This window comes from Pseudomonas sp. TE3899, assembly GCF_056279105.1.
This window is the reverse complement of the sequence record NZ_JBWBQR010000001.1, coordinates 4,971,036-5,028,706: the sequence shown is the minus strand read 5'-3', so window position 1 is coordinate 5,028,706 and position 57,671 is coordinate 4,971,036. Positions and strand designations below refer to the sequence as shown.

The following is a 57,671-nucleotide window of genomic DNA, read 5'->3' as shown; positions in this document are numbered from 1 at the left end:
GCCGAAGTCGACGTGCTGCTCGGCAACCCGGCCAAAGCCCAGCGTGTACTGGGCTGGAAGCCAAAAACCGATCTGGATACCTTGATCCGCGCGATGATGGACGCGGACATGAAACGCGTCGCCAAGGAGTAGGCCATGCTGATTCCTGTGATCCTCTCCGGCGGTGCCGGGACCCGTTTGTGGCCGGTGTCCCGCGAAGGCCATCCGAAGCCGTTCATGACCCTGCCCGACGGCCAGTCGCTGCTGGGCAAGACGTATCGGCGCGCGGCGGGCCTGCTCGATGGTTGGGGCGACATCGTCACGGTGACCAACCGCGAGTACTACTTCCAGAGCAAGGATCACTATCAGGACGCGCAACTGGCGCGTCATCGCGGGCACTTCCTGCTGGAGCCGACGGGCCGCAACACCGCCCCGGCCATCGCGGCGGCGGCGCTGTCGCTGCAAGCACTGCACGGGGACGAGGCGATCATGGTGGTGATGCCGGCCGACCACCTGATCATCAATGTCAACGCGTTGCAGAGTGCGGTCGAGCATGCGGTGACGCTGGCCAAGAGCGGTCACCTGGTGACCTTCGGCGTGGTGCCGACGGCGCCGGAAACCGGCTTCGGCTACATCGAAACCGGCGCCCCGCTGGACGACAAAGGCGCGGCCAAGGTCCAGCGTTTCGTCGAAAAACCTGACCTGCAAACCGCGACGCATTACCTGGAAAGCGGCAACTTCCTGTGGAACTCGGGGATGTTCTGCTTCTCGGTGGCCACGTTGCTGGCCGAGTTGCAGGTCCACGCCCCCGAATTGCTCGAACAGACCCGCGCCTGCATGGCCGTCAGCGCCCCGGTGGAAACCGGCGGTTGCTTGCAACAGGAATTGTCGCCGACGCTGTTTGCCGAGATCACCGACATCTCCATCGACTACGCCTTGATGGAACGCTCGGACAACGTCGTCGTGGTGCCCGCCGGTTTCGACTGGAGCGACATCGGTTCCTGGAGTGCACTGGCCGCGCTGATACCGCCGGATGCGCAGAACAATCGCGCCAGCGGCGACGCGGTGTTTGTCGACAGCCACAACAACTTCGTCCAGAGCGAAGGCCGGCTGGTGGCCGCCGTGGGTGTGGATAACCTGATCATCGTCGACACCGCCGACGCCGTGCTGGTGGCCCATGCCGACCGCGCCCAGGATGTGCGCCGGGTGGCCAAGCAGCTCAAGGACAAAAAGCACGAAGCCTATCGCCTGCACCGCACGGTCAGCCGGCCGTGGGGCACCTACACCGTGCTCGAAGAAGGTACGCGCTTCAAGATCAAGCGCATCGTGGTCAAGCCCGGCGGCAAGTTGTCGCTGCAAATGCACCATCACCGCAACGAACACTGGGTGGTGGTCGAAGGCATGGCCAAGGTCACCAACAACGGCACCGGCACCCACTTGGTGGCCAAGAACGAATCCACTTTCATTGCCGCCGGCCACAAGCATCGCCTGGAGAACCCGGGGGTGATCGACCTGGTGATCATTGAAGTGCAAAGCGGCGAATACCTGGGAGAGGACGACATCGTCCGCTTCGAAGACCAATACGGCAGGACGGTTTAAATGCTGCTTTCCCTGTACCGCTCGCTGTGGGGTTATCGAGGTTTCATCCTCGGCAGCGTCCAGCGAGAGTTTCAAGCGCGTTATCGCAATTCGCTGTTCGGTGCCCTGTGGCCCGTGCTCAACCCGCTGTCGATGATCATCGTCTACACCGTGGTGTTTTCCCACATCATGCGCGCGCGCCTGCCGGGGGTGGATGACGGCATGGCCTACAGCGTTTATCTGTGTGCCGGCCTGCTGGCTTGGGGACTGTTTACCGAAATCACCCTGCGCAGCCAGAACATGTTTCTGGAAAACGCCAACCTGCTGAAGAAAATCAGCTTCCCTCGGATCTGCCTGCCGGTGATTGTGTTGATCAATGCCGGCATCAACTTCGCGATCATCATGGGCCTGTTCCTCGGTTTCCTGCTTATCACCGGGCGCTGGCCGGGCATGGCGATGCTGGCGCTGTTACCGTTGATGGCGTTGCAAATGATGTTCTGCGCCGGGCTGGGGATGGTGCTTGGCGTGTTGAATGTGTTCTTCCGCGATGTCGGGCAACTGTTCGGTATCTGCCTGCAATTCTGGTTCTGGCTGACGCCCATCGTGTACCCGATGAGCATCCTGCCGGACTGGGTCCAACGCCTGCTGCAACTCAACCCCCTGACCAACCTGATCGCCAGCTACCAGAACATGTTCCTGTACGGGCAATGGCCGGTCTGGAGTTCGCTGCTGCCGATTTTCGTCACCGGCGTGGTGTTCTGTCTGATCGGGCTGCGGCTGTTTCGCCAGCGGGTCGGCGAAATGGTGGATGAACTCTGATGGGGCATATTCGCGTCACGGGCCTGGGCAAGGCCTACAAGCAATACCCGAACCGCTGGAGCCGACTGGCCGAGTGGCTGATCCCGTTTTCCCGGCTGCGCCACCAGCAGCATTGGGTGCTGCAAGACGTCGAGTTCGAGATTGCCCCCGGTGAAGCGGTGGGCATCGTCGGGGCCAACGGTGCGGGCAAAAGTACCTTGCTGAAGATGATCACCGGCACCACCCAACCCACCTGCGGCAAGATCGAAACCGAAGGTCGCGTGGCGGCGCTGCTGGAACTGGGCATGGGTTTTCACCCGGACTTTACCGGCCGCCAGAACGCGTTCATGGCCGGGCAATTGCTGGGCATGCAGGTCGCCGAGATTGAAGCGCTGATGCCCGAGATCGAGCATTTCGCCGAAATCGGCGAGGCCATCGACCACCCGGTCCGCACCTATTCCAGCGGCATGCAAATGCGCCTGGCCTTCAGTGTCGCCACCGCGCGGCGCCCGGACATCCTGATCGTCGACGAAGCGCTGTCCGTGGGCGATGCCTATTTCCAGCACAAGAGCTTCGAGCGCATCCGCAGCTTCCGCAAGGCCGGCACCACGTTGCTGATCGTGTCCCACGACCGCTCGGCGATCCAGTCGATCTGCGATTCGGCGATCCTGCTCAAGGACGGCCGCATGGCCATGTACGGTAAACCCGAAGCGGTCCTGGACTATTACAACGCCCTGATGGCCGAACGCGAAGGCCAGGTCGTGCGCCAGGAAATGCTCGCCGGCGGCGAAGTGCAGACCGTGTCCGGCACCGGCGAAGCCGGGATCCTCAGCGTGCGCCTGCTGGACGAAAACGATCGCTCCATCGACGCCGCCGAAGTCGGGCAAGCCGTGGTGCTGGAAGTGCAGGTTGAAGTCCGCCAGGACATCGAGCGCCTGGTCCTGGGCTTCATCCTCAAGGATCGCCTGGGCCAGATGATGTATGGCATCAACACCCATCGCCAGGACAAGGCGCTGACCGACCTGCACGCCGGCGAACGCTTCACCTACCGCTTTGCCTTCGTCATGGGCCTGGGCAAGGGCAACTATTCGGTGTCCCTGAGCCTGTCGCGGCTGGACTCGCACCTGGACCGCAACTACGAATGGCGCGATTACGGGCTGGTGTTCCACGTGATCAACAACCGGCATGAAGACTTCGTCGGCTGCTCGTGGCTGGCGGCGAAAACCACCATTGCCCGCACCGGCTCGACTGTCACGGAACGTTTGCCATGACCCGTCTATTGGTTGAATGCACCCACGTCTTCCAGCACCCCAAGGTCAACTCGGGCATTCAGCGGGTGGTGCGCAACGTCGTCAATCAACTGCCGCCCAGCGTGGACGGTGTCGAGTGCATTCCTGTGGTGATGCTCAAGGGCAAGCTCTATCGGGTGCTGAAACTGGGCGCCTTGAACATCCCGTTTTTCGATGGGCTGATGATGTTTGCCGGACGCCTGGAACGCCTGGCCCATCGTTTCTGGCAACTGCACCAGCGCCTCGATCAGCGTTGCACCTCACGATTCGCCCGACGCCTGCTGTACGTGGCTTATCGTCTGACGGCGCTGGCCTGTTTCAGCGTGCCGTTGCGGCTGGTCGACCGGGTCAACCAATATCAACTGCCCAAGCGTTGCGCGCCGTTACAGCATCAGCCCGGTGACCAACTGGTGTTGCTCGATTCCTCCTGGCACACCGATTTCTTTCCGTTTGCCGAACAGCTCAAACGCGACGGCGTGGGCATCGTGTCGGTGATCTACGACTTGATCCCGCTGACGCACCCGCAGTTCTACGACACACGGCTGGTGGAGGTTTTCAGCGAGTGGTTCGACTGGATCAGCAAGACCGCCGACGGCTATGTGGCGATCTCCGCCACGGTGCGTGATCAAGTGCGCGCGGAATTGCAGCGCCGGGTCGGCCCAGCGAAAGTCGACGCTCTGTGGTTCGACTATTTCCACCTCGGCTCCGAACTCGACCTGCGCGAAGCCAATGCCGCCGTCGAGCCGCGCCTGATGCGCATGTTCGACACCCCGGAGCCGGTGTTCCTGATGGTCAGCACCATCGAACCGCGCAAGAACCACGACTACCTGCTGGACGCCTTTGAACTCGCCTGGGCGGCGGGCTCCAAAGCCCGGTTTTGCATTGCCGGGCGCATCGGCTGGAAGTGCGACGCCCTGCTCGCCCGGGTACGCAACCATCCGCAGTTGAACAAACGGTTGTTCATGTTCAACGACCTGAGCGACACCAGCCTCGAATACGCCTATTCCCACGCCCGTTCGCTGGTCTTTGCGTCCTGGGTCGAAGGCTTCGGCCTGCCCCTGGTGGAAGCCATGCAGCGCGGTTTGCCGGCCATGGGCAGCGACATTCCGGTGTTCCGTGAAATCGGTGGCGAGTTCATGGCCTACTTCGACCTGGCCGCGCCGCAAAGCCTGGCCGATCTGGTCGTCCGTTTCGAAAGCAGCAGCCAATTCCCGGCCGCCCGCGCCGTCGCCGACTGGCGCTGGATTGGCTGGCGTGAAGCCAGTGCGCAACTGGTCGAACGGACCCTGCGCAATCTTGAAGCAATACCGGCCGAGCCAGAGAGGCAACATGCAAATTGCCCTTAACGCCCGGATCCTCCAGGCCCCGCGCACCGGCATCGGCCATTATGTCGCCGAACTGGTGGGCGCCCTCGCCGCCGAACCCGACGTCGAGCTGGCGCTGTTCCACGGCTGGGGCTGGAGTTCGACGCTGCCCGACGCGACCATGCCCGGCTACTCGCGCCTGACGCCGTTGCTGCGGCAAATTCCCGGGGCTTACCAGGCGCGACGCTGGCTGGCGCAGAAACGCTTCGATCAAGGCCGGCCGCCGTCGATTGACCTCTTTCACGAACCCAGTCTGTGGCCGCTGTCGTTCGACGGCCCGACGATCATGACCCTGCATGACCTGACGCACCTGCATTACCCCGAGACGCAGCCGCCGGCACGCCTGCGCGAAATCGAGCGGCGACTGGCTGAAGGGGTGCAACAGGCGCGGCTGATCCTGACTGACTCGCAGTTCATTGCCGACGAAGCCCAGGATTATTTCGCCCTGCCGGCCGAGCGTTTTATCGTCGCGCCGCTGGGCGTCGCGGCGCGTTTTCATCCGCGCGACGCCGCCGACATCGACACGGTGCTCAAGGCGCATGGCGTCGAGGCGCGAGAATACTTCCTGTGCGTCGGCACCCTGGAACCGCGTAAAAACCTGACCCTGGCCCTGCGCGCCCATGCCCTGCTGCCGCAAGCGCAGCGCCAGCAATACCCGCTGTTGATCGTCGGCATGGCCGGTTGGCAGCGCGAGCACTTCAACGACGAGCTGCGACAGGCATTGGCCGCCGGTCACGTGTGTTTGCTCGGTTATCTGCCCGACGAGCACGTGGCGCAACTGCTGGCCGGGGCGCGGGCGCTGATTTTCCCGTCGATCTACGAAGGCTTCGGCCTCCCCGTGCTGGAGGCCATGGCCAGCGGCACGCCGGTGATTGTGGTGCGGCATTCGGCCATGCCGGAGGTTGCCGGCGCTGCGGGCAACTATATTGAACCCGACGACCCACAAGGCTTGCGCGATGCCATGAGCCGACTGATCGACGATAAAACGCATTGGCAGGTATGCCGAGAAGCGGGACTGCAACAAGCGAAGCTTTTTTCCTGGGAGCGTTGCGCGAAGATCACAGCCCGCGCCTACCGCCAGGCTTTGGGAGGTTAAATGCGAGTTCTTCATTTTTACAAAACGTCCCTGCCCGACACCGTCGGCGGGATCGAACAAGTGATCTTCCAACTGTGCGAAAGCTGTGCCCAGCAAGGTATAGAGGGACAAGTGCTGTCACTGAGCAGCGACCCGACACCGCCCGTGGTACAAGTCGGACAACATGAGGTCCATCGAGCCAAACTCGATCTTCAGTTCGCGTCCACAGGTTTCTCCCTGAGCGTCTTCAAACAGTTTCGCGAGCTGGCGGCCGAGGCCGACGTGGTCAACTATCACTTCCCCTGGCCGTTCATGGATGTGGTGCACTTTGTCAGCGGGATGCGCAAACCCAGCGTCGTGACTTACCACTCCGACATCATCCGCCAGAAGACATTGCTCAAACTCTACCGGCCCTTGATGAACCGCTTTCTCGCCAGCGCCGACCGCATCGTGGCGGCCTCGCCCAACTACCTGCACACCAGTGATGTGTTGCAGCAGTTCCAGGACAAGACCCGCGTCATTCCCTATGGCTTGAACAAGGCCGGTTATCCACAACCTGACGCCGAACGCATGGCCGGTTGGCGGCAAAAACTTGGGGATAAGTTTTTCCTGTTCGTGGGGGTGATGCGCTACTACAAAGGTTTGCACATCCTGCTCGACGCTATGAAAGACCTGGATTACCCGGTGGTGATCGTCGGTGCCGGCCCGAAGGAATTGGAACTGCATGCCCAGGCCAAGGCCTTGGGGCTGCGCAATATCCATTTCCTCGGGCGCCTGGGCGATGAAGACAAAGTGGCGCTGCTGCAACTGAGCTACGCCATCGTGTTCCCGTCGCACCTGCGCTCCGAGGCGTTCGGCATTTCGCTGCTGGAAGGCGCGATGTACGGCAAACCGATGATCTCCAGCGAGATTGGCACCGGCACCAGCTACATCAACATCCACAACGAAACCGGGCTGGTGGTGCCTCCGAGCAATCCACTGGCGTTCCGCGAGGCGATGCGAACCTTGTGGGACAACCCGGTGCGCGCGGCGCAGATGGGGATGAAGGCGGAGGCGCGGTATCGGCAGTTGTTTACCGCCGAAGACATGGGGCGTAAGTGGACGGCGCTGTATCAGGAGCTGCTGGAAGAGAAATCCCTGTCCTACGCCTGACCCCGTCACAACCTGTAGGAGCCAAGCTTGCTCGCGATGGCGGCGCCAGATTCACCCGTGTTGTCGACTGATACACCGCTTTCGCGAGCAAGCTCTGCTCTTACAGGGATCAGCGGAGTTATAAGTCCAACACCAGTGGCTGCGAACTCTGGGCCGGAATCGCACAACAAATCAGCACCTGCCCCTCATCCGGCACCTCGGCGGGAGGCTGTGGATAATTCACCTGGCCGCTGATCAACCGGGTCTTGCAGGTGCCGCACGAGCCGCCGCGACAACTGAATTCCGGACGCAAGCCACGGCTCTCCGCCAACTCCAGCAAACTGCCGCCGTCCGGTTGCCAGCGGGCCTCTTTGGCCGAACGCTGGAACACCACCGGCACCGAGGTGGTGGCCGCCGGCGGTTGTTCGATGACGATGGCATCCGGGTCGGGCTGGCGACGCAATGTCGAAGGGCCGAACGTCTCGGCGTGAATTCTCGAATCGCGAATATCCAGTGCCCGCAGGCCGTCGTATACCCCTTGAGTGAATGCCCCCGGCCCGCACAGGACAAAATCCACTTCATCGAAATCTTCGACCTCAAGCATGCCGTGCAGCAACGCCGTGTCGATGCGCCCGGTCAGGTCGAAGTCCTCGCCCTCCCGCGCCTCGGCTTCCGGTTGGCTGAGCAGGCGCAGCACGCGCACAGTATCGCCAGCGCCTTCCAGCAAACGGTCCAGCTCTGCACGGAACGGTTGATCGGCCAGGGTCCGCGAACTCTGGAAAAACCAGGTCGGCCGAATCCGCCGCGTGCGCCAGCCCTGATAAACCACCTCGCGCAGCATCGACAGCAACGGCGTGATGCCAACCCCGGCGGCCAACAACACCAGCGGCCGACGCTCGTGGGGCGCCACGGTGAAATGCCCCTGAGGCGCCCGGGCTTCAAGCACATCGCCGACACGGATCTGTTCATGCAGGTGCGAAGACACCAGACCGTCGCGCTTCACACTGATACGGAAAAAGTCGTCGGACGGCGCACTCGACAGGCTGTAGGTGCGGATATGCACCTCGTCGCCGATCTTGAAGCGCAGCGGCAAATGCTGCCCGGCCTGGAACACCGGCAATCCGGCGCCATCGGCAGGCTCCAGATAGATCGAGCGGATGTTCTGGCTTTCCGCTTCGATGCGCGTCACCCGCAGCGGCCGCCAGGCGTCACCCAGGGCTTGGGCTTGCAGGCGAGCGGCGGCCTGGTCCCAGGTGCCGGTCATCAAACTGTTGGGCGACATTCCGTCGAAACGCCAGCGCAGGGCCAACGCCGCCGGGCGCCGCACAACGCGTTCGACGTCCAGCGTCCACAACCGCTCGGCGCCCTGGAAGGCCTCAATCTGCGGGCCGTCGAGGATGACTTCGGTACGACCGCTGAGCTGCAGCACCTCGCCCGAATTGAAATCGATGAACAGCAAACCAGCCCGTGGATTGATCAGCAAATTACCCAAGGTGTTGAAAAACAAGTTGCCGGCAAAGTCCGGGATGGTCAGGCGATTGCCTTCGACACGGACAAAACCCGGTTGGCCGCCACGATGGGACACGTCCACCGAGCGCCGGCCCTCGACGTCCACGTAACTGGCGACAAACAAGGTATCGGCCTGGGTGATCATGGTTCTGGCCGCGTCATCCAGCGCGTCGAGGTGCTGGGCGATGCGGGTCGACGGATCCGCCAGCGGCACCGTACGAAACTGCCGCAATTGGATGTATTGCGGGCAATTGCCGAAAGACTGATCCACCGAGACACCGAAACCGCTCGCAGTCATCCCGCCAACCCGACCATTGAGCCGATTACGCCGCCGGGTGTGCAGTTCGATGCCGAGCAGGCCAATGGCGGCCCCGTCCTGCAATTGCGCCGGGTCATCGGCTGCCGGCAAACGCTCGAACTGCAACTCGCCAGGGGCAGGAGAATGCGCGAAACCCGGCAACCCTTCGAGGATGCTCGCCCAAGGACGACCGTCGGCATCCACCGCGCCGAACAACATGAACGGCAGTTGCTGATAGAACTGGCGATGCTGGTCCGGCATTTCGTTGCGAATCACCCGGCGACCCAGGGTTTCCATGCGCTCGGCGACGCCCACGTGCTCCTGCAATTGTTTCTCGCCGGCGTGCCACGGTGAATGTTCCATCACAGCCTCTCCCCTGCGCCCAAGGCACAGCGTGTACCACTCAAGTAGGTCAGGCGCTTTGTTGCAGGCCGACGGCGGTGCGCGGCATGCCGACAAACCCGGGCAAGGCTTCGATCCGCGCCAGCCAGGCACGCACGTTGGCGTAATCCGCCAGGGACACGTTGCCTTCCGGGGCATGGGCGATGTAGCTGTAGGCCGCGACGTCGGCGATGGTCGGTTCGTTGCCCACCAGGTACTCGGAATGGGCCAATTCCTGATCCATCACTTTGAGCAGGTCGTGGGAACGGGCAATCACTTCTTCAGCGTTGTAAGACGCGCCAAACACGGTGATCAGCCGAGCCCTGGCCGGGCCGAAGGCAATCTGCCCGGCCGCTACCGATAACCAGCGCTGGACCTTTGCAGCACCCACCGGGTCCGTCGGCAGCCAGCGGCCATTGCCATACTTCTGCGCCAGGTAAACCAGAATGGCGTTGGAGTCGGCCAGTATCACGCCTTGATCATCCAGCACCGGTACTTGGCCAAACGGGTTGATCGCCAGGAACTTCGGCTGTTTATGCTCGCCTTTGGCCAGATCGACGAGGATCAGCTCGGTCGGCAGTTGCAGCAGCGACAGCATCAACTCGGCACGGTGAGCATGGCCGGAGCGGGGGAAGTTGTAGAGTTTGATGGCGTGCATGAGCGGCTCCGCTGGGTGATGGCGCCGTTCAGGGATGATCAGCACCGATGGCACGCATCATCTACCCATCGCCAAAACAACAGAATCACCAGCAAACGCAATCAATTGTTTCAGCCGGCGCAATAAACCAGCGCGCTTTCCCCTGTAGGAGCAAAGCTTGTGTGGCGAGGGAGCTTGCTCCCGTTCGGCTGCGAAGCAGTCGCCAAGCGTTGGGGCCGCTGCGCGACCCAGCGGGAGCAAGCTCCCTCGCCACACAATCCCACTGCGTCTTACCTCAGGGCCGGGTGTTCACGCAGGGCCTTCACTGCAAAATCCACAAAACTGCGAATCCGCGCCGGGGCCTTGCGCCCGCCCTGATACACGACATGAATGGGCAACGGCGGCAGTTCGAAGTCCGCCAGGACGATTTCCAGTTCACCGTTCGCGACTTTGCTTGCCACTTGATAGGACAAGACTCTGGTCAGGCCCAGGCCCAGGCTCGCGGCGTTGATCGCCGCCTGGTTGGACGACACCACCAGCCGCGATTCCGCACGCACGCCCAGCGGCTGCCCGTCATCGAGAAAAGGCCAGGTCCTGAGTTGCCCGATGGCCGACGTCGCGACCACCGGCACGCCGTTCAAATCCTGGGGATGACGCGGCCGGCCATGGGTTTCCAGATAGGCCGGCGAGCCGCAAATCACCCGCCGCACTTCACCCACCCGAATCGCGTGCTGGCTGCTGTCCGGCAGCTCGCCAATGCGCACGGCCACATCGATGCCCTCCTCGACCATGTTGACGATGCGATCGAGCAGCAACCCGTTGATCGTGACGTCAGGAAACCGGTTGAGATAACTCACCATCACCGGCGTGACAAACAACTCGCCGAACAACACCGGCGCCGTCACCGTCAGTTGCCCACGGGGTTGCGCGTGGCTGCCCGCCGCCGAATCCTCGGCTTCCTGCACTTCGGCGAGGATTCGGCGACAGTCTTCCAGATACCGCTGGCCCGCCTCGCTCAAATGCACGCTGCGGGTGGTGCGCGTCAGCAGCAGTGTGCCGATGCGTTGCTCCAGCGCCGCCACCGCCCGGGTGACGCTGGCCGCCGACATGCCCAAACGCCGTGCCGCCGCCGAAAAGCCCTGGTCCTGGGCGACGGCGGCGAAGACCTGCATTTCCTGGAAGCGGTCCATCGATGAACTCCTGAGCACTGAAATACCCCAGGCCAAGTGATCTCGATTGGCCCAGGATTCGCGGGAAGACGGGTTTTGCTGGCATTCTGATTAGTGTGACGTATAACCCTGAACGTTCGCGCTTTCAATTATTGAGACCGTCTCACGATGCCTTCCATTTACCAGCTCAAACCTGCCTTCCAGAATCTGTTGCGCCCGCTGGTGCAACGCTTGTTCGATAACGGCACCACCGCCAACCAGATCACCGTGCTGGCCGCCGTCATTTCGGTGGTGGTGGGCGTGGCGATTGCCTGTTTCGCCCAGCACCCGTGGGTGTTTGTGCTGATTCCGGTGTGGATGATCCTGCGCATGGCGCTGAATGCCATCGACGGTATGCTCGCCCGTGAGTTCGGCCAGCAGTCGCGCCTGGGTGCCTATCTCAATGAACTGTGCGATATCGTCGCCGACTGCGCGCTGATCCTGCCGTTTGCGCTGATTCCCGGCGTGAATCTGCTGGTTGTGTTGTTGGTCACGCTGCTGGCATTGTTCAGCGAGTACAGTGGCGTGCTTGGCCCGATGGTCGGCGCTTCGCGGCGCTATGACGGGCCGATGGGCAAAAGCGATCGCGCGTTTGTCCTCGGTGTCGTGGCCACCGGCATCGCCATTGGCTGGATCAACCCGTTGTGGATTAACGTGGTGTTTGGGGTGGTCGCCGTCCTGCTGGCATACACCTTGGTCAACCGGGTCCGTCAGGGCCTCAAAGAAGTGCAGGAAAACGTCCCCTCGGCGTAAGCCCTCTGAGCATAAGGAAGATGCAATGCGTGAACCCCAGCAGCAGACCTTCACCACCCACGACGGCGTCGAGCTGTTCTACCGCCACTGGCCGGCCACTGCAGCCGATCCGGGCGAGCCGCGCAAAGCCGTGCTGCTGTTCCACCGCGGCCATGAACACTCCGGGCGCATTGCCCACCTGGTGGATGAACTGGACCTGCCGGGCTTCGACTTCTTTGCCTGGGATGCCCGTGGCCATGGCCAATCGCCCGGTGCGCGCGGCGACAGCCCGAGTTTCGCCACCAGCGTGCGCGATGTGCAGACCTTCTGCGACCACCTGAGCGCCGCCCACCAGATCGACGCAGAGAACATGGCGGTGATCGCCCAAAGCGTCGGCGCCGTGATCGTCTCGACCTGGGTCCACGACTACGCGCCGCGTATCCGCTCGTTGGTGCTCGCCTCGCCCGCGTTCAAGGTCAAGCTCTACGTGCCGTTCGCCCGGTCGGGCCTGGGGCTGATGCGCAAGTTTCGCGGCAACTTTTTCGTCAACAGCTACGTCAAGGCCAAGTTCCTCAGCCACGACCCGGAGCGCGTGGCCTCCTACGACAGCGACCCGCTGATCACCAAGGCGATTTCGGTGAACGTGTTGCTCGGCCTGTACGAAGCCGCCGACCGCGTGGTGGCCGATGCCCAGGCGATCCAGGTGCCGACCCAGTTGCTGATCTCCGGCTCGGACTTCGTGGTGCACCGCAAACCCCAGGAACAGTTTTTCGAACGCCTGGGCAGCCTGAAAAAAGAGAAACACATCCTCCCCGGTTTCTTCCACGACACCCTCGGCGAACGTGATCGCGCCGTGGCCGTGGCCAGTGCCAAACGCTTTATCCTGCAAAACTTCGACTACCCGCTGGACCGCGCCTCGCTGCTCGATGCCGACAAAATCGGCCTGACCTGCGCCGAATCCGAATCCCTCGCCGCCCCGCTGCCGCATAACTCGTTGCGTGACCTGTACTGGCGCATGACCCGCGCCAGCATGCGTTTGGGCAGCAAACTGTCCGATGGCGTGAAGCTCGGCTTCGACACCGGTTTCGACTCCGGCAGCACCCTGGACTACGTGTACCGCAACCAGCCCACCGGCAAGGGCGGGCTCGGGCGGATGATTGACCAGAACTACCTGAACTCGATCGGCTGGCGCGGCATTCGCCAGCGCAAACTCAACGTCGAAGAACTGCTGCGCCTGACCATGGCCAGACTGCGCGACGAAGGTCGCCCGGTGCGTATCGTCGACATCGCCGCCGGTCATGGCCGCTACATTCTCGAAGCCTTGCAGGGCGTCAGCCCGTTGCCGGAATCGATCCTGCTGCGCGACTACAGCGACATCAACGTACGCGACGGTGGCGCGCTGATCCGCGATAAAGGCCTGGGCGACATCGCGCAATTTGTGAAGGGCGACGCGTTTGATCGCGCCGACCTGGCCGCGCTGGAGCCCAAGCCAACCTTGGCGGTGGTGTCCGGGTTGTATGAATTGTTTGCCGACAACACGATGGTCGGCGGTTCGCTGGCGGGCCTGGCCGAAGCCGTGGAGCCCGGTGGTTATCTGGTCTACACCGGCCAACCGTGGCACCCGCAGCTGGAACTGATCGCCCGCGCCCTCACCAGTCACCGTCAAGGCCAGGCGTGGGTAATGCGTCGGCGCAGCCAGGCGGAAATGGATCAACTGGTGGAAGCCGCGGGTTTCCGCAAGATCACCCAGCGTGTGGATGAATGGGGGATCTTCACCGTGTCCCTCGCGCAACGGGTGCAATGATGCCGGACGCCTCAAGCGCAAGAGAGCCGGGTTTGCTGAAACCGGCGGTGCTTTGGTTGCTGTTGCTGGCGCCGCTGTTTTTCGCCAGCTACGGCTTTGCCACGTGGTTCACCACCCAACGCAGCGACGTCGGCACCTTCGTTTTCGAGTGGGAAAGCGCCATGCCCTTCTGGGCGTGGACCATCGTGCCCTACTGGACGATTGATCTGCTGTACGGCTTTTCGCTGCTGCTGCCCAACAGCCGGCATGAACTCAAACGCCATGCCCTGCGTTTGCTCAGCGCCCAGGTGATTTCGGTCAGTTGCTTCCTGTTGTGGCCGCTGCGCTACACCTTTGAACGTCCGGAACTGGACGGGGTGTTCGGCTGGCTGTTCGCGGTGCTGGCCGGGTTCGACAAACCGTTCAATCAGGCGCCGTCGCTGCACATCGCGCTGCTGGTGATTCTGTGGGTGATGTACCAACGGCACTCGCAAGGCGTGTGGCGTTGGTTGGTGCATGGCTGGTTCGCGCTGATCGGGATTTCGGTGCTGACCACTTATCAACATCACTTTATCGACTTACCCACAGGCGCCCTCGCCGGTTGGCTGTGCGTGTGGTTGTGGCCGCTGGATCGGCCGAGTCCGTTGAGCAGCCTGCGGTTGGCCAAGGATCCGAAGCGCTGGAGCCTGGCGTTGCGTTATGGCCTCGGTGCCGCCGTGTTGGCCATTCCAGCCTTTGGCCTGGGCGGCGGAGGGTTGTGGTTGATCTGGCCGGCCGTGGCGTTGCTGCTGGTGGCGCTCAACTACGCGGTGCTGGACGCTGCCGGGTTTCAGAAACGCGCCGACGGCCGCTTGAGCCCCGCCGCCCGTTGGTTGTTTGCGCCTTACGTGGCGGCGGCGTGGATCAACTCACGACTGTGGACACGCAAGCATCCACAGCCGGATGAGGTTGTGGATAACGTTTGGCTGGGCCGGCTGCCGAGTGCCGCGCAGCTGACGCCGTTCAAAGCGGTGGTTGATCTGTGTGCCGAGTTGCCGCTCGATCCCGGCGACCGCGCTTATCACAGCATTCCGGTCCTCGACCTGACGGCACCCAACGCAGAACAATGCCTCGCCGCCGCCCAGGCCATTGAACGCCTGCGCCAGCAAGGTCCGTTGCTGGTGTGCTGCGCGCTGGGTTATTCGCGCAGCGCCACGGCGGTGGCGGCGTGGTTGCTGCACAGCGGGCGAGCCACCACCGTCGATGGGGCCATGGCGATGATTCGAGCCGCACGCCCGCACGTGGTGCTGCACCCGGCCCATCGCCAAGCGCTGGAGAATGCCTATGCCGGTTGATATGGAGCTGCAGGTGGTCGCCAGTCTGCTGCGCCGGGGCCGCGCCCTCGATCAGTTATCCACAGGGCTGACGTTGCTCGGGGTGGTGTTCGGTCTGCTGCAATTGCTGCTGGTCACCCCGGTGGCACTGGGCCTGCTCCTTAGCGCCTGGCTGATCGTCGTGGGTCTGGTGCAAAAATACTGGGCGCTACGTGTCGCTTTCGATGCTGACTTGTTTGATGCGGTCGCCCAGGACGCTGACGCCGTGCCGCACCGCACGGTCGATCTCGATCAAGCCCTGCACAGCCTCGGCCTGCAACCGGCCAACCGTGCCGGGCGGCCCTGGGCCGAACGTCAGCGCGGGGCGCTGAACCTGCTGCGCAAACAAGCTGTCCTACTGGCCATGCAGGTGCTGCCGACATTGGCGCTGATCCTGGCCAGCCCTTGGCTGTCCTTCGCCGGATAAGGAAATCTTTTATGTTCGAACCTGTGGTCGCCACCCTCATCACCTCCATGGCCCGCACCGTCACCGGCGCCCGCAGCCTGTGGATGGGCTGCGCGCCGGAACCGGTGCAGCGGATTTATTTCGCCAACCACAGCAGCCACGGCGACTTCGTGCTGCTCTGGGCCTCGCTGCCTCCCGCCCTGCGTAAACTCACGCGCCCGGTGGCCGGCAGCGACTACTGGAACAAAAGCGCGGTACGCCGCTACATCATCAACCGGGTGTTCAACGGCGTGCTGATCGACCGCGAGCGCAAGGACCCTGTGGATAACCCTTTGCAGCCGATGCTCGACGCCCTGGCAACGGGTTATTCATTGATCATCTTTCCCGAAGGCACGCGCAACCCGGAAGACGGGCTGCTGCCGTTCAAAAGCGGCCTGTATCACCTGGCCAAAAGTTACCCACAGGCCCAGGTGATCCCGGTGTGGATCGCCAACCTCAACCGCGTCATGCCCAAGGGCCGGGTGCTGCCGTTGCCGCTGCTGTGTACCACCAGTTTCGGCACGCCCCTGCAATTGGAAGAAGACGAGAGCAAAGAGCAGTTCCTGACACGCAGCCGCGACGCGCTGCTGGCCCTCGCCCCGGAGCATTCCTGACATGGATAGACAAACCCTGATGCTGTTCGGCGGGATCGGCCTGATTCTGGTGCTGGCTTCGCTGATCGGCCTGATCCTCAAGTTGCGCACCCGCGGCACACCGAATCCGGTGGTGGATAACCTCAACGCCCGCATCAATGCGTGGTGGGTGATGGTGGTGGTGATCGGCCTTGCCTTCTGGCTGGGCACCGGCGCGGTGATCCTGCTGTTCTACGCGGTGTCGTTCTACGCCCTGCGCGAATTCCTCACCCTCACGCCGACCCGGCGCAGCGATTACCCGGCGCTGGTGGCGGCGTTTTACCTGGCGTTGCCGCTGCAATACCTGCTGATTTATTTCGATTGGTACGGCCTGTTTTCGATCTTTATCCCGGTTTATGTGTTTTTGCTGCTGCCGATCCTCGCCTCCCTGGGCGGCGACAGCACGCACTTCCTCGAACGGGCGTCGAAAGTGCAGTGGGGCTTGATGATCGCGGTGTTCTGCGTGTCGTTCGTGCCCGCCCTGCTGACCCTGGACATCGCCGGTTATGAAGGCCGCAACCTGCTGCTGATCGCTTACCTGGTGATCGTGGTGCAGCTGTCGGACGTGTTGCAGTACGTGTGCGGCAAGCTGTTCGGCAAACACAAAATCGCGCCCAACCTGTCGCCGTCGAAAACCGTCGAAGGCTTTGTCGGCGGCGTGCTGCTGTCCTCGCTGATTGGCGCGGCGTTGTGGTGGACCACGCCGTTCAACCCGTGGCAGTCGTTCCTGATTGCCCTGCTGATCAACCTGCTGGGCTTTGCCGGCGGCATTGTGATGTCGGCGATCAAGCGCGATCGCGGCGTAAAGGATTGGGGGCACATGATCGAAGGCCACGGCGGGATGCTGGATCGGCTGGATTCGGTGTGTTTCGCGGCGCCGATCTTCTTTCATCTGGTGCGCTACTGGTGGACTTGAGAGCCTTGATCTAAAAGCCCCGTAACACTTTTCAGGTTCGCGTGTAGGATATGCCGCACTTTGCCAAGGATGCGCACCATGTTCGACACGTTCAAAAAAACCTGCCGCCGTTTTTTCGGTGTTTTTTTAAGCGTGATGGGTGCGCTTTTCAGCCTCATGGGCTGGCTGCTTAAAGCAGTCTTCGGCCAATGGCAGCCGCCGTCCTGGCTGGCTGCCCTCGGCAAACGCCTGGTTGCGTTGGGGCACAAGGCCCGGCCTTATCCAAAGCAGATTGCGGCGGCGGTGCTGGGTGTTGCGCTGCTGGTGGCGGCCGGTGTGTATGGCTGGCATTGGTATTCCCACCTGCCGCAACCGCACACCGTGACCTACTCGGTGCAATCGCCGAGCCTGACGAACTACGCCGTCACGCCGCCCACCGTCAACAACGTGCGAGTGCGCTTCACTGAATCCGTGGCGCCGTTGCAGGACATCGGTAAACCGGTCACCAAGGGCATCACCCTTAAACCCGCCGTCAAAGGCGTCTGGCGTTGGGAGGATGATCGCAATCTGGTGTTCACGCCGGAACAGGATTGGCCGATCAAGGCCGAATACAGCCTCGACCTCGCCAAGAAAGGCCTGCTGGCCGGCGGCGTGCTGCTGAACCAGTACGCCAGCAAGATAACCACGGACTCCTTCCGTGTGCGCCTGGTCCAGAACGAGCTGTATCAAGACCCGGTCAACCCGACGCTGAAGCAGCAAGCCGCAACCTTTGGCTTCACCCATCCGGTGGACGAAGACAGCGTGCGCAAACGCGTGACCGTCACCCTTGGCAAAGGCCTGGCCTACCGCGACGCCCAGGCCCCGAACAAGCCTGAAATCACCTTCGACGAACACAAGCTCAACGTCTACGTCCGCTCCGCCGCCCTCGCCACTCCGCTGGAAAGCGTGGCGGTGACGATCAAGCTCGATGAAGGCATCAAGGCCCGGGACGGCGGCAATGCCAGCCCTGCTCCGCTGAGCGCTGAAGTCACCGTACCCGGCCGCTATCGCCTGACCTTCGGCAACGCCGACGTGCAGTTTGTCGACAACGAACGCGGCGAGCCGGAACCGGTGCTGATGTTCAGCAGTTCCAGCGCCGTGGCCGATGAAATGCTGGCCGGCAAGGTGCAAGCCTGGCTGCTGCCGGAAAAACCCGCCGACGATCAAACGCCCTGGTACGGCCAGGACATCGACGAAAAACTACTGGCCCGCAGCACCAAAGTCGCGCTGACCCACGTACCGAGCATCGAACCGCTCAACACCCAGCACGCCTTCAAGTTCAAGGCGCCGGCGGGTCGTGCGTTGTACATCCGCGTCCCGGCCAACCTCGAAGCCATCGGCGGTTACCTGGCGAAGAATCCGACGGTGTCGCTGGTCAGCATGCCGGCCTACCCGCGCAGTTTGCGCTTCCTGTCCGACGGCGCGCTGCTGAGCCTCACCGGCGAGAAACGCCTGGGCTTCATGTCCCGTGGCGTGCCCGGCGCCCATGTGGAAATCGCCCGTTTGCTGCCCAACCAGTTGCAACACCTGGTGGACCAGAGCAGCGGCAGCTTCGCCCGGCCCAATTTCAGCAATGACTATTTCGACCGGATGGTCGAGCGCATGTCCCTGGACATCCCGCTGAACGCCGCCGACCCGTCGAAAACCGTCTACGACAACGTCGACCTCAGCCGCTACCTCAACGCCAATGGCGGGCGTCGCGGGATTTTCGTGCTGAAGCTGAGCTCCCAGGATGATCAGGCCGAGCGCACCTTCGACCGCTACTCCGAGAGCACCACCAGCGACTTGCGCTTCATTGTGGTCACGGACCTGGGGATCATCGCCAAGCGTTCCAGCGACGGCAGCCACGATGTCTACGTGCAATCCATCGGCAACGGCTCGCCCGTGAGCGAAGCTCAGGTCGACATCATCGGCCGCAACGGTTTGCCCGTGAGCAGCGGCAAAACCGACGCCGAAGGCCACGTGCACTTCGCCAAGCTCGATGAGTTGCGCCGTGAGAAAACCCCGTTGATGTACGTGGTGACCCGTGGCAACGACCAATCCTTCCTGCCGATTGCCCGCCAGTCCCAGCAACTGGACCTGTCGCGCTTCGACATCGGCGGCCTGGAAGAAGACGGCGCCACCGAGCGCCTGAGCGCTTACCTGTTTACCGACCGTGGCCTCTATCGTCCCGGCGAAACGGCGCACTTGGGCATGATCGTCCGTAGTGGCAACTGGAAAGGTGGTTTGCAAGGCCTGCCGGTGGAACTGAAAATCCTCGACCCACGGGGCATGGAAGTCATTCGCCAGCCGCTCAAACTGTCGGCTTCGGGCTTTGAAAGCTTTGATTTTCCCAGCAGCGAAGTGGCACCCGCCGGGGACTACACCGCGACCCTGCAATTGATCGGCGAGAAGCAGTCGCGAACCGACCTGGGCAGCGTCAGTTTCAAGGTCCGCGATTTCGAGCCGGACCGCATGAAGGTCAGCCTGACCCTGCACGACACGCCTGTTGTCGGCTGGATCCCGCCCGAGCAAGTGGTGGCCAAGGTCACCGCCCTGCACCTGTTCGGCGCCCCGGCAACGGGCCGGCGTATAACGGCAAAAATGTCCCTGAACCCGACGGCGGCGGCGTTTGATCGTTACCCGGATTACCGATTCCACCTGCGCGCTGCCCTGGAAGAAGCCAGTTCCGAAGACCTGGCGGAAGCCGAGGCCGACGACAACGGTCAAGCGGTGCTCGACCTCGACCTGCAACGCTTCGCCAACAGCACCTATCGCCTGCAAGTCATGACCCAGGTCTACGAGGCCGAAGGTGGCCGCAACGTTGCGGCCCAAAGCAGCCTGCTGGTGTCTTCCGCGCCGTATCTGGTGGGCGTGACCAGCCCGGATGCCCTCAGCTATGTCGCCAAGGACGCCCCGCGCCAGGTGCAATGGCTGGCCATCGCGCCGGACCTCACGCCACGGGCGGTGGATGGCCTGAGCACCGAGCTGGTGGAACACCGCTACGTTTCGGTCCTGGTCAAACAAGCCAACGGCACGTTCAAATACGAATCGCGGATCAAGAACATCAGCCAACCTGCCGTGCCCCTGACCCTGGGCAAGGCCGGCGCCAAGCAGACGCTGAACACCGCCACCCCGGGCGATTACACCCTGCAATTGAAGGACCCGAGCGGCAACGTCATCAACGCCATCGACTACAGCGTCGCCGGGCGTGCCAACACCTCGCGCTCCCTGGAGCGCAACGCCGAACTGCAACTGCGCCTGGACAAGCGCAGCTACGCCACCGGCGACGAGATTGCGATCAGCATTCGCGCGCCTTACACCGGCGCCGGGCTGATCACCATCGAACGCGACAAGGTCTACACCCAGCAATGGTTCAAGGCCGACAGCACCAACAGCGTTCAACACATCCGGGTGCCGGCCGGGATTGAAGGCAACGCCTACATCAACGTGCAATTCGTGCGGGACATCGGTTCGTCCGAGGTCTACATGAGCCCGTTGTCCTACGGCGTGGTGCCGTTCGGCATCAACCTCGATGCACGGCGCATGGCGCTGAAAGTCGAAGGCCCGGCGAAAATCGAGCCGGGGCAAGTGCTGGATATCAAGGTCACGGCGGACCGGCCTTCCCGTGCCGTGGTTTATGCGGTGGACGAAGGCATTCTGCAAGTCGCGCGCTACAAGGCGCCGGACCCGCTGGCCTTCTTCTTCCAGAAACGCGCGCTGGAGGTCAACACCAGCCAGATCCTTGACCTGATCCTGCCGGAATTCAGCCGCTTGCTCAGCGGCGCGGCACCGGGCGGCGATACCGAAAACGCCCTGGCCTCGCACCTCAACCCGTTCAAGCGCAAACACCAGCCACCCGTGGCCTGGTGGTCGGGGCTGATCGACTTGCCGGCCGGGGAAACCGTGCTGCATTACCAGGTACCGGACAGCTTCAACGGCAAATTGCATCTGTTCACCGTGGCCGTGGATGCCGACAGCGTCGGTGTCAGCGAGGCCGCCACCGAAGTGCGCGGGCCGCTGGTGATCACGCCGAACGTGCCGGCGTTTGTCGCGCCGGGCGATGTGTTCAGCGTCAGCGCCGGGGTGTTCAGCAACCTCGACACGGCCGCCAAGGTGAAATTCGAGCTGCAAACCAGCAGCGGCCTGAAAGTCGAAGGCGCTCAGGACAACATCCTGGAGCTGCAACCGCGCAAGGAAGGCGTGGCGCAGTTCCGCATCAAGGTCCTGGAAAACCTCGGCTCGGCGGACCTGCGCTTTATCGCGGTGCTGCCGGACGGCAAACGGATCCAGGTCGCCGAAACCACGTCGATCCGCCCGTTGACCGAACACCGGGTCGCCCTGAGCCTCGGCCGTTTCGACAGCGCCAGCAAAGAGCTGAAGCCGACCCGCGATCTGTTCGGGCAGTTGCGCAATGTGCAAGTAGGTGTCGCCGCCTCGCCGCTGGTCTGGGCCAATGGCCTCAAGCATTACCTGGATGACTACGGGTACGCCTGCACCGAGCAATGGGTGTCCAAGGCCATGCCGGCGTTGATCTGGGGTGGCACCGCACCCGAGGCCGAACAAGCCTTTACCGGCGCGGTACGGATGCTGCGTCAGCGGCAGAATCAGGCCGGTGGTTTTGGTCTGTGGGCGGCCAACCCGGACGTCGCGCCTTACGCCAGCCTGTACGCCACTGACTTCCTGATCGAAGCCAAGGAACGTGGCCTGGCCGTGCCGGAAGACCTGCTGGTGCGCGCCAATGCCTACCTCACCGACCTGGCCAACGGCCCGAGCGAAGGTTTGGCCGAACTGCGCAACCGCGCCTACGCCAGCTACTTGCTGAGCCGTCAGGGGATTCTGGTCAGCGGCGCGGTGAGTGATATCCGCGAGCGTTACGAAACCTACTTCAAAGCCACTTGGACCAACGACCTGGGCGCCGCTTACCTCGCCGCCAGCTACAAATTGCTCAAGCAGGATCGCCAGGCCGACGCGCTGTTCCGCAAGATCCCATGGCGCTCCGTCGCCGATGCCTGGGACAGCGACGGTCTGTATTACGACCCGCTGGTGCATGACGCCGAGCACCTGCATTTGCTCAGCCGCCATTTCCCCGAGTTGCTGGACGATGTGCCGGTGGCCCTGCTGGATAAACTCGGCAAACGCCTCAACGAGCAGCGCTACAACTCGCTGTCCGCCGCGCTGTTGTTGCGTGGCTTGGACAACTACGGCCAGCGTGCGCAAACCGACATGACCCTCAAGGCCTCGGCCTGGTTGGGCGACAAGCAGCAACAACTGTTGGAAATGGCCGGTCAACCGCCCCGCGCGCCCGTACCGGTCGGCACGAAGAAACTGCTGCTGGAAAAAACCGACGGCCCGGCGGCGTTCTACATGTTCAGTGAGGCCGGTTTCGATCGCGGCACCCTCAAGCCGATCAGCAATGGCCTGGAGATCATCCACGAATACCTCGACCTGGACGGCAAAGCGGTCAGTAAGGTCAGTGTCGGCGATGAGTTCCTGGTGCGCTTGCGGTTGCGCGCGACCGATCGCGACCAGGTGCAGCAAGTGGCTGTGGTCGATTTGCTGCCGGGCGGGGTCGAGCCGGTGTATCGCCTGCCACCGGAACCGAAAGCCGCCAGCGAGGAGGACGATGAGTCGCAATACAGCGACGACAGCGAAGAAGCCGAGGCCTGGCAACCTCCGGTCGGTGAAAGCGCGTTGAGCGACTGGTCGCCAAGCTACATCGATGTGCGTGATGATCGCGTGGTGTTCTACGGTACGGCGCGGCGCGATGTCGGCACGTTCGTCTACCGGGTACGCGCCACCAACGCCGGGACCTTCAAGACGCCACCGGCCTACGCTGAAGGCATGTACGAAACCACCCTGCAGGGCCGAGGCAAAGTCGGTCAGCTGGAAATCGTCAAACCTTGAGAACACCGGGGCGACGCTTGAAACCCCTGCTGGCCGTTGGATTGGCGGTGGGGGCGACGTTGCTGGGGCTGAGGCTGTGGCCCCATGCGCCGCTGAGCGAAACGACGTCATCGTCACGCCAGGTGTTGGCGGACGATGGCTCGCTGCTGCGCATGACCCTGGCCGCCGATGGCCAATATCGGCTTTGGCTGCCACTGGAGCGCCTCTCGCCGACGTTGGTCGAAGCGCTGCTGCTCAAGGAAGATCGCAATTTCTTCTGGCATCCGGGGATCAATCCTCCTGCCCTGCTGCGCGCGGCCACGGCGACTTACAGCGGTGGCCAGCGTCAGGGCGGCTCGACGCTGAGCATGCAACTGGCGCGGCGCCTGTGGGACCTCAACACTCGGCAGATCCCCGGCAAGCTGCAACAAATGGCCTTGGCCCTGTGGCTGGAGGCGCGCTACAGCAAGCACGAGATTCTTGAGGCCTACCTCAATCTGGCGCCCATGGGCGGCAACATCGAAGGCGCCGAAGCGGCGAGCCGGATTTACTTCGGCAAACCGGCGGCGCAGTTGTCGTTGTCCGAAGCCTTGGCGCTGGCGGTGATTCCCCAGCAACCGGGACGCCGCGCCAGTTTCGGGCCGTCGTTGCAGAACGCGCGGCTGCGCTTGATGGCGCAGTGGCGCGACACTTATCCCGACGACCCACGCAACAGCAGTTTGCTGGAGCTGCCGCTGGAAGCGCGCAACCGCCAGCAGATTCCGTTTCTGGCGCCGCATTTGAGCGAGCAATTACTGGCGGCCCAGACTGGCAACGAGCTCAACAGCACATTGAATCTGCCGTTGCAGCAGCTACTGGAACGGCTGATCGGCGGATTTATTGCCGAGCGCAAAAGCACCGGTGTCGAAAACGCCACGGCGATCCTGATCGACAGCCGCGACCAGAGCGTCAAGGCCCTGGTCGGCTCGGCGGACTACTTATCCACAGCCCTGCACGGGCAGGTCAACGGCATTCTGGCGCGACGCTCGCCGGGCTCGACCCTCAAGCCGTTTCTTTACGGGCTGGCGTTGGACCAGGGGCTGATCCACCCGATGAGCATCCTCAAGGACATGCCGAGCAGCTTCGGCTACTTCCAGCCGGAAAATTTCGACGGCAGTTATATCGGTCCGTTGACCGCCCGCGATGCCTTGATCCGCAGCCGTAATATTCCGGCGGTGTGGCTGGCCAGCCAGGTCAAATCCCCATCGTTGTACGGTTTTTTGCAGCAAGCCGGGATCAAGGGGATGCGCGGCGAAAGCCATTACGGTCTGGCCCTGGCCTTGGGCGGCGGCGAGATGACGCCCGAGGAGTTGGCGCGGCTGTACCTGATGTTGGCGGGCGATGGGCATTTGCGGCCCCTGCGTTATCTGCGCGAACAACCGCAAAGCAGCGGCGATGCCTTGCTGACGCCGCAAGCCGCGTTCATGGTCCGCGACATGCTGCGGCGTAACCCGCGCCCCGATGGCCTGCCCGCCGACAGCCGTGGCCGGCATTGGCGCACCGCGTGGAAAACCGGCACCTCGTGGGGTTTCCACGATGCCTGGAGCGCCGGCATCGTCGGGCCCTACGTGTTGGTGGTGTGGGTCGGCAACTTCGACGGTCGCCCCAACCCGGCGTTTATCGGCGCCAAAACCGCAGCGCCGCTGTTCTTTCGCATCGCCGACGCCCTGCCGCTGGCCTTGCCCACGGTGGCGGATCGCGTCGACAAACCGCCCGCGGGCCTCAAGCGCATCGACATCTGCGCAGCTTCCGGCGAGTTGCCCAACCGCTGGTGCCCATTGACGCGCAAAACCTGGTACGTCCCCGGCGTCTCGCCGATCCGCGTGTCCAACCTGCATCGCCCGGTGCTGATCGACACCCGCACCGGCAAAGCCGCCTGCGCGCCATTCGACCCGCAATACACCCGCGAAGAAGTCTTCGAGTTCTGGCCCAGCGACGTGCAACGCCTGTACCGCGCCGCCGGCCTGCCCCGGCGCACACCGCCCAACGTGGTCAAGAACTGCCAGCCCAACCCCAGCGGCGATCAGAGCGAAGCGCCGCAAATCCGCTCGCCACTCACCCAGGTCAGCTATCAGCTACGGCTTTCCCAGCCACAGGACAGCCTCTCCCTGAGCGCGAATGCGGCCAGTGATGCAGTGAACCTCTATTGGTTTGCCGACCAGACCCTCATCGGCCAAGGCCCGCCGCAGACCGCGCTGAATTGGCGGCCGGGCAAGTCCGGGGTATATCAGTTGCGCGTCAGTGATGATCAGGGGCGAAGCGCGACGAGAGGGCTGCGCGTGGAGTTTGTGCCTTGAGCGACTGTATTAAACAGCCGCTCGATTAAGGCACTGCGCAGCAATCTCTATCCGTAACGTCTGTGGATAACTTATTCCACCGTCACCGACTTCGCCAGGTTGCGCGGTTGGTCGACGTCCGTGCCTTTCAACACCGCGACGTAGTACGACAGCAACTGCAGCGGGATGGTGTAGAGGATCGGCGACAGGATGTCGTGGATGTGCGGCATCTGTACCACGTGAGTGCCTTCGCCATTGGTCATGCCGGCCTTTTCGTCCGCGAAGACGATCAGCTCGCCACCTCGGGCGCGGACTTCCTGGAGGTTGGATTTCAACTTCTCCAGCAATTCGTTGTTCGGCGCCACGGTGACCACGGGCATGTCGTTATCCACCAGCGCCAACGGGCCGTGTTTCAGTTCGCCGGCCGGGTAGGCTTCGGCGTGGATGTAGGAGATCTCTTTGAGTTTCAGAGCCCCTTCCATCGCCACCGGGTATTGCGCGCCGCGCCCCAGGAACAAAGTGTGGTTCTTGTCGGCGAACAGCTCGGCGATTTTTTCCACGGTGCTGTCCATGGCCAGGGCTTCGCCCAGACGGGTCGGCAGGCGACGCAGTTCTTCGACCAGCGTGGCTTCGACGCCTGGGGCCAACGTACCGCGGACCTGACCGAGGGACAGGGTCAGCAGCAACAGGCCAACCAACTGCGTGGTGAAGGCTTTGGTCGAGGCCACGCCGATTTCGCGACCGGCCTGGGTCAGCAAAGTCAGGTCGGACTCACGCACCAGCGAGCTGATGCCGACGTTGCAGATCGCCAGGCTGGCGAGGAAGCCCAGTTCCTTGGCATTGCGCAGAGCGGCCAGGGTGTCGGCAGTTTCGCCGGACTGGGAGATGGTCACGAACAGGCTGTCGGGTTGCACCACGACTTTGCGGTAGCGGAATTCGCTGGCGACTTCGACCTGGCACGGAATCCCGGCCAGCTCTTCGAGCCAGTAACGGGCAACCATGCCGGCGTGGTAGCTGGTGCCGCAGGCAACGATCTGCACGTTGCGCACTTTGGCGAACAGCTCGGGCGCCTCTGGACCGAAGGCTTGCACCAACACTTGTTGCTGGCTCAAACGCCCTTCCAGGGTGCGTTGCACCACCGTTGGTTGCTCGTGGATTTCCTTGAGCATGAAGTGGCGGTACTCGCCCTTCTCGGCGGATTCGGCGTTGTCGCCATACTGCACCGCTTCGCGCTCAACGGCTTTGCCGTCGATGTCCCAGATCTGCACGCTGTCGCGGCGAATCTCGGCGATATCGCCTTCTTCCAGGTACATGAAGCGGTCAGTGACCTGACGCAGGGCCAATTGGTCGGAGGCGAGGAAGTTTTCCCCCAGGCCCAGGCCAATCACCAGCGGGCTGCCACTGCGGGCGGCGACCAGGCGATCCGGCTGATCGGCGCTGATCACCGCCAAGCCATAGGCACCGTGCAACTCTTTAACGGTGGCTTTGAGGGCCACGGTCAGGTCGTGCAGGTCTTTGAGTTTATGCGCCAGCAGGTGGGCAATGACTTCGGTGTCGGTGTCCGAGGTGAACACGTAACCCTGGGCTTTCAATTGCTCACGCAGGGCTTCGTGGTTTTCGATGATGCCGTTGTGCACAACGGCCAGGTTCTGCCCGGAGAAGTGCGGGTGAGCATTGCGTTCGCACGGTGCGCCATGGGTGGCCCAGCGGGTGTGGGCGATGCCCAGGCGACCGATCAGCGGTGTCTCGGCGAGGGCTTGATCCAGCTCGCTGACCTTGCCCGGACGGCGCAGGCGATCAAGGATCCCGTCATTGGTGAATACCGCCACGCCCGCGCTGTCATAGCCCCGGTATTCGAGGCGCTTCAGCCCTTCGAGCAGGATGGCGGTGATGTTACGTTCTGCGACGGCGCCGACAATTCCACACATGCTATTTCTCCTGACTGACAGCCGCGAGGATCAAATTGATACCGCGAGCCTGAATCTGATCCCGTGCCTCAAGTGGCAGGCGATCATCGGTAATAAGGGTATGGACGCTGCTCCAGGGCAGTTCCAGGTTGGGAATCTTGCGACCGATCTTGTCGGCTTCGACCATCACCACCACTTCCCGGGCGACTTCAGCCATCACGCGGCTCAAGCCCAGCAATTCGTTGAAGGTGGTGGTGCCACGGACCAGATCGATGCCATCGGCACCGATGAACAACTGGTCAAAGTCGTAAGAGCGTAGTACCTGCTCGGCGACCTGCCCCTGAAAGGACTCGGAATGCGGGTCCCAGGTGCCGCCGGTCATCAACAGCACCGGTTCGTGCTCCAACTCGCTCAGGGCGTTGGCCACATTCAGGGAATTGGTCATCACCACCAGGCCCGGCTGCTGGCCGAGTTCCGGGATCATGGCGGCGGTGGTGCTGCCGCTGTCGATGATGATCCGCGCATGCTCGCGAATCCGCAGCACGGCGGCACGCGCGATGGCTTGCTTGTACTTGGACACCGGTTGGCCGAGATCAGCCACCAGTTCCTGGGGCATGGTGATCGCGCCACCGTAACGGCGCAGCAGCAGGCCATTGCTCTCAAGGGCGGCGAGGTCTTTGCGGATCGTCACTTCCGAGGTCTCGAAGCGCTTGGCCAACTCGTCCACGCTGACTTCCCCCAGCTCGGTGAGCAAGGCGAGGATGTTGTGGCGGCGTTGTGGTGTATTGCGCTTCGACATGGGCTGGTAAGTTTCGATTCGAAAGATAACGAAAGCAATCAGAACCTATTGGCGAAACTTCGTCAAGGGGGGGTTTGAGGCGTCGAGGGACGATTTCTAAGATGACCATTCATCGCAACTGTTATTTTTGACAGTTACAACGCCCGGGCAATGACGTTTTTAATCTGCGTAGGTACCGCCACGACCAGAGCCTCCCTCAATGAACACTCGCGTTAAAGACGTACTGGACAACGCCTTGAGCGCCCTGCTGGGCAAACAGCAAGCCGACGGCCATTGGGTCTTCGAGTTCGAGGCCGATGCGGGGATAACCGCTGAATATGTGTTGCTGATGCATTTCCTGGGCGAATCCCTTGAACCCACCTTGCAAACCAGGCTCGCGCGCTACTTGCGAGACCGGCAACAGGCAGAAGGCGGATGGTCGTTACTGCAAGGAGGCCGTTTTAACCTCAATGCCAGTGTCAAAACCTACTTTGCGCTCAAGCTGCTCGGACATACGAAGGACGAGCCGCACATGCAACGTGCTGGCACGCTTATTCGCCAGCACGGCGGGGCCGCTAACTGCAACGTGGTCACCCGCATCTGGCTCGCCTTGTACAACGTCATCCCCTGGCGTGTATTGCCCCTGATTCCCGTGGAAGTGATGTTGCTGCCACGCTGGTTTCCGTTTCATCTGTCGAAGATTTTCTGCATCCCTCGCCTGTTCACGGTGGCTGTTTCCGTGTTGCAGGTCTTGCGGCCCACGGCGCGTAATCCCCAAGACGTCGGCATCACCGAGCTGTTTATCCACCCGGCAAACGAAACCACTCCATTACCCCGGGCGCCCCCCAAAACCGGACCTGGTTTGTCTGTTTTTCCGCGATCGATCGTCTTTTGCACCGCATCGATCCGTGGCGTCCCAAGGGCCGACGTAAAAAAGCGTTGGATACAGCGGTGGCGTACGTGACCGGACAGCTCAATGGCGAAGATGGCTACGGCGCAACGCTGCCGACCATCGCGATCAGCTTGATCATGCTTCAGGCCCTGGGTTATCCCCGTGACCATCGCGCGATGCAAACGGCGCGTAGAGCCTGCGAAAAACTGTTGGTGGTGACCGAGCAGCAGGCTTACTGCCAACCATGCGTGTCGCCCGTCTGGGACACGGCATGGGCCTGTCAGGCATTGCTGGAAACCGGCAATCGCCGGGGATGGGAGGCGGCAGTGCGCGGCATCGACTGGCTCAAGCAACGGCAGATACTCGACGTGTACGGGGGCTGGGCGGTGACCAGGCCTCACCTGCGTCCCGGCGGCTGGGCGTTTCAATACGTGTTGCCCAACCATCCCGATGTCGACGACGCCGCTCTGGTCGCGACCGTCATGCACAAGGCCATGCAGGTCGTTCCCGGTGCTGACTACGGCGAGTCGATTGCCCGGGCACAGGAATGGATAAAGGGTATGCAAGGTCGCCATGGCGGCTGGGGCGCCTACGAGGCTGACAACACCCAGTATTACCTCAACAGTATTCCCTTTGCCGAACACGGCATGATGATTGATCATCCCACCGCCGATGTCAGCGGCCGCTGCCTGGCGCTGCTCGGGCAACTGGGTGCAACCCCGGTCTGCGATGACATCACGGGCAAGGCACTGAATTACCTGCTGGCGGAGCAGGAAACGGATGGCAGTTGGTACGGGCGATGGGGCATCAACTTCATCTATGGCACCTGGTCGGTGCTGGAGGGGCTTGCCGCCATGGGTTACGACACCCAGTCATCGGCTGTTCAAAAGGCTCGCCACTGGCTGATCCTGAGGCAGAACGAGGACGGAGGCTGGGGCGAAGATGCTTGCGGCTATTCCCTGGATCACCCACGCCATCAGCCTTCGGTCAGCACCCCATCCCAAACGGCATGGGCCTTATTGGGATTAATGGCGGCCGGTGCCGTGGAGCATCCCGTCACGGCAAAAGGCATTGAATACTTGCTCAAGGCGCAAAAAAACGAGGGCACCTGGACAGACCCGCATGCCACGGGCACCGGTGTACCTCGGGTGCTTTACACGACGTATCACGGATACGGTTTGTACTTTCCAATGTGGGCCCTGGCACGCTACTGCACGTTGCGCCAGGCCCGGACTCCAGCGACTGAGGTGATTTGAAACATGGAAGAATCACTGATTCTGGTGGATCGCAATGATCAGCAAATCGGCACCGGTCACAAGTTGCCCATTCACCGCGAAGGGCTGCTGCATCGCGCGTTCTCGCTCTTCATCTTTGATGGCCAAGGGCGGTTGATGCTGCAGCAGCGCGCGCTGAGCAAATACCACTCCGGGGGCCTGTGGACCAACTCATGTTGTGGCCACCCTCGCCCGGGCGAGAGCACCGCCCAAGCGGCTCACCGCCGGCTTGGGGAGGAAATGGGCTTCGATTGCCCACTGGAAGAAGTCACGACCCTGATTTACAAGTCTGAAGTCCCGGGCGATCTGATCGAGCACGAGTTCGATCATATTTTCATCGGTCGGTTTGACGGCAAACCCGAGGTAAACCCGGAGGAAGCCGCGCAATGGCGGTGGATTGAAACATCCGAGTTATTGCAGTGGATCGATGCCGAGCCCGAAGCCTTCACCGTCTGGTTCAAGACCATCCTGAGCGCCCCGGCCTGCCAGCTCGAACAATGGCGATTACGGGCACAGTCCGACGCCTATGTTGACCCGACCCGTTATCAGGACGAGATCCTCACCCGGGTATCGCGCAGTTTTGCCCTGACCATCCCCCAGTTGCCGCCCGAACTTTACCCGGTGGTGACCAACGCCTACTTGCTCTGTCGGATCGCCGATACCATCGAAGATGAACCCGGCCTCACGGCCCGGCAAAAACGCCAGTACGAAAATGCGTTCCTGAATGTTGTATCAGGCGAGGCGGATGCCCAGGCCTTCAGTGATGATCTGAGTGAGCACCTGACGGATCAGACCCTTCAGGCTGAACACGACCTGGTCCGCCATCTGCCACAGATGTTGACGATATTCCACGCCCTGCGCCCTTTTCAGCAGGAGGCGATCCTGCAGTGCCTGAGCGTGATGACCCAGGGCATGAGCGAATTTCAGGAGAATGCCGGCGTGCAGGGTTTGGACACCTCTGAGCAGCTGGACCGTTATTGCTACTGTGTGGCTGGTGTCGTGGGAAAGCTGCTGACAGAGCTGTTCATCGATTTTGAACCCGCCCTGCTGCCCCAGCGAGAGAACCTGCATCGGCTGGCCCTTTCCTTTGGCATGGGCCTGCAGTTGACCAATATCCTCAAGGATCAGTGGGACGACCGTTTACGGGGCGCCTGCTGGCTGCCTCGGGACCTGCTCGCCAAGCATGGTGTCCAGTTCGCACAGCTCAAGGCCGGGCACAACGACCCACTTTATGCACAGGCCGTTGCGGAGCTGATTGGCACCGCCCATTCCCATTTGCAGCGGGCGCTGCAATACGCCCTGCTCATACCGGCCAGGCATACGGGTATTCGGCGTTTTCTGCTGTGGAACATTGGCCTGGCGCTGTTGACCCTGCGTAACGTCCATAAAAATCCGCTCAGGCCGGTCAAAGTGTCCCACGCCGGTGTCGCGTGGATCATGCTGCTGACACGACTGTCCCAGCGCTCGGATTCGGGCTTGCGCATGCTCTACAAAATCGCTTCGCGCGCACTGCCAGTAACCCCGCTGGAAGCCGGGTGGAACACCACCTGTGGATAACCCATAAAAAAGATCGCAGCCTTCGGCTGCTCCTACACGGGATACGTATCACCCTGTGGGAGCTGCCAAAGGCTGCGAACTTTTTATTTTACGAGCTGTGGATAACTCAGCTCTTCTTGATTTTCTCCGGCCGCTTCCAGCCATCGATGTTTTTCTGCCGCGCCCGGCCCACCGCCAACTGCGCGTTATCCACATTCTGCGTAATAGTCGAACCCGCCGCAGTGGTTGCGCCGGACGAGATATCCACAGGCGCTACCAACGAGTTGTTGGAGCCGATGAACACATCTTCACCCAGCACGGTTTTCCATTTGTTCGCGCCGTCGTAGTTGCAAGTAATGGTGCCGGCGCCGATGTTGGTGCGCGCGCCGATTTCGGCATCGCCCAGGTACGTCAGATGACCGGCCTTGGCGCCTTCGCCCATATGCGCGTTTTTCAGCTCGACGAAGTTACCCACATGGGCCCGCGCCTCAAGCACGGTACCCTGACGCAAACGGGCGAACGGGCCGGCATCGCTGCCCTCGCCCAGAATCGCGCCTTCGATGTGACTGTTGGCCTTGATCACCACGCCTTTACGCAGGGTGCTGTCCTTGATCACACAGTTCGGGCCGATGACCACGTCGTCTTCGATCACGACGTTGCCTTCGAGGATCACGTTGATGTCGATGAGCACGTCGCGACCGACAGTCACTTCACCGCGCACATCGAAGCGAGCCGGATCGCGCAGGGTTACGCCCTGGGCCATTAACCGGCGACCGGCGCGCAACTGATAGTGACGCTCCAGTTCCGCGAGTTGCTTGCGGTCGTTGGCGCCCTGCACTTCCATGGCGTCATGGGGTTGTTCGGTAGCCACCACCAGACCATCGCTGACGGCCATGGCAATCACATCGGTCAGGTAGTACTCGCCCTGGGCATTGTTGTTGGAGAGCCGGCTCATCCAGTCGCCCAGACGCTCAAACGGCACCGCCAGAATCCCGGTGTTGCCTTCGGTGATCTTGCGCTCGTCTTCATTGGCGTCTTTCTGCTCGACGATCGCGGCGACCTTGCCGTCGGCATCACGCACGATACGGCCGTAACCGGTCGGGTCGGTCAGCTCTACAGTGAGTAAGCCCAGTTGCTGCGGCGTCACCTGCTTGAGCAGGCGTTGCAGGGTTTCGACTTCGATCAGCGGCACGTCGCCGTAAAGGATCAGCACGGTATCGGATTTGATAAACGGTACGGCCTGGGCCACGGCATGCCCGGTGCCCAGTTGCTTGTCCTGCAACACGAAATTCAGGTCATCCGCTGCCAAGCGTTCACGCACGGCGTCGGCGCCGTGGCCGATCACCACATGGATGCGCTGTGGATCAAGTTGCCGGGCGCTGTGGATAACATGGCCCAGCATCGAGTTGCCGGCAATCGGGTGCAACACCTTGGGCAACGCCGAGCGCATGCGAGTGCCTTGGCCGGCAGCGAGGATTACGATTTCAAGAGACATGACTGGCTACCAATCCTGGGTGGTCAGCAACTGCGACCGGGTTATGAACATCGGAAAAGAAAAAAGGGTAGCCGAGGCTACCCTTTTTAATCAATCACACAACAAGCACCGGCCTATTAGTGGCCGAACTTCTTGCGGATCTGCTGGACGGTGCGCAGCTGAGCTGTCGCCTCGGCCAGACGTGCGGCAGCAGAACCGTAATCGAATTCTGCGCCACGTTCATGCAAGGCCTTCTCGGCAGCCTTAACGGCTTCCTGAGCGGAGGCTTCATCCAGGTCGGCAGCACGTTGCACGGTGTCGGCAAGAACCTTGACCATGTTCGGCTGAACCTCGAGGAAACCACCGGAGATGTAGAACACCTCGGTTTCCCCGCCCTGCTTGATCAGGCGGATCGGGCCTGGCTTGAGATTAGTGATCAGCGGCGCGTGACCCAGGGCGATACCAAGATCACCCAGTGCACCGTGCGCAATCACCATCTCGACCAGGCCGGAAAAGATTTCCCCTTCCGCGCTGACGATATCGCAATGGACTGTCATAGCCATCTGATTGCCTCAACCTAAATTAGCGCCCGTTGCCGGGCGCCGGGATTACAGTTTCTTGGCTTTCTCGATCGCTTCTTCGATGCCGCCGACCATGTAGAACGCTTGTTCTGGCAGGTGGTCGTAGTCACCGTTGAGGATGCCTTTGAAGCCAGCAATGGTGTCTTTCAGGGAAACGTATTTACCCGAGGCACCGGTGAAGACTTCAGCCACGAAGAACGGCTGCGACAAGAAGCGCTGGATCTTACGAGCACGGTTTACCAACTGCTTGTCGGATTCCGACAGCTCGTCCATACCCAGGATCGCAATGATGTCCTTCAGTTCTTTGTAACGCTGCAGAACGTACTGGACGCCGCGAGCGGTGTCGTAGTGGTCCTGGCCGATCACGTTCGGGTCCAGCTGGCGCGAAGTCGAGTCGAGTGGATCGACCGCTGGGTAGATACCCAGGGAAGCGATGTCACGGGACAGAACGACGGTGGCGTCCAAGTGGGCGAAAGTGGTCGCTGGCGACGGGTCAGTCAAGTCATCCGCAGGTACGTATACCGCTTGGATCGAGGTGATCGAACCGTTTTTGGTCGAAGTGATACGCTCTTGCAGAGTACCCATCTCTTCGGCCAGGGTCGGCTGGTAACCTACTGCCGAAGGCATACGGCCCAGCAGTGCGGATACTTCAGTACCGGCCAGGGTGTAACGATAGATGTTGTCGACGAACAGCAGAACGTCGTTACCTTCGTCACGGAACTTCTCGGCCATGGTCAGGCCGGTCAGTGCTACGCGCAGACGGTTACCCGGCGGCTCGTTCATTTGACCGTAAACCAGTGCCACTTTGTCCAGAACGTTGGAATCCTTCATCTCGTGGTAGAAGTCGTTACCCTCACGAGTACGCTCACCCACACCGGCGAACACGGAATAACCGCTGTGCTCGATGGCGATGTTACGGATCAGTTCCATCATGTTTACGGTTTTGCCTACACCGGCACCACCGAACAGACCGACTTTACCGCCCTTGGCGAACGGGCAAACCAGGTCGATAACCTTGATGCCGGTTTCCAGCAGGTCGTTGCCGCCCGCTTGTTCAGCGAAGGTTGGCGCAGGACGGTGAATGCCCCAGCGCTCTTCGGTGTCGATCGGGCCAGCTTCGTCGATCGGGTTACCGAGGACGTCCATGATCCGGCCCAGGGTCGCTTTACCGACCGGTACGGAGATGGCTGCGCCAGAGTCGGTGACTTCCAGACCGCGCTTCAAGCCCTCGGTGGAACCCATCGCAATGGTACGAACCACGCCGTCGCCCAGCTGCTGCTGAACTTCCAGGGTGGTTTCGGCCGCGCTTACAACTTTCAACGCGTTGTAGATGCTCGGTACGCTGTCGCGTGGAAATTCCACGTCGATAACGGCGCCGATGATTTGAACGATACGTCCGCTACTCATAGCTGGATCCTCTGAATATTTGAACCGTTAAACCGCGGCAGCGCCGCCGACGATTTCCGAGATCTCTTGGGTGATCGCAGCCTGACGCGCCTTGTTGTAGATCAGCTGCAAATCGCTGATCAAATCACCGGCGTTGTCGGTAGCGTTCTTCATCGCGATCATCCGCGCAGCTTGTTCAGCCGCGTTGTTCTCGACCACCGCCTGGTAGACCTGCGACTCCACGTAGCGAACCATCAAGCCGTCAAGCAGCTCTTTGGCGTCCGGCTCGTAGAGATAGTCCCAGTGGTGCTTGAGGCCTTGATCCGGGGTTGCAACCAGTGGAATCAACTGCTCCACGGTAGGCTGCTGCGTCATGGTGTTGATGAACTTGTTGGACACAACGCTCAAACGGTCGATACGACCATCGAGGTAGGCATCCAGCATCACCTTGACACTGCCAATCAGATCATTGATCGATGGCTCTTCACCCAGGTGGCTGATAGCGGCGACGACGTTACCGCCGAAGTTGCGGAAGAAAGCCGCACCCTTGCTACCAACAACACACAGATCGATCTCGACGCCGTTTTCACGGTTTTTCGCCATGTCCTTGACCAGGGCCTTGAACAGGTTGGTGTTCAAGCCACCACACAGACCACGGTCACTGCTCACCACGACATAACCGACGCGCTTGATTTCACGGTCGATCATGAATGGGTGGCGATATTCCGGGTTAGCGTTGGCCAAATGACCAATAACCTGGCGGATGCGCTCCGCGTAAGGACGGCTAGCAGCCATGCGCATTTGTGCCTTGCGCATTTTACTGACCGCCACTTTTTCCATGGCGCTGGTAATCTTTTGCGTGCTTTTGATGCTCGCAATCTTACTGCGAATCTCTTTTGCGCCTGCCATGTAACACCTATCAGGTTAGCAAGCGGGAGCCTTGCGGCTCCCGCTGCGGCTTACCAGGTTTGGGTGGCCTTGAACTTCTCGATACCGGCTTTCATGCCAGCGTCGATTTCGTCATTGAAGTCACCCTTCACGTTGATCTTCGCCATCAAATCGGCGTGATCGCGGTTGAAGAAAGCAATCAGCGCTTGTTCGAAGCTGCCGATCTTGGCGATTTCAATGTCAGTCAGGAACCCACGCTCAGCGGCATACAGCGACAGCGCCATGTCAGCGATCGACATTGGTGCGTATTGCTTCTGCTTCATCAGCTCGGTAACGCGCTGACCATGCTCAAGTTGCTTACGGGTCGCTTCGTCCAGGTCAGAAGCGAACTGGGCGAATGCCGCCAGTTCACGGTACTGAGCCAGAGCGGTACGGATACCACCGGAGAGCTTCTTGATGATCTTGGTCTGAGCGGCACCACCCACACGGGATACCGAAACACCGGCGTTCACAGCAGGACGGATCCCGGAGTTGAACATGGCCGATTCCAGGAAGATCTGACCGTCGGTGATGGAAATCACGTTGGTCGGAACGAACGCGGAAACGTCGCCAGCCTGGGTTTCGATGATCGGCAGTGCGGTCAGGGAACCGGTTTTGCCGGTCACTGCGCCGTTGGTGAACTTCTCTACGTATTCTTCCGAAACGCGGGATGCGCGCTCCAGCAGACGGGAGTGGAGATAGAACACGTCGCCTGGGTAAGCTTCACGGCCTGGTGGACGGCGCAGCAGCAGGGAAATCTGGCGGTAAGCCACTGCTTGCTTGGACAGATCGTCATAAACGATCAGCGCGTCTTCACCGCGGTCGCGGAAGAATTCACCCATGGTGCAACCGGAGTACGGTGCCAGGAATTGCAGTGCTGCAGATTCCGAAGCGCTCGCTGCCACGACGATGGTGTTAGCCAGTGCGCCGTTTTCTTCCAGCTTGCGAACAACGTTGGCGATGGTCGATTGCTTCTGACCGATCGCTACGTAGACGCAGAAAATGCCGCTGTCTTTCTGGTTGATGATCGCGTCGATCGCCAGAGCGGTTTTACCGATCTGACGGTCACCGATGATCAGCTCACGCTGGCCACGGCCGACAGGGATCATGGCATCGACAGCCTTGTAGCCAGTCTGTACAGGCTGGTCTACCGACTTACGCCAGATCACACCTGGAGCAACTTTCTCGACCGCGTCGGTCTCGGTGTTGCCCAGTGGACCTTTACCGTCAACAGGGTTACCCAGTGCGTCGACTACGCGACCCAGCAGTTCCTTACCAACCGGAACTTCGAGGATGCGGCCAGTGCACTTGGCGCTCATGCCTTCAGCCAGAGACTGATAGGAGCCCAATACAACGGCGCCTACAGAGTCTTGCTCAAGGTTGAGGGCCATGCCGAAGACGCCGCCCGGAAACTCGATCATCTCGCCGTACATGACGTCGGCCAGACCGTGAATCCGCACGATACCGTCAGATACGCTGACGACTGTGCCTTCGTTACGGGCTTGGGAGGTCACATCGAGCTTGTCGATGCGGCCCTTGATAATTTCACTTATTTCGGAAGGATTGAGTTGCTGCATTGCTCTGCTGCCCCTTCAAACTCAAGATTTCAATGCTTCGGCAAGGCTTGCGAGTTTTCCGCGAACCGAGCCATCGATAACCAGGTCGCCGGCGCGGATGACAATGCCCCCAATAAGGGATTTGTCTTCCTCGACTTGCAGGCGCACTTCCCGGTTGAGTCGTGCACTGAGAACCTTGGCGAGTTTGTCTTGCTGTTCTTGGTTCAATGCAAAAGCACTGGTCACTTCAACGTCTACCGACTTCTCTTGTTCGGCCTTGTACAGGTCGAACAGAGCGGATATCTCCGGCAAAAGCGGGAGACGGTCGTTTTCGGCAACGACGTGAATGAAGTTCTGTGCCTTGGCATCAAACTTGTCGCCACACACGTCAATAAACGTGGTGGCCTTGTCTGCGCTCGTCAGTCGCGGGGCCTTGAGCACGCGCTGCATGGTGTCATCTTGCGACACTGCTGCAGCCAGGCCGAGCATGGCTGACCAAGAGGCCAGTTGCTGGTGGGCCTGGGCGTGCTCGAAGGCTGCCTTAGCGTAAGGTCGGGCCAACGTGGTCAATTCTGCCATGATCGCCCTCGCTTAAATTTCAGCAGCCAGTTTGTTTACCAGCTCCGCGTGCGCGTTTTGATCGATTGTGGCACCCAGGATCTTCTCGGCGCCGCCGACGGCCAGTGCACCCAGTTGGGCACGCAGCGCGTCTTTGACACTGTTCAGTTCCTGCTCGATCTCGGCCTGAGCCTGGACCTTCACACGGTCAGCGTCGATACGGGCTTTTTCAACAGCCTCTTCAACAATCTGGTTACCGCGTTTCTTGGCTTGCTCAATGATTTCGGCTGCCTGAGCTTTTGCTTCGCGCAGTTGCTGACCCGCTTTATCTTGGGCCAGCTCCAGGTCGCGAGCTGCTCGGGCGGCAGCGTCCAGTCCATCCGCGATCTTCTTCTGACGTTCGTGCAAAGCCGCGATGACCGGAGGCCACACGAACTTCATGCAAAACAGTACAAAAATGAAGAACGCAACGGACTGGCCAATCAGGGTTGCATTAATGTTCACGCCAACACCTCGCTCGTTCGTTGCACATCAAACCAATCACTCGAAGGTTCGAGTGATTAGCCAGCGAGTTGACCAACGAATGGGTTCGCGAAGGTGAAGAACAGAGCGATACCAACACCGATCATGGTTACGGCGTCGAGCAGACCGGCAACGATGAACATTTTGACTTGCAGCATTGGAACCATTTCTGGCTGACGCGCTGCGCCTTCCAGGAACTTGCCGCCCAACAGGCCGAAACCAATTGCGGTACCCAGTGCGCCCAGGCCGATCAACAGTGCAACAGCGATAGCGGTTAGACCAACTACAGTTTCCATCTTTCCTCCCGACTTTTACGTCGTATGGTTTAGGTTTTTTAGATTTTAAAGCGGTAAAACAAATCGTTTCATAAGCCCTGTTCGGGCACCCACCCGTTTGACCGGGTGGGACATCAGACTAGTCGAGACTGGTCTTAATGGTTCTCTTCGTGCGCCATCGACAGGTAAACGATGGTCAGCATCATGAAGATAAACGCCTGCAGGGTGATGATCAGGATGTGGAACACAGCCCACGCCCACTGCAGAACTACGCCCAGGCCGCTAAGCCAGAGCAGACCGCTGCCGAACATCACGGCGATCAGAATGAAGACCAGCTCGCCGGCGTACATGTTGCCGAACAGACGCAGTGCCAAGGAGATTGGCTTGGCGATCAGGGTGACGAATTCCAGCAGGAAGTTCACCGGGATCAACAGCGCTTGCAGGAAAATGTTCTTGCTGCCAAACGGGTGCAGGGTCAGTTCGCCGATGAAGCCGCCGATGCCCTTGACCTTGATGCTGTAGAAAATGATCAACGCGAACACCGACAGGGCCATGCCCAGGGTAGCGTTCGGGTCAGTGGTCGATACGGCACGGAATGGAATGTGCGAATCGCCAGTGATCAGGATGGCCAAATGAGGAATCCAGTCGACCGGGATCAGGTCGACGGCGTTCATCAGGAAGACCCAGACGAAGATGGTCAGTGCCAGCGGTGCAATCACCGGGCTACGGCCATGGAAGCTGTCTTTCACGCTGCCATCGACGAATTCGACCAATACTTCAACGAAGTTCTGCAAAGCACCTGGTTGACCGGAAGTCGCCTTCTTTGCCGCCATGCGGAAAATCAGAACGAAGATCAGACCCAACGCGACCGACCAGCCGAGAGTATCGACGTGGAAAGCCCAGAAGCCCATTTCTTTGGCCTCTGCTGCGGTGTGGGCAAAGCCCCAGCCGCCGGTAGGATGCTGACCGAAGGTCAGGTTCTGCAAGTGGTGCTGGATATAGCCCGAAGCGGTTGTCTCTGCCATGGTTGCCTCAAACGCCCTAAGGTCTCGAAAGTCTTGTTCTCATCAGCAGGGGCGCGAACCAGCTGACCAGTTGGGTCAACACGAAGACGCCGAATACAGCTAGCGGCGCCAATGGCTTCACACCTGCAAACGTCAATGCAAAGAGCACTGCCGTCAGAATTAATTTGCCCGCCTCGCCAGCATAAAAAGACCGGACGATGGCTTGAGCTGCTCGGGCGCCGGAAAACCGAAATGCCCTGTGAGCGAAATAAACATTGGGTAACAAGGCTATCAGGCCTCCGCAGAGTCCTGAGTACCCGGCAACGACTCCGTACCATTGCCACAGCGCCAAAGCAGCGATGAGCAAAACGATAAATTGAGCCATTAGCACCGGAAAAACTGCCAGGCGATGGAACGGCAAGCGGTTTGGCGTGCGGGTTTCCATCACTTTTACTCCCCAATGGTCGGCTGCCAGAATTCAATAACTTGGCATAATTTGTGCCGACAAAATGCGCGCAGAGTATAGGGGCGGTTCAGCCCCTATTCAACTGTCAGGTAGTGATTTCCGACTGCGCGCTACATGAGGAAATGTTTCAGCGGATGTGCGCAAGCACACCTTGAAGCTCGTCGAGAGAGTTATAACCAATCACCAGCTGCCCTTTGCCCTTCTTTCCGTGGCGGATCTGCACCGCAGAGCCTAGGCGCTCGGCCAGGCGCTGCTCAAGTCGAGCGATATCCGGGTCGGGTTTTGCGGCTTCCACAGGCTCCGGTTTGCCACTCAGCCACTGGCGAACCAGTGCCTCAGTCTGGCGCACGGTCAGCCCGCGTGCGACAACGTGTCGCGCCCCCTCAACCTGCTGATTCTCCCGCAAACCCAGTAAAGCACGTGCGTGGCCCATTTCAAGGTCGCCGTGGGACAACATGGTCTTGATGACTTCCGGCAACGCGATCAGGCGCAGCAAATTGGCGACGGTGACGCGGGACTTACCCACAGCCTCGGCGACCTGTTGCTGGGTCAGCTGGAACTCCTGCTGCAAACGCTGCAGGGCCACCGCTTCTTCGATTGGATTGAGGTCTTCGCGCTGGATGTTCTCGATCAGCGCCATGGCGATGGCGGTTTCATCCGGCACATCGCGCACCATCGCCGGGATGGTTTCCTGGCCGGCCTGCTGGCTGGCACGCCAGCGGCGTTCGCCGGCGATGATTTCGAAACGACCGTTGCCAATCGGGCGAACCACGATCGGCTGCATGACGCCCTGGGCCTTGATCGACATCGCCAGCTCTTCCAGCGCCTGGGGATCCATGTCCCGGCGCGGCTGGTACTTGCCGCGCTGGATCAGGTCCAGGGGCAGGTGCTGCAGCTCACGCTGATCGGCTTGTACCGCTTGCTCTTCGAGCGAGCTGACAGTCGGACCACTCAGCAGTGCATCCAGTCCACGTCCGAGACCTCGTTTCTTGACGGCCATGGGGATTCCTTAAGTTGCCTGAGCGGCGGCGGTGCGTGAGTTTTTGCGCTGGCGGCGAACCAGTTCGCCCGCCAATGCCAGGTAGGCGATGGCGCCACGCGATGATTTGTCGTACGCCAGCGCCGGCATGCCATAGCTTGGCGCTTCGGCCAGGCGGATGTTGCGCGGAATTACGGTGTCGTAGAGCTGCTCGCCGAAGTGTTCCTTGAGCTGGGCCGAGACATCGTTCATCAGGCTCAGGCGCGGGTCATACATGGTCCGCAACAGGCCTTCGACTTTCAGGTTAGGGTTCAGCAGTTCGGCGATGCGCTTGATGTTATCCACAAGGTCGCTCAAACCTTCGAGCGCAAAGTACTCGCACTGCATGGGGATAATGACCCCGTCAGCGGCGACCAGTGCGTTCAGGGTCAACATCGACAGCGACGGCGGGCAGTCGATCAAAATGTAATCGTAGTTTTCACGGATCGGCGCCAATGCGCTGCGCAGACGACTTTCTTTCATCTGCATTTCCAGCAGCACCACTTCGGCCGCCGTCAAATCGCGGTTGGCCGGCAACAGCTGGTAACCACCGTGCTCGGAGAAGTGCATGGCCTGGGCCAGGTCGCACTCACCGATCAACAGGTCATAGACCGAGTTTTCCAGGCCGTGTTTATCCACACCGCTACCCATGGTGGCGTTGCCCTGTGGATCGAGATCGATCAACAACACCCGGCGCTTGGTAGCGACCAGGGAAGCTGCGAGGTTGATGCAGGTGGTGGTCTTGCCCACACCACCCTTTTGGTTCGCTATCGCGAATACCTTAGCCATTCTTGCTTGTGTTCCCAATCATGCCGTGCGGCGCAGTATCAGCAGATGGCGTTGGCCTTGGCAACCAGGTACGGCCAGGGCGTGTTCGCTATCGAGGTGGAAGTCTGCCGGCAATGCTACCAGCTCATCGGCGGGATGAACGCCCTTCATTGCCAGCCAACGTGTATCGCGGTCGCCGAGGTGGCGCGTCCAGTTGCTGAAGTTTTCCATGCTGCTGAACGCCCGGGAGATGATCCCGTTGAACGGCTGTTCTGGCTGGAAACTTTCAACGCGACTGTGGATAACTTGCAGGTTATCCAGTTTGAGTTCGAGTTTGACCTGGGTCAGGAAGCGGGTTTTCTTGCCATTGCTGTCCAGGCAGGTCACTTGAGACTCTGGAAACAGGATGGCCAACGGAATGCCCGGCATGCCGCCGCCGCTGCCAACGTCCAGCCAGCGGCCGTTTTCCACAAACGACATGATGCTCAGACTGTCGAGCAAATGACGGGACACCATTTCGTCCGGATCACGCACGGCAGTCAGGTTGTAGGCCTTGTTCCACTTTATCAACAGGGCCAGATAACCCAGCAGCAACGCGTGCTGGATTTCTGTCAGCGTGACACCGAGCTGGCGAGCACCTGTGGATAACTCTTCTGCATGTTGCGAGGTGACCAACGAACTCAAGCGCTTTGCTCCAACTGACGGCCCGCGCCGCGTTTTTTCAAATGAATCATCAACAGCGAAATCGCTGCCGGGGTCACGCCCGGGATACGCGACGCCTGGCCCAACGTCTCTGGACGGGTCGCACCGAGCTTGCTCTGGATCTCTTTGGAGAGACCGGAGATGTTCGTGTAATCGATATCCACAGGCAACTTGGTATTTTCGCTGGCCCGCAGACGAACGATTTCATCCTGTTGGCGATCGATGTAGCCAGCGTACTTGGTCTTGATTTCGACCTGTTCCGCGACCTGTGGATCTTCTGCACCACCGCCCGTCACGGCGATCAGACCAGCGTAGTCGATTTCCGGACGGCTCAAGAGATTGAGCAAGTTGTATTCGTGGGTCAGCGGCGTGCCGAACTTCTCGGAAATCGCATCGCCCTGCTCGGTGCCCGGGCGAACCCAGGTACTTTTCAGGCGCTGCTCTTCCAGATCGATGCTTTCGCGTTTCTTGCAGAACGCTGCCCAACGGGCATCATCGACCAAACCGAGTTCGCGACCTTTTTCGGTCAGACGCAGGTCGGCGTTGTCTTCGCGCAAGATCAGGCGGTATTCGGCCCGGGACGTAAACATCCGGTACGGTTCCTGGGTACCCAGGGTAATCAGGTCATCGACCAACACCCCGATGTACGCCTCGTCGCGACGCGGACACCAGGCGTCTTTGCCCTGTGCACGAAGCGCGGCGTTGGCTCCGGCCAGCAAGCCTTGGGCGCCGGCCTCTTCGTAACCGGTGGTGCCGTTGATTTGTCCGGCGAAGAACAGACCGCCAATCACTTTGGTTTCCAGGCTGTACTTCAGGTCACGCGGGTCGAAGTAGTCGTATTCGATGGCATAGCCCGGGCGAACGATGTGCGCGTTTTCCATGCCGCGGATCGATTGCACGATCTGCAATTGCACGTCGAATGGCAGGGAAGTGGAAATCCCGTTCGGGTACAGCTCGTGGGTGGTCAAGCCTTCCGGTTCGATGAAGACCTGATGGCTTTCCTTGTCGGCAAAGCGGTGGATCTTGTCTTCGATCGAGGGGCAATAACGCGGACCGATGCCTTCGATCTGCCCGGCATCGGAATACATCGGCGAACGGTCGAGGTTCGCGGCGATGATTTCGTGGGTCCGGGCGTTGGTGTGGGTAATCCAGCAGCTGACCTGTTTCGGGTGCTGCTCTTTGGAGCCCATGAACGACATCACCGGGATCGGCGTATCGCCTGCTTGCTCGGTCATCACCGAGAAATCCACGGAACGGCCGTCGATACGCGGCGGCGTACCGGTTTTCAAGCGACCAACACGCAGCGGCAACTCACGCAAGCGGCGAGCCAGGGCAATCGATGGTGGATCACCGGCGCGACCGCCGGAATAATTCTGCATGCCAATGTGGATAAGTCCACCGAGGAAGGTGCCAGTGGTCAACACCACAGAATCGGCGAAGAAACGCAGACCCATTTGGGTGACAACACCGCGCACCGTTTCCTGTTCGACGATCAGGTCATCAGCGGCTTGTTGAAATATCCACAGGTTGGGCTGGTTTTCCAGGGCTTCGCGGACAGCGGCCTTGTACAAAACCCGGTCGGCTTGAGCGCGAGTCGCTCGCACGGCCGGGCCTTTTCGGCTGTTCAACACGCGAAACTGAATACCCCCCTTATCGGTGGCCATGGCCATCGCGCCGCCGAGGGCGTCGATTTCCTTGACCAGGTGGCTTTTGCCGATCCCGCCAATGGCAGGGTTGCAACTCATGGCACCGAGGGTTTCCACGTTATGCGTCAGCAACAGGGTTTTTGCCCCCATACGTGCTGACGCCAGTGCTGCCTCGGTACCGGCATGACCGCCGCCGATGACGATCACTTCAAAACGGGAAGGGAAATCCACCACGCACCTCGTGCCTGCTTCAGTTAGGTAATCCGGAATAGGTTGGTCTCAGGTTTTTGGACCTGGTCGGCAAGTATAGGGACTTCGCCCTTCCTAAAGAACCCTTTGCACAAAATTTAACCAGCTGTGGAGAAGTCGGGGTTATAGAAATTAAAAAGAGAGAAATTTATTAAATCTTTGTTTTTATGTTTATTTCTACTGAGCACCATTTCTGTGGATAGATCTCTACAGGCCTTTATATTCAATATGTACAGAGATTCAAAACCCTGTGGTCATGTGCCAAGGAGGCCCTTGGATAACCGGTGTAAGCCTGTGGATGAAAGGGGTGGTTATCCACAGAGGGGTTTATCTTCAGTTTTCAGGCCCTGTTATCAACTGCCCTTAGTGGCAGTTATTCACAGGGCTTAATTCACAGAAAAGCGTCGAAAGGACGATTTCCGGGCAGGAGAAATCCGCTCAAGCAGAAAGAATCTGCTCGGCACTGGGGGAAGTTTTCAGAAAAGGAGGGAACAGACAGGCACGAATGGCCTGTCTGTGAACAACGAAGGGGCTATTTACCGATGCAGAAGCTGGAAAAGATCCGCCCCAGCAGGTCATCGGAGCTGAAAGCGCCGGTGATTTCACCTAAAGAGTGTTGCGCTTGACGCAGATCTTCAGCCAATAGCTCGCCGGCACCTGCCAACGTCAGCTGCGCACGGCCGTGCTCGAGGGAGGCACTGGCATGGCGCAGCGCCTCCAGGTGACGCCGGCGTGCGCTGAAGCTGCTTTCCGAGGTCTGCTCGTAGCCCATGCAGGTCTTGAGGTGTTCACGCAGCAGCTCAAGGCCCTCGCCCGCAGACTTGGCACTCAAGCTGATGGTGACATGGCCATCGTCGCTGACTTCCAGGGCAATCGCTTCGCCCGTCAGGTCAGCCTTGTTACGGATCAGCGTGACTTTGGCCGGGTCTGGCCGGGTTTCGAGGAATTCTGGCCACAGGGCAAACGGATCCAGGGCTTCCGGCGCGGTGGCATCCACCACCAGCAACACCCGATCCGCTTCGCCGATGGCTTTCAACGCTCGCTCAACGCCGATTTTTTCCACCTGGTCATCGGTATCGCGCAGGCCTGCAGTGTCGACCACGTGCAACGGCATGCCGTCGATGTGGATATGTTCGCGAAGAATGTCCCGGGTGGTGCCGGCAATCTCGGTAACAATCGCCGCTTCACGACCGGCCAAGGCATTGAGCAGGCTGGATTTGCCGGCGTTCGGCCGTCCTGCGATAACGACGTTCATGCCGTCCCGCAGCAAGGCACCCTGCCCGGCTTCGCGCAGCACTGTGGATAATTCATCGCGGACCTTGTCGAGCATGCTCAGCACATGGCCATCGGCGAGGAAGTCGATTTCTTCTTCCGGGAAGTCGATGGCGGCTTCAACGTAGATGCGCAAACCGATCAATTGCTCGGTGAGGTTATGCACACGCTGGGAAAACGCACCTTGCAAGGAACGCAGGGCATTACGCGCAGCCTGTGCAGAACTGGCCTCGATCAAATCGGCAATCGCCTCGGCCTGGGCCAGGTCGAGTTTGTCGTTGAGGAAGGCGCGTTCGCTGAATTCACCCGGTCGGGCCAGGCGACAACCCAATTCCAGGCAGCGCTTGAGCAGCATATCCAGGACGATCGGACCGCCGTGGCCCTGGAGTTCCAGCACATCTTCGCCGGTGAACGAGTTTGGACCGGGGAAATACAAGGCGATGCCTTCGTCCAGTACCTCTTCGGTTTCACTCAGGAACGGGCCGTAATGGGCGTAACGCGGTTTCAGTTCGCGACCGCTGATGGCTTTGGCCGCCACACTCGCCAGCGGCCCGGAAATACGGACGATGCCCACCCCGCCGCGACCTTGAGCGGTGGCGACGGCGGCGATGGTTTCACGAGGAACGCTCATAAACCGGTATCCAGACAAAAGTGACAGATAGCAAAACGCCCCACTAGGGGGCGTTTTGAGTGGTTATCCACAGAGTAAGTTACGCAGCGGCTTTTTTGGTAGCCGCTTCGATCTTACGCGTGATGTACCACTGTTGGCTGATGGACAGGCAGTTGTTGACCACCCAGTACAGCACCAGACCCGCCGGGAACCACAGGAAGAAGAAGGTGAAGATGATTGGCATCAGCTTCATCACCTTGGCCTGCATCGGATCCGGAGGCGTTGGGTTCAACCGCTGCTGGATAAACATGGTTGCACCCATGATGATCGGCAGAATGAAGAACGGGTCCTTGATCGACAGGTCAGTAATCCACAGCATGAACGGCGCTTGGCGCATTTCCACGCTTTCCAGCAGAACCCAGTACAGCGAAAGGAAAACCGGCATCTGCACCAGGATCGGCAAGCAGCCGCCCAGCGGATTGATTTTCTCTTTCTTGTACAGCTCCATCATGGCTTGGGACATTTTCTGCCGGTCGTCGCCATGCTGCTCTTTCAGCAATGCCAGTTTCGGTGCCACTGCACGCATGCGCGCCATGGATTTGTAGCTGGCAGCCGACAGAGGGAAGAAAAGCCCCTTGATCAGCATGGTCAGGAAGATGATCGACCAGCCCCAGTTACCGACAATGGCGTGGATGTGTTGCAGCAACCAGAAGATTGGCTGGGCAATGAACCACAGAATGCCGTAGTCGACGGTCAGTTCCAGACCTGGGGACAACTCTTTCAGAACAGCCTGGCTTTTCGGGCCGGCGTACAGAACAGCGCTGATTTCACCTTTGGCACCTGGCGCAACGGTCACTGCCGGAGCGGTGTAACCGATGATGTAGTTGCCTTTGCTGTCTTTACGGGTCTGGACGACATTGTTTTCGCCCTTGGCCGGAATCCAGGCGGTCACAAAGTAGTGTTGCAACCAGGCAACCCAACCACCGTTCACGGTTTCTTTCAGCTGAGCCTTGTCCATGTCCTTCATCGACACTTTCTTGTACGGCTCGTTACTTGTCCACAGGGCGGCGCCCAGGTAAGTCGCGGTACCGGTGGCCGTGCTGGAAGAAGGATCGGAACTGGCATCACGCTTCAGTTGCGCGAACATCGCGCCGGACCAAGGCTTGGCGCTTTCGTTGTCGATCAGGTAGGAAACGGTTACGTCATACAGGCCACGTTTCACGGTGAAACGCTTGATGTAGTTGACGCCGTCCTTGCTGAACTTCAGGTCCACGACCAATTGGTCCTGACCGTCAGCCAACTGATAAATCTTCTTCTCCGAAGCGTAAACCGGACGACCGGTTGGACTTGCGTCCGGACCGTCGGCGCCGATCAAACCGCTCTGGGCCAGATAAGTCCGCTCGTTGCCGTTATCAAACAACTGGAATGGAATTTCCGGATGGTCCTGGCGACGTGGATACAGCGGCAGCGTCAGCTGGGCAACATCACCACCTTGTGGATCGATGGCCAGGTTGAGCACATCCGTTTTGATCTGGATGAGGTCTTTACTGACAGCTACCGGAGTTTCGGCAGGTGCAGTGCTGGTATCGCTTGCGGCGCGGGGAATGTCGTCACTGACAGAAGCATTATTGCCAGTCGCCGTGTCCGGTAGGCCCGGTGCGGTAGTACTGGAAGCAACATTCTGAGTCGGCAGGGCAGCCTGGCCATAGTCCTGGTTCCATTTAAGAACCATAACGTAGGACACGATTGCCAGGGCGACGATCAGGATCGTGCGTTTGATATCCATGATTACTCGGCCATCGAAGAAGAACGGGAGGTAGGGATAGGCGGAACCGGGTCATAACCACCGGGATTCCACGGATGACAGCGACCTAAACGACGAAAGGCCAGCCAGCCACCGCGCAGAAGGCCATGATTTTCTATGGCTTCGTACGCGTAGCAGGAACAACTGGGGTAGAAACGACAGTGACTGGCCATCAGGGGACTAATGGCATAGCGATAAAACTGGATCGGAACGAGTGCCAGTTTACGCATCAGGACTGTCTACCCCTACAGTTTCGGTTTTAACTGCTGGTACTGGCGTGCTGCGTGCCAGACGCTTCCAGAGTTTGCCGAAATGCTGAATCAATTCGGGGTTTTCTACGTCCCCCAAACCTTTGCGCGCGACGATAACAATGTCCCAACCGACCAGTGAATCCTGGTTCAGGCGAAACGATTCGCGCATCAGACGTTTGAGGCGATTGCGCTCGACGGAGAGCTTTACGCTCTTTTTCCCGATAACCAGCCCGAGACGGGGGTGATCAAGATCGTTGTTGCGCGCAAGGAGCAGGAGATTTTTCCCCGGAACCTTGCCGGTAGGGGAGTCAAAGACTGCTTTGAAATGCCGGGGCGTAAGCAAACGCTTGTCCCGACTGAAGTCCTGACTCACCTCCAGTGCCGGATTATCAAACTGCCAGACGCGCACGACCTTTGGCGCGACGACGCGACAGGACGGCACGACCGTTTTTGGTAGCCATGCGAGCACGGAAACCGTGGGTACGAGCGCGTTTGATAGTGCTTGGTTGGAAAGTACGTTTCATTGTCGTGTTACCTGGTTCGTCCACAACGGGCCGGAATGGCCCCCGTTTTAAGAGACCGGGGATTCTAGAGAAAGCAAGCCTCTAGGTCAATTTCCAACCAGCGTTTCCTTATAAATAGATCTCCAGGGGTTTCTCGCCCGACGCTCCTTCGCTAGATATAGAAATAAAGAAGGGAATTATTTAAAGCTTTTCTGTAAAGCTTATAAAAGCTAGGGACGCCATCTGCTGTGGATAACTGCCTTTAGCCCTTCTAATCCGTGATGTACAGGGAATGACAACTACGGTGGAAAACGGTGGTCAGCCTGTGCTGCGCTGTCGGATAAGCTGTGTGTGGAATGGCCAGTTATCCACAGGCCAGTTATCCACCGAGTTTACCCCCCACTTGTCCAGTGCCCTCATGGGCGGTTATCCACAGAGCTTATGCACATACCGCTGGTCGCCTTTTAAGTAGTTAACGCGTTGATAATTCATGGGCTGTGCGCAACCTGCATGTGGATAAGTGCGCGTCTGGCCGCTACAATGGCCGCTTGTTTTTGCCTCACCGGCTTTCAACTTAGGGGATATCCGTGTCAGTGGAACTTTGGCAGCAGTGCGTGGAGCTTTTGCGCGATGAGCTGCCTGCCCAACAATTCAACACTTGGATCCGTCCACTACAGGTCGAAGCCGAAGGCGATGAGTTGCGTGTCTACGCACCGAATCGTTTTGTTCTCGACTGGGTCAACGAAAAGTACCTGGGCCGCGTCCTCGAACTGATGGATGAGCATGGCAATGGCATGGCGCCGGTGCTTTCCTTATTAATAGGCAGCAAACGCAGTTCGGCCCCGCGTGCGGCACCCAACGCCCCGCTGGCCGCTGCGGCGTCCCAGGCGCAAGTCTCCCAGGCACCGGTCAGCGCACCCGCGCCTGCCCCGGCCGCCACACAGACCAAACGCGCAACCCAAAAGATTGCCGACGTCAGTGAAGAGCCATCCCGCGACAGTTTCGATCCAATGGCCGGCGCCAGTTCGCAACAGGCCCCGGTTCGCGCCGAACAACGCACCGTCCAGGTGGAAGGCGCGCTCAAGCACACCAGCTACCTGAACCGAACGTTCACGTTCGAGAACTTCGTCGAAGGTAAGTCCAACCAACTGGCCCGGGCTGCGGCCTGGCAAGTGGCGGACAACCCGAAGCATGGTTACAACCCGCTCTTCCTTTATGGTGGCGTCGGCTTGGGTAAGACCCACTTGATGCACGCTGTGGGTAACCACCTATTAAAGAAGAACCCGAATGCCAAGGTCGTGTACTTGCATTCCGAGCGTTTCGTGGCCGACATGGTCAAGGCGCTGCAACTGAACGCGATCAACGAGTTCAAGCGCTTCTACCGTTCGGTGGACGCCCTGCTGATCGATGACATTCAGTTCTTCGCTCGCAAGGAACGTTCCCAGGAAGAGTTTTTCCACACCTTCAACGCCCTGCTTGAAGGTGGCCAGCAGGTCATTCTCACCAGTGACCGCTACCCGAAAGAAATCGAAGGCCTCGAAGAGCGCCTCAAGTCCCGCTTCGGCTGGGGCCTGACGGTGGCTGTCGAGCCGCCGGAGCTGGAAACCCGCGTGGCGATCCTGATGAAAAAGGCCGACCAGGCCAAAGTCGATCTGCCCCACGATGCGGCGTTCTTCATTGCCCAACGTATTCGCTCCAACGTCCGTGAGCTCGAAGGCGCGCTGAAGCGCGTGATCGCCCACTCGCACTTCATGGGCCGCGACATCACCATCGAGCTGATTCGCGAATCCTTGAAAGATCTGTTGGCGCTGCAAGACAAACTGGTCTCTGTGGATAACATTCAGCGCACCGTCGCCGAGTACTACAAGATCAAGATCTCCGACTTGCTGTCCAAGCGTCGTTCACGCTCGGTCGCACGTCCGCGTCAGGTTGCAATGGCCCTCTCCAAAGAGTTGACTAACCACAGCCTGCCGGAAATCGGCGATGTGTTTGGCGGCCGCGACCACACGACCGTTTTGCACGCCTGCCGCAAGATCAACGAACTTAAGGAATCCGACGCGGACATCCGCGAGGACTACAAGAACCTGCTGCGTACACTGACCACTTGATGAACACCAGCGCAGCTTATTAAGGCAAGGGACTAGACCATGCATTTTACCATTCAACGCGAAGCCCTGTTGAAACCCCTGCAACTGGTCGCAGGCGTCGTCGAGCGCCGACAGACCTTGCCGGTGCTCTCCAACGTGCTGCTGGTTGTCGAAGGCCAGCAGCTGTCGCTGACCGGTACAGACCTGGAAGTCGAGCTGGTCGGTCGTGTGCAACTCGAAGAGCCGGCTGATCCAGGTTCCATCACCGTGCCTGCGCGCAAGTTGATGGACATCTGCAAGAGCCTGCCGAACGACGCGCTGATCGACATCAAGGTCGATGAGCAGAAGCTCGTGGTGAAGGCTGGCCGTAGCCGCTTCACCCTGTCGACCTTGCCGGCCAACGATTTCCCGACGGTGGAAGAAGGCCCGGGTTCGCTGACTTGCAGCCTGGAGCAAAGCAAACTGCGTCGTCTGATCGAACGCACCAGCTTCGCCATGGCCCAGCAGGACGTGCGTTACTACCTCAACGGCATGCTGCTGGAAGTGTCCGAAGGCATCATCCGCGCCGTGGCCACCGACGGTCACCGTCTGGCCATGTGCTCGATGAAGGCCGACATCGGTCAGCCGGATCGTCACCAGGTGATCGTGCCGCGCAAGGGTATCCTTGAACTGGCGCGCCTGCTGACCGAGCCGGATGGCCTCGTCAGCATCGTCCTCGGTCAGCACCACATCCGTGCGACTACCGGCGAATTCACCTTCACCTCGAAACTGGTCGACGGCAAATTCCCGGATTACGAGCGCGTTCTGCCGAAGGGCGGCGACAAACTGGTACTCGGCGACCGCCAGGCCCTGCGTGAAGCCTTCAGCCGCACCGCGATCCTGTCCAACGAGAAGTACCGCGGTATTCGTCTGCAATTGGCCAACGGTCAGTTGAAGATCCAGGCCAACAACCCGGAGCAGGAAGAAGCGGAAGAAGAAGTCGGCGTTGAATACAACGGCGGCAATCTGGAAATCGGCTTCAACGTGAGCTACCTGCTCGACGTGCTGGGCGTGATGACCACCGAGCAGGTTCGCCTGATCCTGTCCGACTCCAACAGCAGTGCGCTGGTGCAAGAGTCCGACAACGACGACTCGGCTTACGTTGTCATGCCGATGCGTCTGTAATCATGCTCAGCAGAAGCTAGATGTCCTTAAGTCGCGTCTCGGTCACCGCGGTGCGCAATCTGCACCCGGTGACCTTCTCCCCCTCTCCCCGAATCAACATTCTTTACGGCGCCAACGGCAGCGGCAAAACCAGTGTTCTGGAAGCCATTCATCTGCTGGGGCTTGCCCGTTCGTTTCGTAGCAGCCGTCTTTTGCCCGTCATTCAGTACGAGCAATTGGCGTGCACGGTGTTTGGGCAGGTGGAATTGTCCGAGGGCGGGCACAGCGCCTTGGGGATTTCCCGGGACCGACAAGGCGAGTTCCAGATCCGCATCGATGGGCAGAACGCCCGTAGCGCGGCGCAGTTGGCGGAGATCCTGCCATTGCAACTGATCAACCCCGACAGCTTCCGGCTGTTGGAGGGCGCGCCGAAGATTCGCCGGCAGTTTCTCGACTGGGGTGTGTTCCACGTGGAACCGCGATTCATGTCCACCTGGCAGCGCTTGCAGAAGGCCCTGCGCCAGAGAAACTCTTGGCTGCGGCATGGTACACTTGACGCCGTTTCGCAAGCGGTTTGGGACAGGGAACTGTGCCAGGCCAGTGCAGAAATTGATGAATACCGCCGCGCTTATATCAAAGCCTTGAAACCAGTCTTTGAACAGACCTTGAGCGAACTGGTTGAGCTCGAAGGTTTGACGCTCAGCTATTACCGCGGATGGGACAAGGACCGCGAGTTGAGTGCAGTGCTCGCCGGGTCCCTGCAGCGGGATCAGCAAATGGGTCATACCCAAGCCGGACCACAACGCGCTGATTTGCGTCTTAGATTGGGCGCACATAACGCCGCGGATATTTTGTCCCGGGGTCAGCAGAAGTTAGTGGTCTGTGCATTGCGGATTGCCCAGGGGCACTTGGTTAGCCAGGCCCGACGCGGCCAGTGTATTTATCTGGTGGATGACCTGCCGTCCGAACTGGACGAGCAACACCGCCGTGCGCTTTGCCGCTTGCTGGAAGACTTACGCTGCCAGGTGTTTATCACCTGTGTAGATCACGAATTATTGAGGGAAGGCTGGCAGACGGAAACGCCAGTCGCTCTGTTCCACGTGGAACAGGGCCGTATCACCCAGACCCACGACCATCGGGAGTGAAGGCATTGAGCGAAGAAAATACGAATACCTACGACTCAACGAGCATTAAAGTGCTGAAAGGCCTGGATGCCGTACGCAAACGTCCCGGTATGTACATTGGTGACACCGACGATGGTAGCGGTCTGCACCACATGGTCTTCGAGGTAGTCGACAACTCCATCGATGAAGCGCTCGCTGGCCACTGCGACGATATCAGCATCATTATCCACCCGGATGAGTCCATCACCGTGCGCGACAACGGTCGTGGCATCCCGGTAGACGTGCATAAAGAAGAAGGCGTTTCCGCAGCCGAGGTCATCATGACCGTGCTGCACGCCGGCGGTAAGTTCGACGACAACTCCTATAAAGTTTCCGGCGGCCTGCACGGTGTGGGCGTATCGGTAGTGAACGCCCTGTCCGAAGAGCTTGTTCTCACGGTGCGCCGCAGCGGCAAGATCTGGGAGCAGACCTACATCCACGGTGTTCCGAAAGAGCCGATGAAAATCGTTGGCGAGAGCGAAACCACCGGTACCCAGATTCACTTCAAGCCGTCCGACCTGACCTTCAAGAACATCCATTTCAGCTGGGACATCCTGGCCAAGCGGATTCGTGAACTGTCCTTCCTCAACTCCGGTGTCGGCATCGTCCTCAAGGACGAGCGCAGCGGCAAGGAAGAGTTGTTCAAGTACGAAGGCGGCCTGCGTGCGTTCGTTGAATACCTGAACACCAACAAGACTCCGGTCAACCAGGTGTTCCACTTCAACATCCAGCGTGAAGACGGCATCGGCGTTGAAATCGCCCTGCAGTGGAACGACAGCTTCAACGAGAACCTGTTGTGCTTCACCAACAACATTCCACAGCGCGACGGCGGTACTCACCTGGTGGGTTTCCGTTCCGCACTGACGCGTAACCTGAACACCTACATCGAAGCGGAAGGCCTGGCGAAGAAACACAAAGTTGCCACCACTGGTGACGATGCCCGTGAAGGCCTGACCGCGATCATTTCGGTGAAGGTTCCGGATCCGAAGTTCAGCTCCCAGACCAAAGACAAGCTGGTTTCTTCCGAAGTGAAGACCGCGGTCGAACAGGAAATGGGCAAGTACTTCTCCGACTTCCTGCTGGAAAACCCGAACGAAGCCAAGCTGGTCGTCGGCAAGATGATCGACGCGGCCCGTGCCCGTGAAGCGGCGCGTAAAGCCCGTGAGATGACCCGTCGTAAAGGCGCGCTGGATATCGCCGGCCTGCCGGGCAAACTGGCTGACTGCCAGGAAAAAGACCCTGCCCTGTCCGAACTGTACCTCGTGGAAGGTGACTCTGCTGGCGGCTCCGCCAAGCAGGGTCGCAACCGTCGCACCCAGGCCATCCTGCCGTTGAAAGGCAAGATCCTGAACGTCGAGAAAGCGCGCTTCGACAAGATGATCTCTTCGCAAGAAGTGGGCACCTTGATCACTGCGCTGGGTTGCGGCATTGGCCGTGACGAATACAACATCGCCAAACTGCGTTACCACAACATCATCATCATGACCGATGCTGACGTCGACGGTTCGCACATCCGTACCCTGCTGCTGACCTTCTTCTTCCGTCAGTTGCCGGAGCTGATCGAGCGCGGTTACATCTACATCGCCCAGCCGCCGCTGTACAAGGTCAAGAAAGGCAAGCAAGAGCAATACATCAAAGACGACGACGCCATGGAAGAGTACATGACGCAGTCGGCCCTGGAAGACGCGAGCCTGCACCTGAACGAGGACGCTCCGGGTATCTCCGGACCAGCCCTTGAGCGCCTGGTGAATGACTTCCGTCTGGTCATGAAGACCCTCAAGCGCCTGTCGCGCCTGTACCCACAGGAACTGACCGAGCACTTCATTTACCTGCCTGCTGTCACCCTGGAGCAACTGTCCGATCACGCAGTGATGCAAGACTGGATGGCCAAGTTCGAAGTTCGCCTGCGTACCGTCGAGAAGTCCGGCCTGGTCTACAAAGCCAGCCTGCGTGAAGACCGTGAACGTAACGTCTGGCTGCCAGAGGTCGAACTGATCTCCCACGGCCTGTCGAACTACATCACTTTCAACCGCGACTTCTTCGGCAGCAACGATTACAAAACTGTCGTTTCCCTGGGAGCTCAACTGAGCACCTTGCTCGACGACGGCGCGTACATCCAGCGCGGCGAGCGCAAGAAACCGGTCACCGAATTCAAGGAAGCCCTTGAATGGCTGATGGCTGAAAGCACCAAGCGTCACACCATCCAGCGATACAAAGGTCTGGGCGAGATGAACCCGGATCAGCTGTGGGAAACCACCATGGACCCAGCTCAGCGCCGGATGCTCAAAGTGACCATCGAAGACGCCATTGGCGCGGACCAGATCTTCAACACCCTGATGGGTGATGCGGTCGAACCCCGTCGTGACTTCATCGAAAGCAACGCCTTGGCGGTTTCCAACCTGGACTTCTGATCCAGCGGCAGCGCCAAAACGAAAAAGGCCAACGCACATGCGTTGGCCTTTTTTATGGTTTCGGGAAAATCAAAAGTTCACGGCCTTCGGCAGCACCTACAGATATTGCATTTCAAATGTAGGAGCCGCCGAAGGCTGCGATCTTTTGATCTCATTCGTTTGTGGGGCCCCACACTCTCCAACCGATACCCATACCCATAAATCGTCAGCAACTGCCAACCCCGATCCGCCGTCAGCCCCAATTTATTGCGCAGGCGATAAATGTGCGTGTCCAGCGGCCGTGAAGACACCATCTCTTCATGACTCCAGAACCGCCCATACAGATACTCCCGGGACAATGGCCGGCCGAGATTGGTAAACAAGCAACGGGCCAGGCTGTATTCCCGCTCGGTCATGCCGATTGGCGTGCCGGCGCGGGTGACGGTCAGGTCGGCGTCGTCGAATACCAGGTCATTGAAACTCAAGGCTTCGGTGGCCGTCGCCCGTTGCTGGCTATGTCTGCGCAACACGGCAGCGACCCGGGCTTTCAATTCGTTGGGGCGGAACGGTTTGCTGACGTAGTCGTCGGCCCCGGCATTCAGAGCCTGGACGATGTCGCTCTCGGCGTCGCGGCTGGTGAGCATGATGGCGGCTGGCGGCGCGTCCATGTGTTCGCGGGTCCAGCGCAGCAGCGAGAGTCCGCTGAGGTCCGGCAGTTGCCAGTCGAGGATCAACAGGTCGAAGGTTTCCCGGCGTAGCTGGCGCAACAGGTCTTCCCCGCGCTCGAAGCTGTGCAATGACCAGGGCTGTTCGCCCGGTTCGGCCATTTGCCGCAGGGTCTGTTCCACCCGGCGTAATTCGGCGGGTTCATCGTCCAGTATCGCGACGCGCATGTGCGGCAGTTCCTTGATGGCGGGTGGGCGGTAGACGATACCGGCTCGGCCTGGGGAGTGAAAGTAAGCGGCGCCCCATTGGTCGTCGTCCGCTATGATTCTCCAGGTTCAATCTACCAATCAGACCAGTGACTCATGAACCTAATTCCCCGGCCCCTCCCCTATCCTTTTTTTCCATGACGAATCAGCGTCGCCGCGAGAGTCGCGAGCCCACTCAAGTTCAGCGTTTGTTCCGGCAATTGGTCCGTGAATGGTTGTGGATAAGTCTGACCCTGCTGCCGTTGACGGCGCTGCTTTCCTACAGCGCCCAATCGGATGGACCCGAAGGTTCGGGCGCGATGGGAGCGTTGATCTCGGTTAGCCTGGTGGCCTGTGTACTCGGCTTAATGTTGCTGCGCCCGCGCCTGGCGCTTTGGTTGACCTTGGGCGGCATGAGTTGCGCGCTACTGATCAGCGCCGGTCTGGCCGAGTTGCGTTGGTGGTGGTCCCCGACAGCGAGCCTGATGGGCATGTTGTTCGGTTACCTGATCTGGAACTGGCGGCGACTGAGCGTGGTGCTGACCTATTTCGGCTGGGAGCTGGCCCGTCTGGACAACGAACCGAAAGTGTTCCCGGAGCGCCGCCGCGTGCAGTTTCCTACGGGGGATCATTTGCAGCGGCAAATCATGGCCCTGGAACAAGCCATGAGTCGCACCCGCGACACCCGACGCTTTATCGCCGATGGCCTGGAG

General features: G+C 60.2%; 45 protein-coding genes and 2 pseudogenes (2 of these 47 cut by a window edge). 22 read left to right on the top strand and 25 right to left on the bottom strand.

Annotated elements, in window-relative coordinates; genetic code table 11:
• The 7 genes in view from gmd to ACZ89E_RS22780 are tightly spaced (at most 3 nt apart) and all read left to right on the top strand, a layout consistent with a single transcriptional unit that may run on beyond the window.
• Nucleotides 1–132: the 3' end of a GDP-mannose 4,6-dehydratase gene (gene gmd, locus ACZ89E_RS22810; protein WP_149659367.1), read on the top strand. Its footprint begins 840 nt before the window's first position; the window shows 132 of its 972 coding nt (coding positions 841–972); its start codon lies off the left edge, out of view; it ends in the stop codon at nt 130–132.
• Between the two features lie 3 nt (nt 133–135).
• Complete coding sequence (locus ACZ89E_RS22805; RefSeq protein WP_476256500.1) at nt 136–1,578, top strand: mannose-1-phosphate guanylyltransferase/mannose-6-phosphate isomerase; 1,443 nt, start codon at nt 136–138, stop codon at nt 1,576–1,578.
• Complete coding sequence (locus tag ACZ89E_RS22800; RefSeq protein ID WP_476256499.1) at nt 1,579–2,376, top strand: ABC transporter permease; 798 nt, start codon at nt 1,579–1,581, stop codon at nt 2,374–2,376.
• On the top strand, nt 2,376–3,626 hold the full coding sequence (locus ACZ89E_RS22795) for an ABC transporter ATP-binding protein (protein WP_149659364.1): 1,251 nt from the start codon (nt 2,376–2,378) through the stop codon (nt 3,624–3,626). Before ACZ89E_RS22800 ends, ACZ89E_RS22795 begins: the two co-directional genes overlap by 1 nt.
• Nucleotides 3,623–4,990, top strand: a complete 1,368-nt coding sequence (locus ACZ89E_RS22790) for a glycosyltransferase family 4 protein (protein ID WP_476256498.1) — start codon at nt 3,623–3,625, stop codon at nt 4,988–4,990. The genes ACZ89E_RS22795 and ACZ89E_RS22790 overlap by 4 nt, the downstream gene beginning before the upstream one ends.
• Nucleotides 4,974–6,104 (top strand): glycosyltransferase family 4 protein, encoded by a 1,131-nt coding sequence (locus ACZ89E_RS22785; protein WP_476256497.1) that lies wholly within the window; start codon nt 4,974–4,976, stop codon nt 6,102–6,104. Before ACZ89E_RS22790 ends, ACZ89E_RS22785 begins: the two co-directional genes overlap by 17 nt.
• Entirely contained in the window at nt 6,105–7,235 is a 1,131-nt protein-coding gene (locus ACZ89E_RS22780) for a glycosyltransferase family 4 protein (RefSeq protein WP_149659361.1), read from the top strand.
• A 118-nt stretch (nt 7,236–7,353) separates the two neighbouring features.
• Here ACZ89E_RS22780 and ACZ89E_RS22775 read toward each other — a convergent pair whose 3' ends face one another.
• The 3 genes from ACZ89E_RS22775 to ACZ89E_RS22765 form a co-directional block, all read right to left on the bottom strand.
• Nucleotides 7,354–9,384, bottom strand: coding sequence for a 2Fe-2S iron-sulfur cluster-binding protein (locus tag ACZ89E_RS22775; RefSeq protein ID WP_476256496.1), 2,031 nt, complete (start codon nt 9,382–9,384; stop codon nt 7,354–7,356).
• A gap of 49 nt (nt 9,385–9,433) precedes the next feature.
• Nucleotides 9,434–10,060, bottom strand: a complete 627-nt coding sequence (locus tag ACZ89E_RS22770; RefSeq protein ID WP_463258949.1) for a glutathione S-transferase family protein — start codon at nt 10,058–10,060, stop codon at nt 9,434–9,436.
• Nucleotides 10,061–10,329: 269 nt separating this feature from the next.
• Nucleotides 10,330–11,229, bottom strand: a complete 900-nt coding sequence (locus tag ACZ89E_RS22765) for a LysR family transcriptional regulator (RefSeq protein WP_476256495.1) — start codon at nt 11,227–11,229, stop codon at nt 10,330–10,332.
• A gap of 147 nt (nt 11,230–11,376) precedes the next feature.
• Between ACZ89E_RS22765 and ACZ89E_RS22760 the strand changes: the two genes are divergently transcribed.
• The 8 genes from ACZ89E_RS22760 (at nt 11,377) to pbpC (ending at nt 25,326) form a co-directional block, all read left to right on the top strand.
• Nucleotides 11,377–12,000 (top strand): CDP-alcohol phosphatidyltransferase family protein, encoded by a 624-nt coding sequence (locus ACZ89E_RS22760; protein WP_149659357.1) that lies wholly within the window; start codon nt 11,377–11,379, stop codon nt 11,998–12,000.
• A 25-nt stretch (nt 12,001–12,025) separates the two neighbouring features.
• Nucleotides 12,026–13,783: a bifunctional alpha/beta hydrolase/class I SAM-dependent methyltransferase gene (locus tag ACZ89E_RS22755; RefSeq protein ID WP_476256494.1), complete on the top strand. Its 1,758-nt coding sequence runs from the start codon at nt 12,026–12,028 to the stop codon at nt 13,781–13,783.
• On the top strand, nt 13,783–15,096 hold the full coding sequence (locus ACZ89E_RS22750; RefSeq protein WP_476256493.1) for a phosphatase PAP2/dual specificity phosphatase family protein: 1,314 nt from the start codon (nt 13,783–13,785) through the stop codon (nt 15,094–15,096). Before ACZ89E_RS22755 ends, ACZ89E_RS22750 begins: the two co-directional genes overlap by 1 nt.
• Nucleotides 15,086–15,541 carry a hypothetical protein gene (locus ACZ89E_RS22745; protein ID WP_476256492.1) on the top strand — a complete coding sequence of 152 codons (456 nt, stop codon included), beginning with the start codon at nt 15,086–15,088 and terminating at the stop codon, nt 15,539–15,541. The genes ACZ89E_RS22750 and ACZ89E_RS22745 overlap by 11 nt, the downstream gene beginning before the upstream one ends.
• Nucleotides 15,542–15,552: 11 nt before the next feature.
• The gene (locus tag ACZ89E_RS22740) at nt 15,553–16,173 is read left to right on the top strand and encodes a lysophospholipid acyltransferase family protein (protein ID WP_149659353.1); all 621 of its coding nucleotides are present in this window, start codon (nt 15,553–15,555) and stop codon (nt 16,171–16,173) included.
• Between the two features lies 1 nt (nt 16,174).
• Nucleotides 16,175–17,107: a phosphatidate cytidylyltransferase gene (locus ACZ89E_RS22735; RefSeq protein ID WP_149659352.1), complete on the top strand. Its 933-nt coding sequence runs from the start codon at nt 16,175–16,177 to the stop codon at nt 17,105–17,107.
• Between the two features lie 78 nt (nt 17,108–17,185).
• Nucleotides 17,186–23,011: an alpha-2-macroglobulin gene (locus tag ACZ89E_RS22730; protein WP_476256491.1), complete on the top strand. Its 5,826-nt coding sequence runs from the start codon at nt 17,186–17,188 to the stop codon at nt 23,009–23,011.
• A 17-nt stretch (nt 23,012–23,028) separates the two neighbouring features.
• Nucleotides 23,029–25,326: a penicillin-binding protein 1C gene (gene pbpC / locus ACZ89E_RS22725; RefSeq protein ID WP_476256490.1), complete on the top strand. Its 2,298-nt coding sequence runs from the start codon at nt 23,029–23,031 to the stop codon at nt 25,324–25,326.
• A gap of 71 nt (nt 25,327–25,397) precedes the next feature.
• Here pbpC and glmS read toward each other — a convergent pair whose 3' ends face one another.
• Both glmS and ACZ89E_RS22715 read right to left on the bottom strand, forming a co-directional pair.
• The gene (gene glmS, locus ACZ89E_RS22720) at nt 25,398–27,233 is read right to left on the bottom strand and encodes a glutamine--fructose-6-phosphate transaminase (isomerizing) (RefSeq protein WP_149659349.1); all 1,836 of its coding nucleotides are present in this window, start codon (nt 27,231–27,233) and stop codon (nt 25,398–25,400) included.
• A gap of 1 nt (nt 27,234) precedes the next feature.
• Nucleotides 27,235–28,011 (bottom strand): DeoR/GlpR family DNA-binding transcription regulator, encoded by a 777-nt coding sequence (locus ACZ89E_RS22715; RefSeq protein WP_476256489.1) that lies wholly within the window; start codon nt 28,009–28,011, stop codon nt 27,235–27,237.
• Nucleotides 28,012–28,210: 199 nt separating this feature from the next.
• Between ACZ89E_RS22715 and shc the strand changes: the two are divergent.
• Nucleotides 28,211–30,138 (top strand): annotated as a pseudogene (shc, locus tag ACZ89E_RS22710) (squalene--hopene cyclase).
• A gap of 3 nt (nt 30,139–30,141) precedes the next feature.
• Nucleotides 30,142–31,713: an isopentenyl-diphosphate Delta-isomerase gene (gene idi, locus ACZ89E_RS22705; RefSeq protein WP_476256488.1), complete on the top strand. Its 1,572-nt coding sequence runs from the start codon at nt 30,142–30,144 to the stop codon at nt 31,711–31,713.
• A gap of 106 nt (nt 31,714–31,819) precedes the next feature.
• Here idi and glmU read toward each other — a convergent pair whose 3' ends face one another.
• From glmU to rpmH, 19 genes are all read right to left on the bottom strand, one after another.
• On the bottom strand, nt 31,820–33,187 hold the full coding sequence (glmU, locus tag ACZ89E_RS22700) for a bifunctional UDP-N-acetylglucosamine diphosphorylase/glucosamine-1-phosphate N-acetyltransferase GlmU (protein ID WP_476256487.1): 1,368 nt from the start codon (nt 33,185–33,187) through the stop codon (nt 31,820–31,822).
• Between the two features lie 116 nt (nt 33,188–33,303).
• Nucleotides 33,304–33,729, bottom strand: a complete 426-nt coding sequence (locus tag ACZ89E_RS22695) for a F0F1 ATP synthase subunit epsilon (protein WP_149659345.1) — start codon at nt 33,727–33,729, stop codon at nt 33,304–33,306.
• 45 nt (nt 33,730–33,774) lie between these two features.
• Complete coding sequence (gene atpD, locus ACZ89E_RS22690) at nt 33,775–35,154, bottom strand: F0F1 ATP synthase subunit beta (RefSeq protein ID WP_149659344.1); 1,380 nt, start codon at nt 35,152–35,154, stop codon at nt 33,775–33,777.
• A gap of 27 nt (nt 35,155–35,181) precedes the next feature.
• Nucleotides 35,182–36,042 carry a F0F1 ATP synthase subunit gamma gene (gene atpG / locus ACZ89E_RS22685; RefSeq protein WP_149659343.1) on the bottom strand — a complete coding sequence of 287 codons (861 nt, stop codon included), beginning with the start codon at nt 36,040–36,042 and terminating at the stop codon, nt 35,182–35,184.
• A 50-nt stretch (nt 36,043–36,092) separates the two neighbouring features.
• Complete coding sequence (atpA, locus tag ACZ89E_RS22680) at nt 36,093–37,637, bottom strand: F0F1 ATP synthase subunit alpha (protein ID WP_121732610.1); 1,545 nt, start codon at nt 37,635–37,637, stop codon at nt 36,093–36,095.
• A gap of 21 nt (nt 37,638–37,658) precedes the next feature.
• Nucleotides 37,659–38,195, bottom strand: coding sequence for a F0F1 ATP synthase subunit delta (locus tag ACZ89E_RS22675; protein WP_149659342.1), 537 nt, complete (start codon nt 38,193–38,195; stop codon nt 37,659–37,661).
• Nucleotides 38,196–38,207: 12 nt separating this feature from the next.
• Nucleotides 38,208–38,678, bottom strand: a complete 471-nt coding sequence (locus tag ACZ89E_RS22670; RefSeq protein ID WP_008027535.1) for a F0F1 ATP synthase subunit B — start codon at nt 38,676–38,678, stop codon at nt 38,208–38,210.
• A gap of 56 nt (nt 38,679–38,734) precedes the next feature.
• On the bottom strand, nt 38,735–38,992 hold the full coding sequence (atpE, locus tag ACZ89E_RS22665) for a F0F1 ATP synthase subunit C (protein ID WP_002555987.1): 258 nt from the start codon (nt 38,990–38,992) through the stop codon (nt 38,735–38,737).
• Between the two features lie 134 nt (nt 38,993–39,126).
• Complete coding sequence (atpB, locus tag ACZ89E_RS22660; protein ID WP_123515495.1) at nt 39,127–39,996, bottom strand: F0F1 ATP synthase subunit A; 870 nt, start codon at nt 39,994–39,996, stop codon at nt 39,127–39,129.
• A 16-nt stretch (nt 39,997–40,012) separates the two neighbouring features.
• Complete coding sequence (locus ACZ89E_RS22655; protein ID WP_054048155.1) at nt 40,013–40,420, bottom strand: F0F1 ATP synthase subunit I; 408 nt, start codon at nt 40,418–40,420, stop codon at nt 40,013–40,015.
• A gap of 148 nt (nt 40,421–40,568) precedes the next feature.
• The gene (locus ACZ89E_RS22650; protein WP_476256486.1) at nt 40,569–41,441 is read right to left on the bottom strand and encodes a ParB/RepB/Spo0J family partition protein; all 873 of its coding nucleotides are present in this window, start codon (nt 41,439–41,441) and stop codon (nt 40,569–40,571) included.
• A 9-nt stretch (nt 41,442–41,450) separates the two neighbouring features.
• Nucleotides 41,451–42,248 (bottom strand): ParA family protein, encoded by a 798-nt coding sequence (locus ACZ89E_RS22645; RefSeq protein WP_133835237.1) that lies wholly within the window; start codon nt 42,246–42,248, stop codon nt 41,451–41,453.
• A gap of 18 nt (nt 42,249–42,266) precedes the next feature.
• Complete coding sequence (rsmG, locus tag ACZ89E_RS22640; protein WP_476256485.1) at nt 42,267–42,911, bottom strand: 16S rRNA (guanine(527)-N(7))-methyltransferase RsmG; 645 nt, start codon at nt 42,909–42,911, stop codon at nt 42,267–42,269.
• Nucleotides 42,908–44,806 (bottom strand): tRNA uridine-5-carboxymethylaminomethyl(34) synthesis enzyme MnmG, encoded by a 1,899-nt coding sequence (mnmG, locus tag ACZ89E_RS22635; protein ID WP_476256484.1) that lies wholly within the window; start codon nt 44,804–44,806, stop codon nt 42,908–42,910. The genes rsmG and mnmG overlap by 4 nt, the downstream gene beginning before the upstream one ends.
• A gap of 550 nt (nt 44,807–45,356) precedes the next feature.
• Complete coding sequence (gene mnmE / locus ACZ89E_RS22630) at nt 45,357–46,727, bottom strand: tRNA uridine-5-carboxymethylaminomethyl(34) synthesis GTPase MnmE (protein ID WP_149659339.1); 1,371 nt, start codon at nt 46,725–46,727, stop codon at nt 45,357–45,359.
• A 79-nt stretch (nt 46,728–46,806) separates the two neighbouring features.
• Nucleotides 46,807–48,492 (bottom strand): membrane protein insertase YidC, encoded by a 1,686-nt coding sequence (yidC, locus tag ACZ89E_RS22625; RefSeq protein ID WP_149659338.1) that lies wholly within the window; start codon nt 48,490–48,492, stop codon nt 46,807–46,809.
• A gap of 2 nt (nt 48,493–48,494) precedes the next feature.
• Complete coding sequence (yidD, locus tag ACZ89E_RS22620; RefSeq protein WP_080761984.1) at nt 48,495–48,740, bottom strand: membrane protein insertion efficiency factor YidD; 246 nt, start codon at nt 48,738–48,740, stop codon at nt 48,495–48,497.
• Complete coding sequence (rnpA, locus tag ACZ89E_RS22615; RefSeq protein ID WP_218585769.1) at nt 48,733–49,134, bottom strand: ribonuclease P protein component; 402 nt, start codon at nt 49,132–49,134, stop codon at nt 48,733–48,735. The genes yidD and rnpA overlap by 8 nt, the downstream gene beginning before the upstream one ends.
• Nucleotides 49,135–49,150: 16 nt before the next feature.
• The gene (gene rpmH / locus ACZ89E_RS22610) at nt 49,151–49,285 is read right to left on the bottom strand and encodes a 50S ribosomal protein L34 (protein ID WP_003213577.1); all 135 of its coding nucleotides are present in this window, start codon (nt 49,283–49,285) and stop codon (nt 49,151–49,153) included.
• A 566-nt stretch (nt 49,286–49,851) separates the two neighbouring features.
• Here rpmH and dnaA point away from each other — a divergent pair.
• Genes dnaA through gyrB form a run of 4 tightly spaced genes read left to right on the top strand, consistent with a single transcriptional unit; the run spans nt 49,852 to nt 56,068 of the window.
• A complete protein-coding gene (gene dnaA / locus ACZ89E_RS22605) occupies nt 49,852–51,372 on the top strand; it encodes a chromosomal replication initiator protein DnaA (protein WP_149659336.1) in 1,521 nt (506 codons plus the stop codon).
• Nucleotides 51,373–51,411: 39 nt separating this feature from the next.
• Nucleotides 51,412–52,515, top strand: a complete 1,104-nt coding sequence (dnaN, locus tag ACZ89E_RS22600; RefSeq protein WP_054048133.1) for a DNA polymerase III subunit beta — start codon at nt 51,412–51,414, stop codon at nt 52,513–52,515.
• A gap of 20 nt (nt 52,516–52,535) precedes the next feature.
• Entirely contained in the window at nt 52,536–53,639 is a 1,104-nt protein-coding gene (gene recF / locus ACZ89E_RS22595) for a DNA replication/repair protein RecF (RefSeq protein WP_149659335.1), read from the top strand.
• A 5-nt stretch (nt 53,640–53,644) separates the two neighbouring features.
• A complete protein-coding gene (gyrB, locus tag ACZ89E_RS22590) occupies nt 53,645–56,068 on the top strand; it encodes a DNA topoisomerase (ATP-hydrolyzing) subunit B (protein ID WP_149659334.1) in 2,424 nt (807 codons plus the stop codon).
• Between the two features lie 170 nt (nt 56,069–56,238).
• Here gyrB and ACZ89E_RS22585 read toward each other — a convergent pair.
• Nucleotides 56,239–56,940 (bottom strand): annotated as a pseudogene (locus tag ACZ89E_RS22585) (response regulator transcription factor); the annotation flags it as partial.
• A 176-nt stretch (nt 56,941–57,116) separates the two neighbouring features.
• On the opposite strand from ACZ89E_RS22585, the gene ACZ89E_RS22580 reads away from it, so the two are divergent.
• Nucleotides 57,117–57,671: the beginning of a sensor histidine kinase gene (locus ACZ89E_RS22580; protein ID WP_149659332.1), read on the top strand. 978 nt of this gene lie beyond the right edge of the window; the window shows 555 of its 1,533 coding nt (coding positions 1–555); its start codon is at nt 57,117–57,119; the stop codon falls past the right edge of the window.

What these genes read in the sequence shown, in the direction of transcription:
- recF (WP_149659335.1), top strand. Translation starts at nt 52,536, where the DNA reads ATGTCCTTAAGTCGCGTCTCGGTCACCGCGGTGCGCAATCTGCACCCG.
- ACZ89E_RS22770 (WP_463258949.1), bottom strand. Translation starts at nt 10,060, where the DNA reads ATGCACGCCATCAAACTCTACAACTTCCCCCGCTCCGGCCATGCTCAC.
- atpG (WP_149659343.1), bottom strand. Translation starts at nt 36,042, where the DNA reads ATGGCAGGCGCAAAAGAGATTCGCAGTAAGATTGCGAGCATCAAAAGC.
- ACZ89E_RS22645 (WP_133835237.1), bottom strand. Translation starts at nt 42,248, where the DNA reads ATGGCTAAGGTATTCGCGATAGCGAACCAAAAGGGTGGTGTGGGCAAG.
- ACZ89E_RS22675 (WP_149659342.1), bottom strand. Translation starts at nt 38,195, where the DNA reads ATGGCAGAATTGACCACGTTGGCCCGACCTTACGCTAAGGCAGCCTTC.
- idi (WP_476256488.1), top strand. Translation starts at nt 30,142, where the DNA reads ATGGAAGAATCACTGATTCTGGTGGATCGCAATGATCAGCAAATCGGC.
- ACZ89E_RS22795 (WP_149659364.1), top strand. Translation starts at nt 2,376, where the DNA reads ATGGGGCATATTCGCGTCACGGGCCTGGGCAAGGCCTACAAGCAATAC.
- ACZ89E_RS22780 (WP_149659361.1), top strand. Translation starts at nt 6,105, where the DNA reads ATGCGAGTTCTTCATTTTTACAAAACGTCCCTGCCCGACACCGTCGGC.
- ACZ89E_RS22755 (WP_476256494.1), top strand. Translation starts at nt 12,026, where the DNA reads ATGCGTGAACCCCAGCAGCAGACCTTCACCACCCACGACGGCGTCGAG.
- atpE (WP_002555987.1), bottom strand. Translation starts at nt 38,992, where the DNA reads ATGGAAACTGTAGTTGGTCTAACCGCTATCGCTGTTGCACTGTTGATC.
- yidC (WP_149659338.1), bottom strand. Translation starts at nt 48,492, where the DNA reads ATGGATATCAAACGCACGATCCTGATCGTCGCCCTGGCAATCGTGTCC.
- ACZ89E_RS22765 (WP_476256495.1), bottom strand. Translation starts at nt 11,229, where the DNA reads ATGGACCGCTTCCAGGAAATGCAGGTCTTCGCCGCCGTCGCCCAGGAC.
- ACZ89E_RS22760 (WP_149659357.1), top strand. Translation starts at nt 11,377, where the DNA reads ATGCCTTCCATTTACCAGCTCAAACCTGCCTTCCAGAATCTGTTGCGC.
- ACZ89E_RS22805 (WP_476256500.1), top strand. Translation starts at nt 136, where the DNA reads ATGCTGATTCCTGTGATCCTCTCCGGCGGTGCCGGGACCCGTTTGTGG.
- ACZ89E_RS22785 (WP_476256497.1), top strand. Translation starts at nt 4,974, where the DNA reads ATGCAAATTGCCCTTAACGCCCGGATCCTCCAGGCCCCGCGCACCGGC.
- ACZ89E_RS22730 (WP_476256491.1), top strand. Translation starts at nt 17,186, where the DNA reads ATGTTCGACACGTTCAAAAAAACCTGCCGCCGTTTTTTCGGTGTTTTT.
- ACZ89E_RS22790 (WP_476256498.1), top strand. Translation starts at nt 3,623, where the DNA reads ATGACCCGTCTATTGGTTGAATGCACCCACGTCTTCCAGCACCCCAAG.
- atpD (WP_149659344.1), bottom strand. Translation starts at nt 35,154, where the DNA reads ATGAGTAGCGGACGTATCGTTCAAATCATCGGCGCCGTTATCGACGTG.
- ACZ89E_RS22735 (WP_149659352.1), top strand. Translation starts at nt 16,175, where the DNA reads ATGGATAGACAAACCCTGATGCTGTTCGGCGGGATCGGCCTGATTCTG.
- ACZ89E_RS22740 (WP_149659353.1), top strand. Translation starts at nt 15,553, where the DNA reads ATGTTCGAACCTGTGGTCGCCACCCTCATCACCTCCATGGCCCGCACC.
- ACZ89E_RS22775 (WP_476256496.1), bottom strand. Translation starts at nt 9,384, where the DNA reads ATGGAACATTCACCGTGGCACGCCGGCGAGAAACAATTGCAGGAGCAC.
- rpmH (WP_003213577.1), bottom strand. Translation starts at nt 49,285, where the DNA reads ATGAAACGTACTTTCCAACCAAGCACTATCAAACGCGCTCGTACCCAC.
- ACZ89E_RS22650 (WP_476256486.1), bottom strand. Translation starts at nt 41,441, where the DNA reads ATGGCCGTCAAGAAACGAGGTCTCGGACGTGGACTGGATGCACTGCTG.
- dnaN (WP_054048133.1), top strand. Translation starts at nt 51,412, where the DNA reads ATGCATTTTACCATTCAACGCGAAGCCCTGTTGAAACCCCTGCAACTG.
- glmS (WP_149659349.1), bottom strand. Translation starts at nt 27,233, where the DNA reads ATGTGTGGAATTGTCGGCGCCGTCGCAGAACGTAACATCACCGCCATC.
- ACZ89E_RS22745 (WP_476256492.1), top strand. Translation starts at nt 15,086, where the DNA reads ATGCCGGTTGATATGGAGCTGCAGGTGGTCGCCAGTCTGCTGCGCCGG.
- ACZ89E_RS22750 (WP_476256493.1), top strand. Translation starts at nt 13,783, where the DNA reads ATGCCGGACGCCTCAAGCGCAAGAGAGCCGGGTTTGCTGAAACCGGCG.
- ACZ89E_RS22655 (WP_054048155.1), bottom strand. Translation starts at nt 40,420, where the DNA reads ATGGAAACCCGCACGCCAAACCGCTTGCCGTTCCATCGCCTGGCAGTT.
- ACZ89E_RS22695 (WP_149659345.1), bottom strand. Translation starts at nt 33,729, where the DNA reads ATGGCTATGACAGTCCATTGCGATATCGTCAGCGCGGAAGGGGAAATC.
- yidD (WP_080761984.1), bottom strand. Translation starts at nt 48,740, where the DNA reads ATGCGTAAACTGGCACTCGTTCCGATCCAGTTTTATCGCTATGCCATT.
- ACZ89E_RS22800 (WP_476256499.1), top strand. Translation starts at nt 1,579, where the DNA reads ATGCTGCTTTCCCTGTACCGCTCGCTGTGGGGTTATCGAGGTTTCATC.
- atpA (WP_121732610.1), bottom strand. Translation starts at nt 37,637, where the DNA reads ATGCAGCAACTCAATCCTTCCGAAATAAGTGAAATTATCAAGGGCCGC.
- glmU (WP_476256487.1), bottom strand. Translation starts at nt 33,187, where the DNA reads ATGTCTCTTGAAATCGTAATCCTCGCTGCCGGCCAAGGCACTCGCATG.
- ACZ89E_RS22715 (WP_476256489.1), bottom strand. Translation starts at nt 28,011, where the DNA reads ATGTCGAAGCGCAATACACCACAACGCCGCCACAACATCCTCGCCTTG.
- atpB (WP_123515495.1), bottom strand. Translation starts at nt 39,996, where the DNA reads ATGGCAGAGACAACCGCTTCGGGCTATATCCAGCACCACTTGCAGAAC.
- mnmE (WP_149659339.1), bottom strand. Translation starts at nt 46,727, where the DNA reads ATGAGCGTTCCTCGTGAAACCATCGCCGCCGTCGCCACCGCTCAAGGT.